Annotated in this window: 52 protein-coding genes and 1 other annotated feature (1 of these 53 running past the window's edge); of the genes, 42 read left to right on the top strand and 10 right to left on the bottom strand. The window is 38.2% G+C overall.

Annotated elements, in window-relative coordinates:
* From EF384_RS04560 to cls, 5 genes are all read left to right on the top strand, one after another.
* Positions 1-214, top strand: partial view of a WxL domain-containing protein gene (locus EF384_RS04560; protein ID WP_123779804.1) — the final stretch only. 350 nt of this gene lie to the left of the window's left edge; only the last 214 of its 564 coding nucleotides appear in the window; the start codon falls outside the window, past its left edge; the stop codon is at positions 212-214.
* A gap of 243 nt (positions 215-457) precedes the next feature.
* Positions 458-1,501, top strand: a complete 1,044-nt coding sequence (locus EF384_RS04555; protein WP_123779803.1) for an aspartate-semialdehyde dehydrogenase — start codon at positions 458-460, stop codon at positions 1,499-1,501.
* Positions 1,502-1,696: 195 nt separating this feature from the next.
* Positions 1,697-3,400, top strand: a complete 1,704-nt coding sequence (locus EF384_RS04550; RefSeq protein WP_123779802.1) for a ribonuclease J — start codon at positions 1,697-1,699, stop codon at positions 3,398-3,400.
* Between the two features lie 12 nt (positions 3,401-3,412).
* Entirely contained in the window at positions 3,413-4,018 is a 606-nt protein-coding gene (locus tag EF384_RS04545) for an energy-coupled thiamine transporter ThiT (RefSeq protein ID WP_123779801.1), read from the top strand.
* Between the two features lie 120 nt (positions 4,019-4,138).
* Entirely contained in the window at positions 4,139-5,587 is a 1,449-nt protein-coding gene (gene cls, locus EF384_RS04540; protein WP_123779800.1) for a cardiolipin synthase, read from the top strand.
* Positions 5,588-5,618: 31 nt separating this feature from the next.
* Here the strand turns inward: cls and EF384_RS04535 are convergent, their stop codons facing one another.
* Positions 5,619-6,005: a hypothetical protein gene (locus EF384_RS04535; RefSeq protein ID WP_123779799.1), complete on the bottom strand. Its 387-nt coding sequence runs from the start codon at positions 6,003-6,005 to the stop codon at positions 5,619-5,621.
* 291 nt (positions 6,006-6,296) lie between these two features.
* Here EF384_RS04535 and gmk point away from each other — a divergent pair, with 291 nt between their 5' ends.
* The 13 genes from gmk (at position 6,297) to EF384_RS04470 (ending at position 21,801) form a co-directional block, all read left to right on the top strand.
* A complete protein-coding gene (gmk, locus tag EF384_RS04530) occupies positions 6,297-6,929 on the top strand; it encodes a guanylate kinase (RefSeq protein ID WP_123779798.1) in 633 nt (210 codons plus the stop codon).
* Positions 6,929-7,141 (top strand): DNA-directed RNA polymerase subunit omega, encoded by a 213-nt coding sequence (rpoZ, locus tag EF384_RS04525; protein ID WP_094518989.1) that lies wholly within the window; start codon positions 6,929-6,931, stop codon positions 7,139-7,141. Before gmk ends, rpoZ begins: the two co-directional genes overlap by 1 nt.
* Positions 7,142-7,872: 731 nt before the next feature.
* Positions 7,873-10,287: a primosomal protein N' gene (gene priA, locus EF384_RS04520; RefSeq protein WP_123779797.1), complete on the top strand. Its 2,415-nt coding sequence runs from the start codon at positions 7,873-7,875 to the stop codon at positions 10,285-10,287.
* Between the two features lie 367 nt (positions 10,288-10,654).
* Positions 10,655-11,632, top strand: a complete 978-nt coding sequence (fmt, locus tag EF384_RS04515) for a methionyl-tRNA formyltransferase (protein WP_123779796.1) — start codon at positions 10,655-10,657, stop codon at positions 11,630-11,632.
* Positions 11,625-13,094 carry a 16S rRNA (cytosine(967)-C(5))-methyltransferase RsmB gene (rsmB, locus tag EF384_RS04510; protein WP_123779795.1) on the top strand — a complete coding sequence of 490 codons (1,470 nt, stop codon included), beginning with the start codon at positions 11,625-11,627 and terminating at the stop codon, positions 13,092-13,094. Before fmt ends, rsmB begins: the two co-directional genes overlap by 8 nt.
* Before the next feature lie 19 nt (positions 13,095-13,113).
* Positions 13,114-13,896: a Stp1/IreP family PP2C-type Ser/Thr phosphatase gene (locus EF384_RS04505; protein ID WP_123779794.1), complete on the top strand. Its 783-nt coding sequence runs from the start codon at positions 13,114-13,116 to the stop codon at positions 13,894-13,896.
* Positions 13,893-16,142, top strand: a complete 2,250-nt coding sequence (locus EF384_RS04500; protein WP_123779793.1) for a protein kinase domain-containing protein — start codon at positions 13,893-13,895, stop codon at positions 16,140-16,142. Before EF384_RS04505 ends, EF384_RS04500 begins: the two co-directional genes overlap by 4 nt.
* A 593-nt stretch (positions 16,143-16,735) precedes the next feature.
* Positions 16,736-17,659, top strand: coding sequence for a ribosome small subunit-dependent GTPase A (rsgA, locus tag EF384_RS04495; RefSeq protein ID WP_123779792.1), 924 nt, complete (start codon positions 16,736-16,738; stop codon positions 17,657-17,659).
* 27 nt (positions 17,660-17,686) lie between these two features.
* Entirely contained in the window at positions 17,687-18,358 is a 672-nt protein-coding gene (rpe, locus tag EF384_RS04490; RefSeq protein ID WP_123779791.1) for a ribulose-phosphate 3-epimerase, read from the top strand.
* A 16-nt stretch (positions 18,359-18,374) separates the two neighbouring features.
* Positions 18,375-19,055 (top strand): thiamine diphosphokinase, encoded by a 681-nt coding sequence (locus EF384_RS04485; protein ID WP_123779790.1) that lies wholly within the window; start codon positions 18,375-18,377, stop codon positions 19,053-19,055.
* An 88-nt stretch (positions 19,056-19,143) separates the two neighbouring features.
* The gene (gene rpmB / locus EF384_RS04480) at positions 19,144-19,335 is read left to right on the top strand and encodes a 50S ribosomal protein L28 (RefSeq protein WP_094518886.1); all 192 of its coding nucleotides are present in this window, start codon (positions 19,144-19,146) and stop codon (positions 19,333-19,335) included.
* Positions 19,336-19,712: 377 nt separating this feature from the next.
* Entirely contained in the window at positions 19,713-20,078 is a 366-nt protein-coding gene (locus EF384_RS04475; protein ID WP_123779789.1) for an Asp23/Gls24 family envelope stress response protein, read from the top strand.
* Between the two features lie 25 nt (positions 20,079-20,103).
* Entirely contained in the window at positions 20,104-21,801 is a 1,698-nt protein-coding gene (locus tag EF384_RS04470) for a DAK2 domain-containing protein (protein WP_123779788.1), read from the top strand.
* A gap of 619 nt (positions 21,802-22,420) precedes the next feature.
* Here EF384_RS04470 and EF384_RS04465 read toward each other — a convergent pair.
* The 8 genes from EF384_RS04465 to EF384_RS04430 form a co-directional block, all read right to left on the bottom strand.
* Positions 22,421-23,317, bottom strand: a complete 897-nt coding sequence (locus EF384_RS04465) for a nuclease-related domain-containing protein (protein ID WP_123779787.1) — start codon at positions 23,315-23,317, stop codon at positions 22,421-22,423.
* 109 nt (positions 23,318-23,426) lie between these two features.
* Positions 23,427-23,696, bottom strand: a complete 270-nt coding sequence (rpsN, locus tag EF384_RS04460; protein WP_123779786.1) for a 30S ribosomal protein S14 — start codon at positions 23,694-23,696, stop codon at positions 23,427-23,429.
* A gap of 445 nt (positions 23,697-24,141) precedes the next feature.
* Positions 24,142-24,936 carry a tryptophan synthase subunit alpha gene (gene trpA, locus EF384_RS04455; RefSeq protein ID WP_123779785.1) on the bottom strand — a complete coding sequence of 265 codons (795 nt, stop codon included), beginning with the start codon at positions 24,934-24,936 and terminating at the stop codon, positions 24,142-24,144.
* Positions 24,929-26,110 carry a tryptophan synthase subunit beta gene (gene trpB, locus EF384_RS04450; RefSeq protein WP_123779784.1) on the bottom strand — a complete coding sequence of 394 codons (1,182 nt, stop codon included), beginning with the start codon at positions 26,108-26,110 and terminating at the stop codon, positions 24,929-24,931. The genes trpA and trpB overlap by 8 nt, the downstream gene beginning before the upstream one ends.
* The gene (locus EF384_RS04445) at positions 26,110-26,721 is read right to left on the bottom strand and encodes a phosphoribosylanthranilate isomerase (RefSeq protein ID WP_123779783.1); all 612 of its coding nucleotides are present in this window, start codon (positions 26,719-26,721) and stop codon (positions 26,110-26,112) included. The genes trpB and EF384_RS04445 overlap by 1 nt, the downstream gene beginning before the upstream one ends.
* Positions 26,714-27,502, bottom strand: coding sequence for an indole-3-glycerol phosphate synthase TrpC (trpC, locus tag EF384_RS04440; RefSeq protein WP_123779782.1), 789 nt, complete (start codon positions 27,500-27,502; stop codon positions 26,714-26,716). Before trpC ends, EF384_RS04445 begins: the two co-directional genes overlap by 8 nt.
* Positions 27,503-28,579: an anthranilate phosphoribosyltransferase gene (gene trpD, locus EF384_RS04435; protein WP_123779781.1), complete on the bottom strand. Its 1,077-nt coding sequence runs from the start codon at positions 28,577-28,579 to the stop codon at positions 27,503-27,505.
* 51 nt (positions 28,580-28,630) lie between these two features.
* Positions 28,631-28,874, bottom strand: a binding site (T-box leader).
* A 627-nt stretch (positions 28,875-29,501) separates the two neighbouring features.
* A complete protein-coding gene (locus tag EF384_RS04430; protein WP_158607408.1) occupies positions 29,502-30,386 on the bottom strand; it encodes a nuclease-related domain-containing protein in 885 nt (294 codons plus the stop codon).
* 250 nt (positions 30,387-30,636) lie between these two features.
* On the opposite strand from EF384_RS04430, the gene EF384_RS04425 reads away from it, so the two are divergent.
* The 12 genes from EF384_RS04425 to EF384_RS04370 all read left to right on the top strand — a co-directional run bounded on the left by EF384_RS04425 (position 30,637) and on the right by EF384_RS04370 (position 43,823).
* Positions 30,637-31,374, top strand: coding sequence for a YcjF family protein (locus EF384_RS04425; RefSeq protein ID WP_439647008.1), 738 nt, complete (start codon positions 30,637-30,639; stop codon positions 31,372-31,374).
* 133 nt (positions 31,375-31,507) lie between these two features.
* Positions 31,508-32,455, top strand: coding sequence for a nucleoside hydrolase (locus EF384_RS04420; RefSeq protein WP_199729718.1), 948 nt, complete (start codon positions 31,508-31,510; stop codon positions 32,453-32,455).
* A gap of 135 nt (positions 32,456-32,590) precedes the next feature.
* Complete coding sequence (locus tag EF384_RS04415; protein ID WP_123779778.1) at positions 32,591-33,301, top strand: hypothetical protein; 711 nt, start codon at positions 32,591-32,593, stop codon at positions 33,299-33,301.
* 539 nt (positions 33,302-33,840) lie between these two features.
* Positions 33,841-34,884, top strand: coding sequence for a bifunctional glycosyltransferase family 2/GtrA family protein (locus EF384_RS04410; RefSeq protein WP_123779777.1), 1,044 nt, complete (start codon positions 33,841-33,843; stop codon positions 34,882-34,884).
* A gap of 2 nt (positions 34,885-34,886) precedes the next feature.
* Positions 34,887-37,172, top strand: coding sequence for a glycosyltransferase family 2 protein (locus EF384_RS04405; RefSeq protein ID WP_233570033.1), 2,286 nt, complete (start codon positions 34,887-34,889; stop codon positions 37,170-37,172).
* A complete protein-coding gene (locus EF384_RS04400) occupies positions 37,169-38,992 on the top strand; it encodes a lantibiotic ABC transporter permease (RefSeq protein WP_123779776.1) in 1,824 nt (607 codons plus the stop codon). The genes EF384_RS04405 and EF384_RS04400 overlap by 4 nt, the downstream gene beginning before the upstream one ends.
* Positions 38,993-39,088: 96 nt before the next feature.
* Positions 39,089-39,610 (top strand): methylated-DNA--[protein]-cysteine S-methyltransferase, encoded by a 522-nt coding sequence (locus tag EF384_RS04395; RefSeq protein ID WP_123779775.1) that lies wholly within the window; start codon positions 39,089-39,091, stop codon positions 39,608-39,610.
* Between the two features lie 141 nt (positions 39,611-39,751).
* On the top strand, positions 39,752-40,276 hold the full coding sequence (locus EF384_RS04390; protein ID WP_233570032.1) for a deoxyribonuclease I: 525 nt from the start codon (positions 39,752-39,754) through the stop codon (positions 40,274-40,276).
* Positions 40,277-40,538: 262 nt separating this feature from the next.
* Positions 40,539-41,366 (top strand): glycosyltransferase, encoded by an 828-nt coding sequence (locus tag EF384_RS04385; RefSeq protein ID WP_123779773.1) that lies wholly within the window; start codon positions 40,539-40,541, stop codon positions 41,364-41,366.
* A 45-nt stretch (positions 41,367-41,411) separates the two neighbouring features.
* On the top strand, positions 41,412-42,422 hold the full coding sequence (locus EF384_RS04380; protein WP_123779772.1) for a GDP-mannose 4,6-dehydratase: 1,011 nt from the start codon (positions 41,412-41,414) through the stop codon (positions 42,420-42,422).
* A 34-nt stretch (positions 42,423-42,456) separates the two neighbouring features.
* Positions 42,457-42,924, top strand: a complete 468-nt coding sequence (locus tag EF384_RS04375; protein ID WP_158607407.1) for an acyltransferase — start codon at positions 42,457-42,459, stop codon at positions 42,922-42,924.
* A gap of 20 nt (positions 42,925-42,944) precedes the next feature.
* The gene (locus EF384_RS04370) at positions 42,945-43,823 is read left to right on the top strand and encodes a glycosyltransferase family 2 protein (protein WP_158607406.1); all 879 of its coding nucleotides are present in this window, start codon (positions 42,945-42,947) and stop codon (positions 43,821-43,823) included.
* Positions 43,824-43,985: 162 nt separating this feature from the next.
* Here the strand turns inward: EF384_RS04370 and EF384_RS04365 are convergent, their stop codons facing one another.
* A complete protein-coding gene (locus tag EF384_RS04365; protein ID WP_123779769.1) occupies positions 43,986-45,158 on the bottom strand; it encodes an IS256 family transposase in 1,173 nt (390 codons plus the stop codon).
* 143 nt (positions 45,159-45,301) lie between these two features.
* Between EF384_RS04365 and EF384_RS04360 the strand changes: the two genes are divergently transcribed.
* From EF384_RS04360 to EF384_RS04310, 12 genes are all read left to right on the top strand, one after another.
* Positions 45,302-46,501, top strand: a complete 1,200-nt coding sequence (locus EF384_RS04360) for a galactokinase (protein ID WP_158607405.1) — start codon at positions 45,302-45,304, stop codon at positions 46,499-46,501.
* Entirely contained in the window at positions 46,501-47,244 is a 744-nt protein-coding gene (locus tag EF384_RS04355) for a nucleotidyltransferase family protein (RefSeq protein WP_123779767.1), read from the top strand. The genes EF384_RS04360 and EF384_RS04355 overlap by 1 nt, the downstream gene beginning before the upstream one ends.
* A 64-nt stretch (positions 47,245-47,308) precedes the next feature.
* Positions 47,309-47,938, top strand: a complete 630-nt coding sequence (locus EF384_RS04350; protein ID WP_123779766.1) for a sugar transferase — start codon at positions 47,309-47,311, stop codon at positions 47,936-47,938.
* The gene (locus EF384_RS04345) at positions 47,935-48,795 is read left to right on the top strand and encodes an NAD-dependent epimerase/dehydratase family protein (protein WP_123779765.1); all 861 of its coding nucleotides are present in this window, start codon (positions 47,935-47,937) and stop codon (positions 48,793-48,795) included. The genes EF384_RS04350 and EF384_RS04345 overlap by 4 nt, the downstream gene beginning before the upstream one ends.
* A gap of 131 nt (positions 48,796-48,926) precedes the next feature.
* Positions 48,927-50,075 (top strand): O-antigen ligase family protein, encoded by a 1,149-nt coding sequence (locus EF384_RS04340; RefSeq protein WP_158607404.1) that lies wholly within the window; start codon positions 48,927-48,929, stop codon positions 50,073-50,075.
* 3 nt (positions 50,076-50,078) lie between these two features.
* Positions 50,079-51,329, top strand: a complete 1,251-nt coding sequence (locus EF384_RS04335; RefSeq protein WP_123779763.1) for a glycosyltransferase family protein — start codon at positions 50,079-50,081, stop codon at positions 51,327-51,329.
* A 19-nt stretch (positions 51,330-51,348) separates the two neighbouring features.
* On the top strand, positions 51,349-52,398 hold the full coding sequence (locus EF384_RS04330) for a polysaccharide biosynthesis protein (RefSeq protein WP_123779762.1): 1,050 nt from the start codon (positions 51,349-51,351) through the stop codon (positions 52,396-52,398).
* Positions 52,399-53,508, top strand: coding sequence for a capsular polysaccharide biosynthesis protein CapF (locus EF384_RS04325; protein ID WP_123779761.1), 1,110 nt, complete (start codon positions 52,399-52,401; stop codon positions 53,506-53,508).
* A 2-nt stretch (positions 53,509-53,510) separates the two neighbouring features.
* Positions 53,511-54,641, top strand: coding sequence for a non-hydrolyzing UDP-N-acetylglucosamine 2-epimerase (gene wecB / locus EF384_RS04320; RefSeq protein WP_123779760.1), 1,131 nt, complete (start codon positions 53,511-53,513; stop codon positions 54,639-54,641).
* A 26-nt stretch (positions 54,642-54,667) separates the two neighbouring features.
* Positions 54,668-56,083, top strand: a complete 1,416-nt coding sequence (locus EF384_RS04315; RefSeq protein ID WP_123779759.1) for an oligosaccharide flippase family protein — start codon at positions 54,668-54,670, stop codon at positions 56,081-56,083.
* Between the two features lie 290 nt (positions 56,084-56,373).
* Positions 56,374-56,835: a 2-dehydropantoate 2-reductase N-terminal domain-containing protein gene (locus EF384_RS09935; RefSeq protein WP_233570031.1), complete on the top strand. Its 462-nt coding sequence runs from the start codon at positions 56,374-56,376 to the stop codon at positions 56,833-56,835.
* Entirely contained in the window at positions 56,756-57,616 is an 861-nt protein-coding gene (locus EF384_RS04310) for a nucleotide sugar dehydrogenase (protein ID WP_233570030.1), read from the top strand. The genes EF384_RS09935 and EF384_RS04310 overlap by 80 nt, the downstream gene beginning before the upstream one ends.
* Positions 57,617-57,671: the final 55 nt, after the last annotated feature.

The following is a 57,671-nucleotide window of genomic DNA, read 5'->3' as shown; positions in this document are numbered from 1 at the left end:
GGTGGGGAAAAATACAGACCATGCTCCAATCGCACCGTCAAATATTACCATTAATAAAACCCATACAAGAGTAGTGACTGCCGACCAGTCAACCGCTAGTGGCAAGTGGTCAGTCGACTGGGCCGCAGATAACATCGCCATCCAAATGTCCGATGCCAGCGCTCAAAGTTTAGACCAAGGCGCCAATATGCAACCGAAGTTACCTGGATCCTAACCGCAACACCTCGGGATACCATGGCAGAATAACCAATATTAAGAACCAAAACACTCAAAATCAATTGAGTGTTTTTTATATAGAAGAAAGATGTGTAACTTTGAAAAAAGCTATCAAAATGAATGTTTCTCATTTTTTTCACATAAAAATGTCATTTTCGTTGAGAAATCTTGCTAGCTTTGATAAAATGAAACAGCGATAACCTTAGGGTTCAACGAAATATAGATAAGAGGATGAATAATTATGTCAAAAGAGTATACTGTTGCCATCGTCGGTGCTACTGGAGCGGTGGGGGAACAATTTAGAACTTTGTTACCAAATGCCAAATTCCCAATCAAAGATATCAAGTTATTAGCGTCAAAACGCTCTGCAGGTAAGGAATTAGCTATCGGCGACAAGACTTACGTGGTTGAAGAATTAACTAAAGATGCCTTTGAAGGCGTGGATATTGCTTTCTTCTCAGCTGGTGGAGATCGTACAATCGAATTCGGTCAAGCAGCGATCGATGCGGGCGCAATCGTGGTAGATAATACATCTGCTTTCCGTATGGATCCAAACACACCATTAGTTGTACCAGAAGTAAACCCACAAGATTTAGCCAAACATAATGGTTTAATTGCTAACCCTAACTGTTCAACAATTCAAATGGTTGTAGCCTTGAACCCTATCCGTAACCAATTTGGTTTAGACCGTGTCATCGTGTCTACATACCAAGCTGTGTCAGGTGCTGGTGCTAAAGCAATTGATGAAATGCGCAAACAATACCGCGCTATCGAAACAGGTGAAGAAATCGCTGAACCAGCAATTTTACCAGTTGGTGGAGACGAAAAACATTACCAAATGGCTTACAATGTCTTGCCACAAATCGATAAATTCCAAGACAACCACTACACTTATGAAGAGATGAAAATGACGAACGAAACGAAAAAAATCATGGGTGATGACACAATTGGTGTGTCTGCAACTTGTGTACGTGTACCAGTCGTTTACGGTCACTCAGAATCTGTTTACTTTGAAGTAGACCAAGATGACGTAACAATTGAAGATATCCAAAACGTATTACGCGATGCACCAGGCGTGGTATTGGAAGACGATATCGCCAACCAAGTATATCCTCAAGCAATCAATGCGGAAAAACGTACAGAAACATTTGTTGGGCGTATCCGTAAAGATTTAGATTTCCCTCGTGGCTTCCATATGTGGGTTGTTTCTGACAACTTATGGAAGGGTGCAGCCTTGAACTCAATTCAAATTGCAGAACAAATGGTAGCTGATAAATTAATTTAAGTTATGGTATAATTAACCTAGCGATGTGCGGGCAATGGGCTAAGCAAGTCATTGCACCGCATTTTTTTGAGTCAAAAATATATTAGTGCCACTAACAGCAATGCGTAGGCCTAATACAGGATGCACTAACTTTTTAGCGTGCAGCCAGACCAATCAACTAAAACTATAAAACATATACATATTAGGAGGAATAACATGAGTGATATAAATATCATCGCTCTTGGTGGTGTCCGTGAAAACGGGAAAAACATGTACCTTGTCGAAGTAGACGAAGCTATCTACGTCTTAGACTGTGGTCTTGTATACCCACCAGATGAACTATTAGGAATCGATATGATGATTCCAGACTTTACTTACTTACTAGAAAACCAAGAACGCGTAGCCGGTGTCTTCTTAACACACGGACATGCGGATGCTATTGGTGCCTTGCCATACCTATTGAAGGACTTGCAAGTACCAGTATTTGGTACCGAATTAACTATCGAATTGGCTAAATTACAAGCCAAAAAACATGGTTTGAAAAACTACCAAGACTTCCACGTGATCACAGAAGATAACGAAATCGACTTCGGTACCGTAGTCGTAAAATTCTTCAAAACAACACACTCAGTACCTGATTCAGTTGGGATTGAAGTAGCAACATCTGAAGGTAGCATCGTCTACACAGGTGACTTCAAATTCGACATGACGGTAACTGGTGACTATGCAACTGATTTTTCACGCATCGTTGAAATCGGACATAACGGCGTATTCGCCTTATTAGCTGACTCAAATGCTGCTGAAAATCCTAAAGCAAACGCATCAGAAATCGAAATCGAACAAGGCTTACTAAAAGAAGTACGTAAAGCCAAAGGTCGCGTAATCATCGCTGCCGTTGCGTCTAACTTAATGCGTATCCAACAAGTATTGGATGTTGCTAAAAAATTAGGCCGTCGTGTCTTCTTAGATGATACTGAATTAGAAGAAATCATCGACGTTGCCATCCGTTTAGGCAAATTGACCATTCCGTCAAAAGACTTGATCACTGATCTAAAAGACTTAGACAAGTATGAAGCCAATGAAATCATCTTCCTAGAAACAGGGAAAACAGGTGAACCATTAGCGACCCTACAAAAAATGGCCTCTGACCGCAACACGGTTGTCAATATTACCGAAGGCGACAAGATTATCATTGCCACCTCTCCATCTTACGACATGGAAAAAGTAGTAGCCGAAACTAAGAACGATATCTACCGCGCCGGTGGCGAAGTTGTTGAACTTGCCCAAGCCTACGATTCTTCTGGTCACGCAAGTCCTAAAGACTTACAAATGATGATGAGTCTCCTAAAACCTAAATACGTGGTGCCAATTTCTGGTGAATTCCGTGCCTTAGCGGCTCAGAAAAAACTAGCTAAACAAGTAGCCATTCCAGATGAAAACATCTTCCTATTAGACAAGGGTGACATTTTAGCGTATAAAGATGGTAACATCCACATTGGTGGTGCTGTACCAGCTGCAAACATCTTAATTGATGGTTCTGGTGTCGGTGACATTGGGAATATCGTATTACGTGACCGTCGTATCTTATCTGAAGATGGTATTTTCTTAGTTGTCTTAACAATTTCTCGTCGTCTAGGTAAAATCTTATCTGGTCCAGAAATTATTTCGCGTGGTTTCATCTACATGAAAGCTTCTGAAACATTATTAGATGAATCAAAAGCTTTAGTCGTAGAAGTAACTGAAGAAAATCTAAAAGACAAAAACTTCGAATGGTCTAAACTAAAAGGTGACATCCGTGACGCCTTAAGCAAGAAATTGTATAGCGAGACCCAACGTCGTCCAATGATCTTACCAGTCATTATGGAGGCATCAAATTACCATCCCGACAAAAAAGATAAAAAACCAGCTAAGGATAATTAGGGGGGATCAAATATGAATGCTTCTCAAAAATTACTTGTTTGGGTTGAAGGATTACTATTTGTGATTTTAGCATTGCTAATTGAAACAACTTTCCCAGAAACGATTACAAGTCACAATTATTACTTAGAAATTTCACTAACCCTACTCATCTTCTATAGCTTTAGAAGAGGGGACATTGCCGGCTATATAGCTGGTGCTGTCTTGGGGTTAGGTATTGGTTACTTCCAAGTAGAGAATATCCAAACGGAATGGATGGTGCTAGTTGCATCAGCTGTCCAATATGCGATGGCTGGTTTGGCAGGGAAATTTGCACGTAACTTGCAACGTACCTTGTTCAACCGCCGTATGAAGAGTGTCTATTTAAACTTGATCACAGGTACAGTCTTATCATACCTTGCTTTCTTCATCTTGAAGTTCATCTTCAACCAATATGTTTTACATGTTGGTGAAATCGCAAATGGACCGTATGCTGTTACCATCGGTTTATCATTCCTAGGTAATGTAGTCTTAGGTTTAGCAATTCTATTCATCATATTGAATGTGTCTGCTAAATACTGGATTCCGAAGAACACGCCTTATATTTCACGAAAAGAACGTTCGCGTTTGTTAAATGATTAATTTAAAAGAGTTATACAAAAGGATTTACAAATAACAGATACATGCAGAGAGCTGACAAAGGACCTAGATATTTTTCTATCAGAACCTTTTGTCCGCTCTTTGTTTCATTAGGAGGAAAAGATGGCTGATTATCTAATTTGGGGTTTAATCATTTTACTCATTATCAATACACTAGCCGCTATTTTTACAGTGTTCAGAGAACCTCGTCCCGTATCTACTATTTGGGCATGGCTACTCGTATTAATCCTATTACCAGGATTCGGCTTTATTATTTATTATTTCGTCGGTCGTAAATTGTCATCACAAAATATTTTCCGAATAAAAAACCAAGAAGTGTATGGGATGACAGGGTTGAAAGCAAAATATTTGGATTCTGATCAAAAACACAAGGAAATGGCCAAGTTTCCAAAAGAAGTGCAAAAAATGATTCGGCTACTTTACAATAGCGATCATTCCATTCGTACCGATAATAATCAGGTGCAAATTTTCACTGATGGCCAAGAGAAAATTGATCAATTAGTAAAAGATATCTATGCAGCCAAAGACTCAGTCCACGTTCAGTACTATATCTTAACGGATGATGAAACAGGCATAAAATTAGTGGATGCTTTAGTTGATCGAGCGGAAGCGGGATTGGAAGTAAAACTATTAACAGATGCGATTGGCTCACGTTTGTTGAGTAAGAAATCCATTCGCCGGATGCAAGCAGCGGGTGTGCAATTTGAAAGTTTCTTCTCAAAAAGTCTATTACTGATTGTCAATTTCCGTTTGAACTGGCGAAATCACCGTAAAATAGTTGTTATTGATGGCTTTATTGGTTATGTAGGTGGCTTTAATATTGCGGATGAATATGTAGGAAAAGGACCATTAGGTTTGTGGCGAGATACCCATTTGCGTATCCAAGGCGATGCAGTGAAGACCCTCCAAAGTCGTTTCATGATTGACTGGTTTGCTTCCAAGAAAGCATCACCAAAAGATTTTGATCGCGAGTATTTCCCAGAACCACAAGTTGAAGGCACAACACCAATGCAAATCGTGTCGTCTGGTCCAGATGAAGAATCAGATCAAATTAAAATGGGTTACTTACAAATGATTCATATGGCTGAAAAGCACATTTATATTCAATCACCATATTTCATTCCAGACGAGGCCGTTTTTGAGGCGATTCAATTGGCTGCAACTTCGGGTGTGGAGGTTCATATTATGATACCGTTTAAACCAGATCATCCGTTTGTATATCGGGCATCAGAGTATTATGCCAAACAGTTATTACAAAATGGGGTTCGTATTCATAAATATCGTGAAGATAGCTTCCTACATGCAAAAACAATTTGTGTAGATGGTAAAGTGGCGAGTGTTGGTACAGCCAATTTTGATATTCGAAGTTTTGCTTTGAATTTTGAGGTAAATGCTTTTATCTATGATGAGGAAGTTGTCGGTAAATTAGAGGCAATTTTTGAAGAAGATATGAAAGTATCTATTAATGCAGATAAGGAACATTTCGCAAAACAAACTTTGTGGAAGAAATTCCGTCAAAGTTTCTCGCGTTTATTCTCACCAATTTTATAAGAAGATACAGCAATGGCTGCCGTCCGTATACCTATGCAGTATATACGGAACGAGCAGCCATTATTTCGTTTACTTTGATTACGCGCATGACATCGTTGTCTACATCTTCAAATACAACAACATCTTTATCAGTGAATTTAGAACGGAAGATACCGAACATCACATCTTTTGTATTCATGTTACCAATTTGACGGGTAACGGTGATGTACACTGGTTGACTCAATTCATTTGAGTAGTTAATATGTTTAATAATATCTTTGATGGGCATGATAGTCGTTAAGACATTGTTCGACTTGTGCTTACTTGGTCTAGAGAAAGGGAGCACATTTGATGGTGTGCCTTGCTCTTCAGCGAACATCATGGGATCAACAGGGGTAAATAGACTACGTATTGTTTGATAAGATAATGGATTTTGCATGATAAGCCTCCTTAATTCTAGTGCCAAATAATTTTCAAGTTTCTTTGTGTTAGACGTTTGGGGGCAAACGTCTGTTCGACTTCATGGCTTTATTATATAGAACGTTCGTTCGGGGTGCAAGTGTTTTTTCGAACATCTGTTCATATTTTTACTAAAAGCTAATAATATGGTATGATTCTAATTGAAAATTAATCCGAACATTAGAGAAAATCGTATGCTCATTGAGACAAAGTCATCAAATTTGTGGTACTATAGAAGCTATATTAATTTGTGAAGGGTGAAAGGTGTGCTATGAAATCGAAAGGACTATTAGTTGTGTTATCCGGTCCCTCAGGCGTAGGGAAAGGAACAGTGCGTCACGCATTGTTTGAAACTGATACGAACCATGATCAGTTTTATTATTCAGTTTCTGCAACAACTCGACAACCGCGACCAGGCGAAGAACATGGTAAAGATTACTTCTTCGTTGATCGTGACAAGTTTGAAGAGATGATTGATGAAGAACGTTTGTTGGAGTATGCTGAATATGTAGGCAACTACTACGGGACACCATTACAATATGTTGAAGAAATGACCAATGAGGGTAAAGATGTTTTCCTTGAAATAGAGGTTCAAGGTGCCCTACAAGTAAAACGACGTATGCCAGATGGTGTGTTCATTTTCTTGGCACCGCCCACTATGCACGAATTGGAATCAAGAATTGTAAACCGTGGTACTGATGCACCAGACGTAATCGAAAAACGTATGCATCAAGCCCGTGAAGAGTTACAATTAGTTACACAATATGACTATGTTGTAGAGAACGATAATGTGGATGCTGCGGTAAAACGTATTCAAACCATTATTAATGCAGAGCATCTGAAAACAGATCGCTTTATTGACGACATCGTAGAAAATTACCTTAAAGAAGGGGACGAAAAATAATGATTATCTATCCATCAATTGACAAATTATTAGACCGTATCAACTCTAAATACTCATTAGTTTCAATCGCTGCAAAACGTGCAGTTGAACTACAAACTGATAAAAACCCAATGCTTAACGAATACAAATCACCTAAATTTGTCGGTCAAGCATTAGAAGAAATCGCATCAAATGACTTGGTTATCGATCCAGACTCATTAACCCAAAAATAAAAATAGGATGTGAGAAAAAGCGTTTTGGCCCTAACCCCTGGAAGAATAGTGCCGTGGCACATGAAATGTGACGCAAACTATTCTGGAGCGCAGGGCTTTTTGGAGGTCCGAACTCAACTTCACAGGATGTGAGCAATAGCGTTCAGCCCTCAACTGGTGGAAGGTGANGAACTCAACTTCACAGGATGTGAGCAATAGCGTTCAGCCCTCAACTGGTGGAAGGTGAATGACGGTGATGACGGTAGTCATCGACTAATTCATCTGAAGCAGGCAGAGGGTTGCTATTGCAAACTCAACTTTAGGATGTGAGCGCGAGCTCAACTTCATAAGGATCTAAGGAAGTGGCTGGGACAAAAGGCCTCTAAAAAGGCGTACACAATTCTTAAAAAGAATTGTGTACGCCTTTTACTTTGAAAAAATTTTTATAAATTTTGATTGAAATATATCACGGAAACAGGTTAAAGGACTGAAAGTGTAGTTCCTTAGCCGTGAAATAGGATGAAATCGAGACCTTGGCTCGATTTCAAATTGAAAGACCTTGGCTTTCAATGGTCCCACGGTTCATAAGGAACGTACACTGTAAGGACGAAAAATCTATGATTTTAATCTTTTGTCCCAGCCTCTTTTCTATTTGCGGTCAAGTTCTTCTTTGCATATGCGTTCAAAAAGGAATTTATTTCGTATACAATAGATGAAGATGTAAAACATTTACCAAAGGAGGTATGCCTGTAATGCAAGCGAAAAATATCATAGAAGTAATAGTGGATGTGCCGACCATGCAAACGGACCGTCCCTATGATTACAGCATTCCTGAGGATTTAAAAGACTTGATTCAACCTGGTATGCGCGTGCAAGTACCATTTGGTTCGCGTAACTTGCTAGGCTATGTCATCTCTGACCCTAAAGCAACGACCGATTTTGAAGGTGAACTAAAAGATATTACCGCACTATTGGATGACGAACCCGTATTATCACCAGAAATGTTGGCTTTGGGTAAGCAGATTGCTGCAGAAAATTTCTGTTTTCTGGTTGAAGCCTACCATACCATGTTGCCCAATCTGCTGAAGGTGGATTATGACAAATATTTTCTACCAACAACGAGCATTTCCTACCGGGAACATGCCCAATACTTTAGCGATTTCAATGAAATTTCATGGGCTGAAGCAGAGGAAAAAGGCTATCTTGCCGACTTAATCAAACTCAAAAAGGACAACAAAGTCTCGATTGATTACCGCGTTGAAGACCGTAAACGTTATAAAACGGAAAAATGGGTGCAACCATTAATGGGTTTCGACCAATTAGAAGATGAACTGCAAAATGTGCGCAAAACTGCTAAGAAACAGCTGGCTCTAGTTGAAGTATTAATGGAATTAGACGGAAAAAAAGTATCGGCCAAATATTTTGAAGAATTTGATATCCACATGGCAACCCTTAAAGCTGGAGCAGAAAAAGGCTGGCTTTCTTTGTTTGATCAACCAGTCAACCGGGACCCGTATGCCAATATCGTGATTGAAAAATCTGAGAAATTGCAGCTTCAAGCACAACAAGAACGGGCATTCGCAGCAGTTAAAACAGCAATGGATGCACAAAAGGATGAGGTATTTCTTTTGCAAGGGGTAACAGGATCCGGGAAAACCGAGGTCTACCTACAATTGATCCAGGAGGCGCTTGATAAGGGACAAGAAGCTATCCTCTTGGTGCCAGAAATTTCGCTGACACCGCAGATGGTGAATCGCTTAAAAGGCCGTTTTGGGGACATGGTGGCTGTCTTACACAGTCAGCTATCAACCGGCGAACACTTTGACGAATGGCGGAAATTAAAGAATGGCCAGGCGAAGATTGCGGTAGGGGCACGTTCCTCTATATTTGCACCGCTACACAATATCGGTTTGATCATTTTAGATGAGGAACATGAAACGACTTATAAACAGTCGGATAATCCTCGCTATCACGCGCGGGAAGTGGCCAAATGGCGGGCCAATAAGCATGGCTGTCCGGTGATACTGGGGTCGGCAACACCGAGTCTGGAATCGCGGGCGCGGGCGCAAAATGGCGTCTATACGCTACTCGAAATGCCCGAACGTTCCAATCATCAAGCCTTGCCGCCAGTTGAATTGATCGATATGCGCGAAGAATTTCGTCATAAAAATTACTATCAATTCTCCCGTAAACTGCGAGACGAAATGCAGGCCACTATGGATCGGGGCGAACAGGTTGCACTCATGCTAAACCGCCGTGGTTACGCCAATTTCATGCAATGTCGCGACTGTGGTTACACCTTCCAGTGTCCCAACTGCGACGTGTCCCTGACCTACCACTATCACAACAAACAGCTGCAATGTCACTATTGCGGTTACAATGCCGCACGTCCGCAAACATGCCCTCAATGTGGCCAAACCCATTTGCGCGAGTTTGGGACGGGGACAGAAAAGGTGGAGCAGGAAATCAACGAGCTATTTCCCAACAAAACCGTTGTGCGTATGGACATGGACACCACCCGTCGTAAGGGTTCGCACGAACGTATGTTGAAGCAAATCGCTGACAAAAAGGCGGATATCCTCTTGGGTACACAAATGATTGCCAAAGGGTTAGACTTCCCCAACATCACACTCGTCGGCATCATCAACGCCGATACCAGTTTGTACCTGCCGGATTTTCGTGCCGCTGAGCGAACCTTCCAATTATTAACACAAATGTCAGGCCGGGCGGGACGTGGCGATTTATCAGGCCAAGTATTGATTCAAACCTATAATCCCGATCATTACGCACTAACGTTAGCCCAACATCATGACTATGACACCTTTTACCAAACAGAAATGCGCTACCGGAAACTCAACCAGTATTCACCGTATTTCTATACCGTGCGCTTTACGGTGTCTAATTTCGACGACCATACGGCCATGGCGACGGCAGCAAAAGTAGCGCATATGTTGCGGGAAGCCAATGTAGCAGGCACCAAAATCATTGGTCCCGCGCAGTCGACCATTTCGCGCGTCAATAACCAATACTACTATCAATTGTTATACCAACATCGTGGCAACCAAGCCATTCATCAAGTCTTGCAAGCCATCCAAGACCGCGCCCAAAACTGGTCCAAGGATAAAATTTACGTATCCATCGACGTGGATCCAATGACATTTATGTAAGTGGGGGACTATTTTTGGGAAAAGTACCGCTTTTATCCGAAACCGGGGACTATTTATTCAGATAGTATCGCCTTATTCTGTAAATGGCCACTATTCGGGCCAATAGTACCGCTTTTTAGAAAAGGAGAGATTATCTGATCAAATAGTACCGCCTTATGCTATAAGTGGCTACTATTATAGCGAATAGTAGCGAAAATCTGGATATATCAAACAGCAAAAATACAAGGTCGCATCATGACAGCGTGCACTAAATAATCATTCAGTATAAATCGAACCTAAAGGCCGATTTACTCATATATTTTTAGTCATAGCGTATGTAATGGTATAATACAAACAAATCACAGCGTTTTTTATAAAGGAGAAACATTTGAAAAGAATCGTATTTATGGGGACACCCGCATTTTCAGTAAACATTTTAGAAGCTTTAGTAGCCCAAAAGGACGAGTACCAAGTAGTCGCAGTCGTGACACAACCTGACCGTCCGGTTGGTCGCAAACGCAAATTAACACCAACACCAGTTAAAGAAGCGGCATTGAAACACGACATTCCTGTCTATCAGCCAGAAAAAATCGGTCGTGCTCAAGATGTGAAAGATCTCTTGGCCAACGAGGATATTGATTTAATCGTGACGGCTGCATTTGGCCAGTTCTTGCCGACAAGTATCCTAAATGCACCAAAATTTGGGGCAGTAAATGTGCATGCTTCATTATTACCAAAATACCGTGGTGGGGCACCCGTTCATTATGCAATTTGGAATGGCGATAAGGAAACCGGCGTGACAATCATGCGCATGGTGAAACAAATGGATGCGGGTGATATTTTAACGCAAGTAGTGGTACCAATTGAAAACGACGATACAGTAGCAACAATGTTCGATAAGCTTTCATTAGCGGGAACTGACTTGTTAATGGATACATTGCCTAAATTATTCGCAGATGAATTAACACCAATTCAACAGGTGGAAGCGGAAGCGACTTTTTCACCAAATATTACAAGCCAACAAGAGCAAATTAATTGGCAACAAGATGCGACTCAGATTTACAATCAAATTCGCGCCTTTAATGCATGGCCAGTTGCCCATACAAAGGTTGCAGGTCAAAACTGGAAGATTTGGGCAGGCCAAGTGGTGACTGATGAAACGACTGACCAAGCACCCGGTACAATTATTAAAATCAACAAAAAACCGGCTCAATTGTGGGTGGCAACAGGTAGCAATCAAGTCCTAGCGATTACTAGTTTGCAACCAGCAGGCAAGAAACAAATGGATGTGGCCTCATTTATTAATGGTGGCGCAGGGAATTTAACGGAAGGCGATTCATTCGAACAGGTGTCATTCAATGACTAAACAACATCATAACGAGGAAGAAACAAAACCAGCAGCAGGGACAACTGCCCATAACACGGGCCATAATGCGGCTTTTCAAACGCCCATGAAGATGTCAGCACGTTTCCAAGCGATGGAATCAGTGACGCAGATCATTCGTCACAATCAATATATCAACCAAGAAGTGAACCGTGTCTTGACTGAAGAGGCTGTAGCCGAAGCCGACCGTAACTTATACACCAATTTAGTGTACGGTTCAGTGCAAAACTACTATACGCTTGATGCCTTTGTGCGTGATTTTGTGGACAAACCAAATCGCGTGAAATCGTGGCTGTGGTCACTTTTAGTGATTTCAGCCTATCAAATGTACTATCTAGATAACATTCCGAGTTACGCAGTCGTTGACGAGGCGGTGCGCATCGTGCGTAAACGAGGCAATCAAACTTTGGCGAAATTTGCTAATGGTGTGTTGCGTAATTTTGACCGTAGATACCAAACCATGGACGAATTCATTGCGACTAAATCGGATCCTAAGGAAATTTTGGCCTTACAAGCGTCGCTACCAATGATTTGGGTGGATTATTTCGTTGACCGTTTTGGTTTCTCGAAGGCGGAAGAATTGGCCCAATCTTTGACCCAAACACCGGCCATTACCGTACGTGCGAATAATCGTTTTGGTGATGTGGATGCGGATAAAATGACGGCATATGCTGATATTTTACGAGCGGAAGGACATGACGTAGCGCCAAGTCCATTGTCGCCCTTCGCACTTCGTATAACGAAAGGGAATCCTGCCTATTCATCCTTATTCATGAACGGGGACATTACGATTCAGGACGAGTCAGCCTTACTAGCGGTTGAAGCCTTGAACCCTCAAGCTGGGGATACAGTGCTAGATGCCTGTGCCGCACCAGGTGGGAAAACTGTTCAAATTGCAGAAGCGGTCGGCCGTACAGGTCACGTGATTGCAACGGACATTGCTAAGGATAAATTGCCTTTGATTCGCCAAAATGTGGAGCGAATGAAAGTTGCAGAGCATGTGGAAATCCTACATCAAGATGCTACCCAATTGACGGAACGTTTTGGGGAAAATGGCGAAGAGCCAACGATGTTTGACAAGATTTTGGTGGATGCACCATGTTCGGGTATTGGTCTATTTAGACGTAAACCGGACACCAAATACAACAAATCCTTACAAGATTTGGATGCTTTAAGTGACATTCAGGTTACAATTATGAACCAAGCATTACCATTACTTAAAAAGGGTGGCACAATAACCTATTCTACATGTACAATTACTAAAGAAGAAAACGAAGATGTTGTAGCTGCAATCTTAGCGCAACATCCAGAGCTAACATTGAAATCATTCAAGGGCTGGAGAGAAAATCTAGACCAATCAGTTCACGCGGATGGGACCATTGAAATCTTACCGCAAACTTATTTATCAGATGGATTCTTCATTGCCAGCTTTGAAAAAAACTAGCGAAGGAAAGTGAACTTACATGGAAATCGCAAGCAAAACCGATGTTGGAATCGAACGTAAGCAAAATCAAGACCAAGTCGGTATCTTTTATAACCAAGACCAACTACCTATTCTATTACTATGTGACGGGATGGGTGGCCATAATGCAGGAGACGTAGCCTCTGAAATGGCTATCTTCCATGTAGGCCATGCTTGGGAAGAAACAACTGGCATGGACGATCCCGCAATGATTCAAGAATGGATTCAAGCGAATGTGCAATCAGCCAATGCCAAAATTTACGAAAAAGCTAACCAATACCAAGATTTAGCGGGTATGGGGACAACAATCGTAGCGGCGGTTGCCTTAGAAGACTTGAATCAAGTGATTTTAGCCCATATTGGGGATAGTCGGATTTACATGGTGAAAGCCGGTCAAATCCAACAAATGACACGTGACCATTCTTTTGTCCAAGAGTTAGTGGACATGGCCATGATTACCAAAGAAGAAGCGGCGACGCATCCACAAAAAAATATCGTCACACGTGCGGTGGGCATTGACCCTGAAGTCGCAACAGATGTGGATATTTTGGACTTTAATCCGGGTGACATTTTATTAATGTGCTCAGATGGTCTAACGGATATGGTGGCTGAAGACCAAGTCTTGGCTATTTTAGCAAGAGAATATCTAGGGGTAGCTGAAAAAGCTGATACCTTAATCGCCAAAGCCAATGAAAATGGCGGACGCGATAATGTTTCTGTCCTAATTGCCCAACGCGATTTTAATCAAGATGACTACATAAACGAAAGGGGTGATCAGGCATGAGAACAGGACAAATTATTGATGAACGATACAAAATAATCAATCATATTGGATCTGGTGGGATGGCTGATGTGTACCTAGCTTATGACCCGATTTTAGAGCGTGACGTAGCCATTAAATTCTTACGTATTGGTAAGTCGGATGCCATGGATGCGACCAAACGATTCGAACGTGAAGCCTTGTCTGTATCCGAATTGAACCATCCAAATGTCGTGAATTTATACGATGTAGGGGAAGACGAAGAAGGCAAATTCATCGTCATGGAATTCGTTGACGGTATGGACTTGAAAGCCTATATCCGTGAAAACCACCCGATTGCAGTTGATATTATTCAAAATTTAATGTTACAAATTTTATCCGGTGTGCAAGCAGCGCATGATATTGGTATTGTCCACCGTGACTTGAAACCACAAAATATCATGGTCAACAAAGATGGCGTGATTAAAATCATGGACTTCGGGATTGCCATGGTGACGAGTGAAACATCGATTACCCAAACCAATACGATTATTGGTTCTGTCCATTACCTATCACCTGAACAGGCGCGTGGGTCGATGGCAACACACTTATCTGATATCTATTCATTAGGTGTTGTTTTATTCGAAATGATTACGGGGCGTGTACCATTTGACGGTGAATCAGCCGTATCCATTGCCTTGAAACATTTCCAAGAACCACTACCACCAATCGAAGCGTACCGTGAAGATGTACCGCAATCCTTGATTAACGTGGTGGCGAAGGCAACGGCAAAAGAGCCAACTGCTCGCTACCAAACAATCGGCGAAATGATTGATGACCTGGAAACAGTATTTTCACCAAATCGTCTAAACGAAGCGGTTTACGTACCAGCCAACATGGCCTCTGAAACCATTGTCATGGCTAAGAAAGATATCGAAAACCAAATGCGTATGAATTCATTAGAAGAAGCGCAATTGTTGGCGGCCGGTGAAAAAGCTGTTGATGAAAAAACAGATCCAAATCTAGGCAAAACCAAAGCCAATCCTGAAGATACGCAACCAATTGAATCAGATGAGTACGGCATTGCCGATACTGCTGAAATCATGACAGGTTCAGGTGCAGCAGGCGCTGCGGCGCTTGGCGCGGGTGCTGGTCTTGCAGCTGCAGGTTTAGCTGGGGCTGGTTCAGCAAGTGCTGCCGGTCTTGGTGCCGCTGCTGGTGCAGCGAGTGGTCTTGGCGATACATCTGGGGCTACTAGTGGTGCTGAGGCTAAGACTTCAAACGTCAGTAACAGTTCGGCTTCTGAGGCTGGAAGTTCCCTTGGGTCGGCTGGCGCAGCTAGCGGGCTAGGGGCAACAAGCGCTCAGTCGACAAAACCGAAGGCTAAGAGCAAGAAACCACTGGCCATTATTGCAGGTGCGATTGTTGCCTTATTGTTAGTGATATTCCTTATTTTCAACTACATGAGCGGACGCACGATCACGATGCCTGATGTGACAGGGATGACTGAGCAAGAGGCGGCGCTGACGCTTGAAAAAGTGAATTTGACGTTGGGCGATGTGAACCAAGTGTATGATGATTCGGTTGAGGTCGGACGGATTGTGGATTCGAATCCGGATGCTAATACGGATGTGCGTGTGGATTCTGAGATTGATATTGATGTGAGTCAAGGTCCGGAACCTGTGCGTGTTGAGGATTATACTGGTAAGGCGTATGATGATATTGCGGAAACGTTGACGGGACTTGGTTTCACGGTTACGCGTGATGAGGAGTTCTCTGATACGGTTGAGAGTGGCGATATTATTAGTCAATCGATTGCCAAGGGTGAAGAGGTTGTGGCTGATGGCACGACGATCAACTTTGTGGTAAGTAAGGGGATTGAAACTTTTGAGATGGCTGATTTATCTGGCTGGAACCAAACGTCGATTCAACAATATGCGGATACCAATGGCTTAACTGTAAGCTTTGATTATTCGTATTCTGGTTGGATTCCTGACGGGGTGATGATTTCACAATCAATCACGCCTGGTACGGAGTTTGTGAAGGGTGATGAGTTATACATTGTGATGTCTGATGGACCACAACCTGTATCTAGCTCGTCAAGTTCATCAAGTTCTTCATCTAGCTCGTCGTCGTCTTCATCTTCAAGTTCGTCATCAAGCTCATCAAGTTCTTCATCTTCAAGCAGTTCTAATTCGTCTTCTTCAAGCTCAAATGCTTCAAGTTCAAACGCGAATTCGAATAGCTCGAATAACCAACGTTCATCATCAAATGTGGATGATGAAGATTAATGATTAAATAAGGTAGGCTGGGATTAAGGTCCCAGCCTGTTTTTTGTTGGATAAAATCTGCGATTTCAGTACTTTCAAGTATGTCCGTTAGTTGTTTGGGGGAATTATAAAATCTTCGATTTTCGTCCTTTCAGTGTACGTTCCTATTCGCCGTGGGAACGTCTGGAGCCAAGGTCTCCAGACTTGAAATCGAGCCAAGGTCTCGATTTCATCCTCTTTCACGGCTAAGGAACTACACTTTCAGTCCTAAAATGTAAAATTACTGGACCGATATTTTGATGAGGAATACATCAGCTATTGTTAAATAGCGTGGATTTTAATGCTTGTGACTTATCTAGTAGAATAGGTCACAAAAATCAGAATCACATGACTTATTTCCGACACCCACCAGTAGTTGGCGAGCGAAAGGGATGGCAGAGGAAACCGAAACCACCCACACAGAAGAAAAGCCACCAACTAAGTACAAGTATTGTCCTTTTCACAGAAGGATAAAGGGTATTTTGAGTTGGATGTTTGTATTCAGTGGTTTTTGCGTTAAAATAGAGCATATGAATATCAGGAAAATGAAAAACAAGGAGGAGTAGCAATCGCTTATGACCAACCCACAAGACAATCTTCAGGAGAAGGCAAGTTCCTATACTGGGCAAATTATTAAGGCATTATCTGGTTTCTATTATGTTGAGGAGACTGAGACGAAGGAAATTTTTACGACCCGCGCGAGAGGTCAGTTCCGTAATACGCAAACGACACCATTAGTGGGGGATTTTGTGGAATTTACGGCAACCAATACCAAAGAGGGTACGGTGATGAAGATTTTGCCACGCTATAGCGAAATGGTTCGTCCAGCGGTAGCGAATGTGGATGTGGCGCTGCTTGTTGCGTCTGTTACCGAACCGCAAATTCAACCGAAACTCTTGGACCGCTTCCTAGTCTACTTGGAGTCGGTGAATGTGGAGCCCGTAATTTATTTTTCGAAGCTGGATTTGGCTAAGGAAAAGGACCACGATCAAATCAAGTTTTTCATCGATACCTATACCAATGTAGGATACAAGGTAATTGTGTCTAGTTCGCTAGACGAGATGTTAGATAAATTGAAGGATATTGTCCGCGACCATACCATGGTAGTTGTGGGCCAATCAGGGGTTGGGAAATCGACCTTGCTGAATCGCTTGCTACCTGGTTTGGATATCGAGACCGGTGAGATTTCGACGTCGCTTGGCCGTGGTCGCCATACCACCCGTCATACCGAATTGCATGACATCTTCGGTGGGAAAATAGCCGATACCCCAGGATTCTCAAGTATCGACATCGATCAACTGGACAAAATCTTGTTATCCAACTATTTCCCAGAAATGCGCGCCATTCAAGACCAATGCCAATTCCGCGGTTGTACCCACATCCATGAACCAAAATGTGCGGTGAAAAATGCTTTAGCGGCTGGCGAAATTGCCCAAACCCGCTATGATTCATATTTGCAAATTTTTGAAGAAATCGAAAATGCCAAACCTAAATACTAATTGATTGCGGTAGAAAGAAGGATTTGTATGTTTATTGCACCATCTATTTTATCAGCCGATTTCGGCAACTTTACAGGCGACGTCAAACGTATCGAAGAAGCAGGCGCAGACTGGGTCCACATTGACGTTATGGACGGCCATTTCGTGCCCAATTTGACATTCGGTTCGGGTGTCGTTGAAGCCTTGCGTCCCCATACCAAAATGACTTTGGACGTACATATGATGGTTGATAATCCTGAAGCCCACGTGGAAACATTCGCCAATGCTGGTGCCGATTATTTCACCGTACACTACGAAGCAACGAAACACCTACATGGATTGATTCAAACCATCCATAAACACGGTATGAAAGCCGGTGTAGCAATCAACCCGGCTACCCCCGTTGCTGCCATTGAACCCATCTTAAACGACGTGGATATGGTCCTAGTCATGACCGTAAATCCAGGTTTCGGCGGTCAATCGTTCATTGAATCAACTGTGAAGAAAATGGCGCAACTACATGAATATCGTCGCGAAGGTGAAGGGGCAAATTTCCTGATTGAAGTGGACGGCGGTATTACCGATGAAACTGCTAGAATTTGTGCCAAAAACGGGGTCGACGCCTACGTTGCCGGTTCATATATTTTTAACAAAGAGGATGTCTCAGCGCCAATTGATGCCTTGAAACAAGCAATCAAATTTGGTCGCATGAAGATTTAGTAGAAGGAGCAGGCATATGCAAGTATATCTCATAGGATCAGGGCCATTCGACCCAGCGTTTTTCAAGGAATATGTGGCCCAACAAGCTGCAGAAACTGGGGACCGAGACCGGGCTTTCATAGGAGTAGACTTGGGTGCCAAACGCTTTTTAGATTTAGGTTTAACTATTGACTTAGCTGTGGGCGACTTTGATTCGGTGGACGCAGAAACCTATCAACGTATCGTGGCCGTCAGCAAGGAAGTGGAAAAGCTAGAACCCATGAAAGATGAGACGGATACCGAGCACGCGCTTGGATCAGTCGCGCAGCGGTATCCGGGCGGCACCTACCATTTATTTGGCATGTTAGGTGGGCGCGTGGACCACTTGCTTTCGAACATATGGCTCATTTTCCAAGAAAAATTCCAAGCCATTATGGGTCAAATCCATTTAATCGAAGAGGATAATCGGATTAGCTTTTTACTGGCCGGGAAACACAGTATTGACCGCATTCCGGGGATGAAGTATTTATCTTTTGTGGCGATGACGGCAGTTAAGGACCTTACTTTGGCAAATGTAGTGTATACTTTACAAGAGTATCAAATGCCGACACCTTTGGCTTTGATATCCAATGAATTCTTACCGGACGTGGATACCATGGAAATTTCCTTTACTGAAGGCTTCATTTTAGCGATTCAGGCACGGGATGGACAAAAGTAATCAGGTTTATGTTAAATAATATTTGATTTCTAAGTCGGTATATAGTATTATGTTATGGTATGAAAATTTGTAGAGGAGGAATATGACAATGGCTAAAGTATGTTATTACACAGGACGTAAAACGACTACAGGTAACAACCGCTCACACGCATTGAATGCTACAAAACGTACATTTAAAGCTAACTTACAAAAAGTTCGCATCATTGATGAAAATGGTACTAAAAAACGCGTTTGGGTTTCAACTCATGCAATCAAAGCTGGTTTAGTAAACCGCGCGTAATCCAAGGATGTGAGGGCCGACGCTAAGAAAGCCACCGGTGGAAGATTAGGGCAGGCGATGACGGTAGTCATCGACAATCTAATCTGAAGCGCAGGGCTTTCTGGAGGACCGAACTCAACTTCATAGATTTGAGTGTAGGCTTATTAGCGTGACTCACATTTTGAGCATATAATCAATTAAGGTCGTCGTTTTCCAATCGGGAAACAGCGGCTTTTTTTGTACCCAAATTTACAGAGTCGTTGCGGCATCTGAAATATTTAGGTATAATGAACTAGTATGTGGTAAAATAAGTGTTATAAATGAAGTTATATTTGTTCAATAAAATACATTATTGGGCAAATTTGTCATCACAACCCTTCAAAAGGAGGACTTTTTATATGGCATTAAAAATGCAAACCGAATTCGGTGAAATTGATATTACAAACGAATCTATCGCAACAGTAGTCGGCATGGCTACTACCCAAAACTACGGTGTTGTTGGTATGGCCAGCAAACATCAAATACGTGACGGTATCCAAGAAATCTTGAAACTAGAAAACTACACTAAAGGTGTACTTGTTTCAGTGGATAACGATGATCGCGTAGTAGTGGACGTATACATTATCGTAAACTATGGCACAAAAATTTCTGAAATTTGTCGCAATGTGCAAAGTTCGGTGAAATACGAATTAAGTCGTCAATTGGGCATCAATATTAACGTAGTGAACGTGTACGTTCAAGGCGTTCGTGTGATTGAAGACTAGTTGCGGTAACCAAGGAGGATTTTAGGTGAAAAGAACAGTATTAGACGTTGAAGCGTTCATATCAATGCTTGAAGTCGGTGGAAACCGTCTAAATGAGAATGCTGAATACGTGAATTCATTGAATGTTTTCCCAGTACCAGATGGTGATACAGGGACAAACATGAATTTGACATACACATCAGGTATTGAACGCGTAATTAAACAACAATCAGGAACTGTTGGCGAAGTCGGACAAGACTTAGCTAAAGGTTTGTTAATGGGTGCACGTGGTAACTCAGGTGTTATCTTATCTCAACTATTCCGTGGCTTTGCAAAAGCTATCGAAGACAAAGAAGTCATCAACGCTGAAGACTTCGCAAATGCCTTCCAACGCGGAATTGATACAGCTGTGAAAGCAGTGATGAAACCAGTTGAAGGGACTATCCTAACTGTCGCACGCGAATCAGCAGCAGCAGGTATCAAGAAAGCCCAAGAAACAGATGACATCATTGAAGTTATGACAGCTGTTCTGGATGAAGCACAAACTTCATTAGAAAATACACCAAACTTATTGCCAGTATTAAAAGAAGTTGGCGTAGTCGATTCAGGTGGACAAGGATTAGTTTATGTATATCACGGTTTCTTAGAATCGCTTACAGGTGAATCTATTCCAGTGAAATCATCAAACCCATCTCAAGCCAATGTAACTGAATTAGCACACCAAGAAAACTTCTTCAATACATCACATTCAGTATCTTCTGAAGACATTAAATTTGGTTACTGTACTGAAATCATGGTGAAAATTGGTGACGGTGAAACAGTTACGGATGAATTTGATTACGATACATTCCGTAACCATTTAGACGGTATTGGTGACTCACTATTAGTAGTTGCCGACGACGAAATTGTTAAGGTGCATGTTCATACTGAGCAACCAGGCGAAGTAATGAACTACGGCCAAAAATTTGGTTCACTAGTGAAAATCAAAGTCGACAACATGCGTCTACAACATGATGATATCCTAGAAGGCAAAGGTGCCACTCACGATCATAGTGATGCAGCTGATGCTAAAAAGGCCGTGGAACACTCTAACTTAGCGGTTATTGCTGTTGCAGCTGGCCCTGGTATCGAAAACTTGTTCAAAGACATGGGTGTTAAATCAATCATTTCTGGTGGTCAAACAATGAACCCATCAACAAATGATATTTTAGAAGCAATCAACAACGCGAATGCAGACCAAGTGATCATCTTGCCTAACAACAAGAACATCATCATGGCTGCCAACCAAGCAGTTGAAGTATCTGAAATCCCAGCAGCTGTCATAGAAACGAAATTCATTTCCCAAGGGTTAACAGCCATGTTAGGTTACAACCCAGAAGGCAAACTTGAAGACGTCAAAGCAGCAATGGTAGACGAAATGGCCAACGTAAGTTCAGGTCAAATTACCGTTGCAGTCCGCGACACAACCGTTGATGGCCTAGAAATCCACAAAGACCACTTTATGGGTATCGTAAATGGTAAGATCGTTTCTGAAGACCAAGATCTTCAAACAGAAACAATCAACATGATCAACGCTATGATCGACGAAGACAAAGAATTAGTAACCCTAATCTTTGGTGAAGATACTGATCAAGCAACCGCAGAAGCAATCGCTGAAGCAGTTGAAACTGCCAACGAAGACATCGAAGTCGAAATCGTTGACGGTGGCCAACCAGTTTACCATTTCTTGGTATCGGTTGAATAAGCAATTCATTATCGGAGAAGCTAGCTTTAGGGCTAGCTTCTTTTTTTTGTGGGAAGGGGTGGATCTGGTGCGATATTAGAAGATTGACAATTGAAAAAGTCAATCTTCACAAAATGGCTTAGTATTGTTTATTGAGACTCCCAATTGTCAAAAAAAGGAAAAATCGTGAAAATTGACAATTTTAATCTTCACAAGGTTCAGAATTTTTGAAGATTAGAAGTGCCAATCTTCATCGACTTAAAAAAGTATGATAATTGGCTAGTTTAATTTTCACGAAATTCGGAAAAATTGATAATTGAACCTGTCAATTTTCACAAAATACCAAAACATTGACAATTGGGAGTTCCAATCTTCACTAGGCTAATCTGCTGAGTAATAGATTGATGGACTATAAAATGAAAAGAGGGCGAATGCCCTCTTCATTATCATAATTTGATGATTGAATACGGAAATGATGTCTGTTTCTTAGCAAGTAAACCTAGAAATTATGGACTATTGCTGCCTAGGGTACTAACCTACAAAAGACCAATAAAATAATCAATCAATGTAAGGCAGCTCTAAAAAGAATGATTGTAAATAAGAGCTTCAAAATGAAAAGAGGGCGGACGCCCTCTTCATTTTATTTGTTCTTATACTTTCCTTTATTATAGAACTCCAAGATTCGGTATGCAGTTCTGCTCGTAATTTTCTTATCACAATACTCATAAAGTCTACCGCCAGTAATCATGTCTTCAGCACCATAGTACAGCAATCTTAGTTCATTTATCATACGTATAAGAGCTTGTTCCTTTGACTCTGTAGCATTGCAAATCGAGCAAACTAAAGAACGATATTTCGCATTAACTCCAAAGGACCCGCATTGACCACATGTAATGCCTCTCTTCAGTTCCTGCCAAACAGAATCAGAAATTGCTTTGGGTAGGAAGGGTGTACCAGCACTATATTTATTTAATACATTTTGAATTTGTTGCGCATAATTTTGGGTTATTGGTTTAATGTCCGAATTTTTCAAAGCCGTAAAATAGCGCTTCAATTCATTTTTTAATTTAATGTCAAAGTCAAACGGATGTTGAACGTGAACTTCCGAATTTTCATTAATAAGAACAAATAAGCCTTCAACTTTAATTCCCGTATTGATTTCGTGTGCCATATGTCGAATATGTCTAATTCGTAAATCCATAGTTGCTAAATAGTTATCATTCAGTAGATTACCACTAAGATAGCATTCATTATCAATGTATTCAAAGAGACCGTCGTAGTGTTTGACCTCCACAACAAGCCATCGATTATCGGTAATGACTATGAAGTCAGCTTGTAACCTTTTTCCATAGCTAAACCAGTAATCACTATAGATTTTCCAATTTGGATGACCGTATTTCTGAACCATTTCTAAAAATAAGTTTTCACCTTTGACACCGCTCTGAAGTCTATATAATTTACGTTTTTGTTCATTATCCAAAGATGGAAGTCTAACATCAAGAATTTCCAACTGTCTCATTTCCAGGTTATCAATCATTTAACCACCTCAATGAATATATACGTTTTTATTTCTCAATTCCTCCCACATAAAAACAAAAAAAACCAGTAATCCCGACTAGAGGATTACTGGTTCCACTATTTATAAATTAGAAACTAGCTTTTGTTACGCCAGGGATCTTGCCTTCGTGCGCTAATTCACGGAAGCGAATACGGCTGATACCGAATTTACCCATGTAGCCACGAGGGCGTCCATCGATTGCATCACGGTTACGTAAACGCGTAGGAGACGCGTCGCGTGGTAACTTGCTTAGACCAACGTAGTCCTTAGCTGCTTTCAAAGCCTCACGTTGTGCACTATATTTTGCTACTGTTGCTGCTTGTTTCTTTGCTTTTGCGATTTTAGATTTCTTTGCCATGTAATTTCCTTCCTGTTTTGAGATATGTATTGTATATATAAATTGCAAATAATTAATTCGAATTTGAATCGTAATGATTACGATTATAAACGCAGTTTGCGAAAGAGTCAAGAATTACGCTTACAAAAAATAAGTAAAATTTTCATGAGTGAGGGCCAGGAGGGTAGAATTGGCAAGAAATCCAATTATAAAAACAAAAAAGTAGGATTAAAGTTTTGATCTAACTTCAATCCTACAATTATCATTTTATTGGGAATATCTCGAATTTGAAATTTACAGAATAAATTTGGATTCTGTAAATATATTCAAAATCTTACAGAATATAATTCCATTGTGTAAAAAATTAGAACTCCTTACCGAATGGATCAGTATTCTGTAATCTGGCTTATCCAGTCATCAGTAGTTGCATACAAACTCACCAACCACTAGAGCATCAACCCCAATTCTACCCCTCAACACCAACCCCATGCACACTATCCGCCATCGACTTCACGAAGTCATACACAGGTTCAGGCGCGCCGGCACCTTCAGCAGCCACAATGTTCACGATAGCTGATCCAACAATCGCACCATCCGCAATCTCGGCCATAGCCGCTGCCTGCGCAGGATTCGAAATCCCAAACCCAATTGCGCATGGTACATCAGTCACGGTGCGGATGTGCGCCACAATGCTATCGATATTACTTTCAAAGTTGTCGTCACTACGCACACCAGTCACACCAAGCGAAGACACCACATAAATGAAGCCCTCACCCTCGCTCGCAATCATGGCAATCCGGTCCTCAGACGATGGGGCGATCATAGAAATCAAGTCGACACCATTCGCCGTACAAGCACCAGCCAGCAAGCCTTTTTCTTCAAAAGGCACATCAGGCACAATCACGCCATCAACGCCGACCGCACTACAGCGGGCCATAAACTTATCGACCCCATATACGAAAATCGGATTCACATAGGTCATGAAAATCAGCGGTATTTCAACAGTTTCTCGCAACTCAGCCACCATTTCAAACACTTGGTCCACGTTCACAAAATTCTTCAATGCTCGTTCGCTAGCCGCTTGAATCGTTGGTCCTTCAGCAACTGGATCCGAAAAGGGGATACCGATTTCAATCATATCCGCGCCGGCTTCCACCATCTTCAAAATCGTCGCCTTGGTCACGTCCAGAGTTGGATCTCCGGCCGTAATGTAGGGGATGAAGGCTTTGCTACCCTTAAATGCGTCACTAATTCTACTCATGTAAGTCAACTCCTTTGTGGCGGGCAATCGCAGCAACGTCCTTGTCCCCGCGCCCTGATAAACAAATCACAATAATCTCGTCCGGATCCATGTCGCCCGCAATCTTTTTCGCATGGGCTACAGCGTGAGCACTCTCAATCGCTGGGATAATGCCCTCAGTCCGTGATAAGTATTCAAACGCGTCAACCGCTTCATCGTCAGTCACCGAAACGTATTCCGCACGCTCAATGTCATGCAGATAGGCATGTTCAGGACCGATACCAGGGTAGTCCAAACCAGCCGAAATCGAATAAACAGGCGCAATTTGACCGTAATCATCTTGCACGAAGTAGGATTTCATACCGTGAAAAATACCCGGGGTGCCCACAGCGATGGTCGCCGCAGTATCCTTGGTATGTACCCCGCGACCCGCAGCCTCACAACCCACCAAGCGAACATCTTCATCCTTGATGAAATCATAGAACATACCAATGGCGTTAGAACCGCCACCAACACAAGCCATCACGACATCAGGCAACTTGCCTTCCTTAGCAAGAATTTGTGCTCGCGCTTCTTCACCGATCACTTTTTGGAAATCACGTACCATAGTAGGGAAGGGATTTGGTCCCATCACAGACCCAATCACGTAATGGGTATTTTCAAAAGACGAAGCCCAGTCCTTCATGGCTTCGTTAACTGCATCTTTCAGTGTACGCGTACCCGACGTCACAGCCACAACGCGTGTGCCCAAGAGTTCCATACGGTACACATTCAAGGCTTGACGAATGGTGTCCTCTTCACCCATGTAGACCACACAGTCCATATCGAGTAAAGCCGCAACCGTCGCTGTCGCCACACCGTGTTGACCGGCACCAGTTTCCGCAATTAGTCGCGTTTTACCCATTTTCTTCGCCAACAAAGCTTGCCCCAAGACGTTATTAATTTTGTGGGCACCAGTGTGGTTTAAATCTTCACGCTTAAAGTAAATCTTCGCACCACCAAGATCCTTGGTCATCTTTTCCGCATAATACAATAGCGAAGGGCGTCCTGCGTAATTCGCCAACAAGTCGTTCAACTCGCGATTAAAATCCGCATCCTCCTTATAAAATGCATAAGCTTCCTCAAGCTCTTGCACTGCATTCATCAACGTTTCCGGGATGAATTGCCCACCATGATTACCAAAATAATTTGCCATCAGCTAACCTCCTGAATTCTTGCCATCAACGCGCGAATTTTCGCCGCGTCCTTCACACCATCCGTCTCGACCCCACTGGAAATATCCACCGCATACGGCCGAACCGTCTCAATCGCCGTTCTAATATTGTCTGGATTCAATCCACCAGCTAGGAAATATTTGCGGTCAACGCCCGCCAAATAGTCCCAGTTAAATTGTTGTCCCGTTCCGCCTTGCACGCCCTTAGAATAGGCATCGAACAGCACCATATCCGCCGTCGTCTCAAGATGGACATCATCTGGGCTCGCCACCCGAACCGCTTGCACAATCGGCACATCGCCAATTAATCGACGAGTTTCTTCTATATAAATAGCATCCTCATGCCCGTGCAACTGTACAACTTGAATAATGTCCGCATCAACAACTTCTTTGATGAAAAGGGGATCTGCGTCCACGAACACACCCACTGCCGGAATCGATGGATCCAGTGCCTGACGTAAAGCCTCTGCCTCGTCAACTCCTACTTGGCGTTTCGACGGTGCGAAGATGAAACCTGCATAATCAGGCTTCACCTCATTTAAAATCGCCACGTCCTCTAAACGCCGGATGCCACACAGTTTTACTTTAGTCATAGCTGACACCTCTAAGTTCTGCCAATTTTCTTGGTTTGTCAGGTGCCAACATCATGGTTTCACCAATCAAAATGCCGTCAACATGACCTTCTTCTAAGACTGCGACATCTTCACGTGTTTTAATCCCACTCTCGGCAATGAACAAAATATCTTCTGGTACACGATTACGCATCTTCACCGAGTTAGATAATTTCACTTTGAAGGTTTTCAAATCACGGTTGTTGACACCAATCAGACGAGGGGAGATGGCTAAGGCACGTTCCAATTCTTCAACTGAATGGGCTTCAACTAAAGCCGATAACCCTAAATCTTGGGCCAATTGGAAATAGTCACGTAGTTGCTTGTCATCTAAAATCGCTACAATTAATAAAACAGCATCTGCACCAATGGCTTTAGCTTCATAAATTTGGTAGGCATCAATCACAAAATCTTTACGTAAAATAGGCAAGCCAATTTCATTTTTAATATCGGTCAAAAATTGATTCGACCCTTGAAAAAAGTCAGGTTCAGTCAATACCGAAATGGCATTGGCACCAGCATTTTCATATTGGCGGGCAATTTGTAAATAATTAAAGTCCTCAGAAATCAAACCTTTAGAAGGAGATGACTTTTTCACTTCACAGATAAAGCCAATGCCTTCTTCAACTAAAGCTTTTTCAAATGGAAAATCTTGATTAATCGGTTTGGCTAGGGCACGTGCCTTCATTTCTTCTAAAGGCACCGCCGCTTTGGCTTGGTCTACGCGAATTTCGGTTGAGACAACAATTTTATCTAATATCATTTATGCTTCCTCCTTGGTAAAGGCTAATGATGCGGCTTTGAATTCTTCTAATTTCGCTAAAGCAGCCCCTGAATCAATCAAGTCTTGCGCTTCTTCAATCGCTTCCGCAATCGTCACGTCATCTTTGGCTAGGTAAATGGCTAAACCTGCATTACATACGACAGTATCGCGTTTAGGACCTTTCATACCTGATAAAATATCTAAAGTGATTTGGGCATTGAATGCCGGTGTATCACCAGTCAAATCGCCTTTTTCACAGTAGTCAAAACCGTAATCTTTAGGGTCAAATGTAAAGTGTGTAATCTTGCCGTTACGAATTTCCGCAACTTCGCTGGTAGTAGTCAAGGTGATTTCATCCAAACCGTCATTACCACCGAAGACCATACCCTTATCAACACCCAAGTTGTTTAATACTTCTGCCAAAGGATCAACCAAAGCCACATCGTACACACCAAGCATTTGCATCGATGCATTGGCCGGATTAGCTAGGGGACCAAGTACATTAAAGATGGTGCGGGCTGCCAATTGCTTGCGGGCCGGTGCTGCATACTTCATAGCAGGGTGGTATTTTTGTGAAAACATAAAGCACATATTCATGGCTTCCAACATTTCTTTAGATTGGTCATTGGTTAAATCGATGTCCACGCCAAGTGCTTCTAAGACATCAGCCGAACCAGATTTACTAGAAGATGAACGGTTACCATGTTTGGCAACTGGAATCCCAGCAGCAGCAATGACAAATGAAGACGTAGTTGAAATATTGAAAGTGAAAGCTTTGTCACCACCAGTACCAACAATATCTAAGGCCTTGATTGGACTAGTAATGTTTTTCGCGTGATCACGCATAACCTGTGCTGACGCTGTAATCTCTTCAACTGTTTCACCTTTCATACGAAGGGCAGTCAAGTAAGCTGCAATTTGCGCATCCGTTGCTGCACCAGTCATGATTTCTTCCATAACTGCACGCGCCGTTGCCAAATCCAAATCATGTCCGTCCATTATTTGGCCAATCGCCGCTTGAATTGTTTCCCCGTTTGCTACACGTTCATTTGTTAAAGTTGCTGTTTGATTTGTCATTATGTCCATCCTCTCTAAATTTAAGCTACAAAAAAGGCCCTTGCCCCCATATAAAGGGACAAGAGCCTATACTCCTGCGATACCACCCAAATTGACATAAAATATGCCCACTCGTTTCACATACTATCATATGTGCCCTCGTGTTAACGGATAGGGTCCTCCGTCAGCGCCTACTATGATTTCAGGCTGCCCTCACAAGTCCATTCAGGAAAAATCTGTTGTCGCAATCCCATCACCTGCGGCTTTCTGTAAAACAGACTTCACTTTCCCTACTACTCTCGATTATCGGTTTCGTGTATTGCATGAAGTTTTCATTCATTTCTAATATATTTCTCATTATAAAGCGCATTTTTCTAATGTCAAGGATTTATTTTTAACTTATTTGTTGTGTACGGCGCTAAATATAGATTGGACGGGAGTTGAAGTAATTTATTTTGAAAAATAAATTACAAAAATAGGGCAGTCTTAATCTATATGTGTGAATAGTTTAAAAAAGCTCCAAATTCTTAATCTATCGGAACCAATAAATTAAAAGCGAGCTGAACGATTAATCTATTTAGCCAAATAGATTAATCGCCCAAAAACCCTTAATTTATTTGACTGTATAAATTATTAAATCTCAAAATTTTTAATCTATTTAAGTAAATAAATTAAAGAACCCCATATTTCTTAATTTATTTGCCAAACCGAACCTATCCCCTAAAGAAAGCAGCAGTAATCAGAAGGAAAGAGGGCCTCAGCCCTCTACCAATCGATCAATCGTTAACCAATAAAAGACAGCATCCCACAAACAAAAGTATTCTACCATTGTCCAGAATATTCATCTCCCAAACCAAAGTGTCCAGAAAATAGAGGAAAGTTAGCAGTAACAAAATGAAAAGAGGGCCTCAGCCCTCCTCATTATCTTTATCCAAATATGCCTTTATTTTCGAGAATCTCTCAGTACCTTATGAATTGCATTTATCGAAATTCTCTTATCACACAACTCATAAACTCTAGCACCCGTCACCGCATAATCCTCACCATAAAACAAGATTCGCACCTGTTCAGCCATCCTAAGAATAGCAGCATCCTTTCGCTCTATAGCACCGCAATCATTACAAATCACTGTTTTATGACGATAAGCCAAATCAAAACTATCACAGGTACAACAGTTAATACCCTTAGTCAATCCAGCCCAATCCTCCTGCTTTATCGGTTTTGGCAGAAAAGGATTCTTTACCCGATATTTATCTAAAACCGCATCCACTTTCCGCAAATGCCCATCAGAAAGCTGTCGATTATCAGTTCGTTTCAACTGACTCAGAAATCCCTTTAACTCATTACGTAGCTTAACATCAAAATCCAACGCATAATCCAAATGAACCTTAGCCTCAGAATTCTCATGAATAAATACAAACAAGCCCTCAACCACAATATCCTGGTTCAATTCCTGCGCCATATGCCGAATTTTCTTCACTCGCAAATCCATCGCCAGCAAATAATTATCATCCATCAACTTATCATTCAAATAACACTCATTACCCTTATACTCAAACCGACCATCGTAGTGCTTGACCTCGACCACTAGCCAGCGTTCAGAAGTCACCAAAAGAAAATCAGCCTGCATCCGTTTCCCATAATTAAACCAATAATCCGAATAAATAGCCCAACTTTTGTGACCATACCGACTAACAAAATCTGAAAACAACGCCTCTCCCAACAAACCTGAAAGGATATAATGTCGAGAATCTAACTGATACTTGTCCAAAAAGCCGTTTCGCAGAACAAGCAAATTTAACTGCAACAACTTATCATTTGATTGCAAACTGATCACCCCCTTACAGAATATATACGTAAAAATTCGCTAAATCTCTCCATATTTTTTTGAAAAGTAGAAAACTCATCTAAGAAATCACAAATTGAATTAATACGATGCCCATCAAACATAGGAATACCTATACTCACCAACCACCAATGCCCCACAAAAAGCTACAACAGCTTATATCTAAAATGATATAATAGGCCAATAAAAACAATTCGTAAAAAATACTTAGCCTATTATAGAAGGGGGAATTATGATGAATACAAACAAAGAAAATCAAGAGGAATATATTATAATAGCACAAGCTGATCAACAAGAAACATCAGAAAAAGAAGAGGCAACCAACGCTCCAACAATAGAAGTTACTGAAAGTGAAACAGGCGAATCAAAGGAATTCAATTCATTCTTCAACGAGGTATTGAAAAAAATCCCAACAAAATACGCTACAATAATTGTCAATTCATTTGACAAATCTAAAGCACAAGCCGAAAAAATTCTAGCGAATAGTAAAGAACAATACGAGGGGATTTTTGAAGACTTCCTAGTTGGTGTGGATCCAGAAGTGCGTAAAAAGTGTTTCTCAACCATTCACATCGCAACATTAACCGCAGCAATTATCGGATGTTCACCAATTCCATTTTCGGATGCAGTGCTATTAGTACCAGTCCAATTGACTATGATGGGTCGCTTACACAAATTATTCGGCCAAACATGGACCCAAAATATTAAATCTGCCGTAACCAAAGAAATCGTGCTTGTTGGTTTTGGACGAAGCGCCGTCGGAAATTTAATGAAAATGGTCCCAGTTGTTGGTAGTGTAACAGGTGCAGCAGTTAATGGCGTCGTAGCCAGTGGACTTACTGCCAGCCTAGGATGGGTAACGGTCAAGATGTTAAACGATGGCGAAGATTTATTCGACGACCTCACAACATTCAGAGGCCAATTCCAAATGCTATCTAACGCAGTAAAAAATTCAAGAAAAAAAGCATAACCAAGTATAGGTGTAAGTATCTTCCAAATCGAAGTCTACTTGCACCTATTTTATTAAAATTTCCACAATTTCCGCACAATAAATTAAATTAAATGGTAAAATGTTCCTAAATACATTAGGAGGCATCATTTACATGCGTAGAGTAATTATTGATACAGATACAGCTGGCGACGACACAACTGCCATTTTAACAGCTTTAAAATACTTTAAGGTCGAAGGGATTACCATTGCAGGTGGTAACGTCCAATTTGATAATCAAGTCCGCAACGCACTTTACACAGTTGAACTATTCAATCCTGACTACAAAGTCCCAGTTTACAAGGGTTACGAAGAACCAATCGATGCCTTATTAACCGAAAAACATGACACCATCGAAAACATTCATGGAAATGCTGGTATGGGTGATTTGGTTATCACCGAACCAAAACAAGAACCTGAAACGCAACATGCAGTTGACTATTTAGTGGATGCAATTAACGCCAATCCAGGTGAAATTGAAATTATCGCTATTGCGCCATTAACGAACATTGCTATGGCGATGAAAAAAGATCCATCAATCGCCACTAAGATAAAACACTTGTGGATCATGGGCGGTATCAATAACTCACTTGGTAACATTAACGTATCAGCCGAATACAACTTCTACATTGATCCATTAGCTGCGAAAATGGTATTCGGTTCTGGCGCACCAATCACCATGATTGGATGGGACATGACCATTGAATACGGCGTGATGGACGATGCTGAAATCAAAGAAATTGCAGCCTTAAACACAAAAGGTTCTCAATTCTACATGGACGTTAACGGATTTGTCCGTGAAGCCAATAACTCTGAACACTTATTTGACGGCATCACACATCCAGACTCATTAGCCGTAGCTATTGCAGCCAACGAAGAAATCATGACCCAATCTAACGACTACTTCGTTGATGTCGAAACCAAAGGCGAAATCACTCGCGGCCACAACATCGTCGATTTAACACATCAACTACACAAAACACCAAACGCACGTGTATGTGAAGTCGTAGACCACCAAGCATTTAAACAAGTCATGCTAGACGTTTTCGGCGACATTAGATAAAAAATTCATACTTCATGTCACAGAAAGATTTTGTGACATGAGGTATTTTTTTGAAAACTCATACACATATATTATACAATTACAAAAACTAGGAGATTCTTTAATTATTAATTTCAGTATTTTTGGAGGTGTAAAATGATCTATCTTGAAAACTACACTTATGAAAATGATGATGTTGTTATAGGTGCATTTAAAGAAACTTTGAAACCTAAATCTACAAAAGAAAAATCTGTTATTTGTAGCGATTATACGGAGAAAGATTTTGATGAATATTCACTAATAATTAAATGGTTAAAAGAAAATGATTATTACATTTTGGAATTTCCTAATGTCATCGAAAATCAGACAGATTTAAAATCTTTTGGATATGATATGATACGATCTAAAATTAAAGAAGAAACAGGAATTACGGATAGAATTCTTTGGTCTGATAGACGAGAATTAATTGATAATTTAACTATAGTTAGAAAAAATGATAACCCTGTGTTCCTTTTTTCAGAAGATATTTTAGACATGATAGCCCATATTTCAACGAATAAAGGCGATTTTCATACATTTTCCTTAGATGATCAATTAGTGAATTTGAATAATTCAATTGAATACTTATTAAAAACAAATAAAGAGTTCGTCACAATCGAACCAAATATATTTTATAAATATTTTAGTAACGAGGATATTAAACGTTTTCGAAATGAAACACAAGTATTTAGACATAGTTCCCCACAAGCAATTGACGAACGTAATCAGTGGGATGAACAGAAAAAGAAGTTTTATGTGCGATTAGGCATAATAATGGTGACTAATATATATCATAGTCGCTTAGAAGATTTGAGAGGAAAAATTTAAACCTTCCGGGCATGTTTTGAGTACCACATTTATCATCATTCATAGATGAGAATGATAACTAGGATTAATATCTATGGAAATATCATTCTCATATGAAAAGTTCTCTGTTAAGTTCTTAACAAGTCATGCTAGACGTTTTCGGCGACATTAAATAGAACCTAAAATCATAATGAAAAGGACTGGCCTCGCGCCAGTCCTTTTTCATCACAAATCAAAACATCCAAAAGCTAAGGACTGGCTCAGGCCAGTCCTTTTTCAATACTTCACCAAAAATAAAAAAGTGACATTTGTCACTAAATTCAAAAACCATTAAAAATATGCTTCTTAAAATTTGCCTAACCCCCCGAATGCAATTATAATTTTCTATTGGAAATAGAGTACCTTTCACGTCAAAAATACTAAATAATGGTATGACTAGCAGCGAGACATCCTCTTAAGTCATACCATTTTTTATTTTGACTAATTTGAAAGTGTAAATTAAATATATAAACGGACCAACCCCAACCAATAAAGCACCAGACCACCAAAGGAGAACTGCCATGTCAAGACCTATGATCGTCATCCCATCATTAGAACCAGACCAAAAATTAATTCACCTGTTAGACACCATCCGTCAACAGGACACGAAAATTCCTATTTTAATCATCGATGATGGATCAGGGCCTGACTTCAAGCACATTTTCCAAGAAGCCGAAACAAACTACAACACAACAAACATTTATCGGCCAATTAATCAAGGTAAGGGTGCAGCCTTAAAAATCGCCATGGACCACATCATCAAAAACGAGCCAGAAATCGACAAAATGGTTACCATCGATTCTGACGGTCAACATTCCTACGAAGATATGGTTAAAACTATTCAAATGTCTGATCAACACCCAGATGGACTAATCCTTGGCACCCGTCAGTTCGACGAAAAGATCCCGTTCCGTAGCAAATTTGGTAACGTCATCACGCGTAACATCCTAAAATGGACCACGGGCATCGAAATCGAGGATACCCAAACTGGACTCCGCGTTATCCCGCGTAGCTTCCTACCAGTCCTACAAACTGTCGACGGTGACCGCTTCGAATACGAAACCAACATGCTAATTGAAACCAAAAAGCAAGGATGGCCAATCTATAGCCAACCCATCACGACAACTTATATCGAAGGTAATGCTTCATCGCATTTTAGAATCATTGCCGATTCAATCGCAATCTACGGTGTCGTCTTCAAATATATCTTGTCATCCATATCATCATTCATCGTTGATATTGTGGCTTATTCTATCCTGATATACCTATTTAACCAGCTCGATTTTGCCAGCATCTTATTCGCATCAATCGGATCTCGTGCCATATCGTCGTTATTTAACTATTACGTCAACCAAAAATTCGTCTTCGCCCGCAACACACCATATAGTTTATTAAAATATTATGCATTAGTAGTCGTACAAATCTGCCTTTCAGCGGTTTTAGTCTACGCCGTACATGCAATCTTGCAGTCTGAAGAAGTCGTTGCAGTCAAAGTCATCGTGGACACCTTATTATTCGTACTCAGCTACTATGTACAAAAAAACTTCATTTTCAAGGAGGTTTAGCCGTGAAATATGAACGAATGAAACGCCGAATACTATACATTCTAACAATCATCACCACCGTCATCTACCTGGTATGGCGTGGCCTATATACATTGCCGGTCAACGAATCTCTATTCGCACTTATTTTTGGGATACTACTTTGGATCAGCGAAATCATTTCCAATTTCACCGCTGTCTTTTTAATCTGGAGCAAAAACTCCGCCAAACCCTTAATCGAGCCCAAAATATTCCCAAGCGAATATCCTGATGTCGATGTGCTCATCGCCACCCATAACGAGGGTGTTGACTTGCTGGCCAAAACCATCAACAGTGCTACCCGTATGCACTATCCTGACAAATCCAAAGTCCATATCTACATCGCCGACGACAACGAACGCGTCGAAATGGAAGAACTTGCTGCCAAATTTGGTATCGATTATTTAGGTGTGAAAAATAATAAACATGCCAAATCTGGCAATTTCAACTACGCCATAGCCAACAGCCATTCGCCATTAGTGGCTACTTTTGACGCCGACATGATTCCTTATTCCGACTTCTTAACCGAAACCGTGCCGTATTTTGTAGACAACGCCAAACGGAGACAAGCAGGGGAAGACATCAAGCCTCTTGGCCTGGTACAAACGCCTCAAAGCTTCTACAATGCGGATTCATTCCAATTCAATCTATTCTCAGAAGTGGATATTCCAAATGAACAAGACTTCTTCTCACGTGAAGTCAACGTCTACCATAATGCCCATGGTGCAGCTATTTATACCGGATCAAATACCATGATTGCCCGTCAAGCTATCGTCGATGCAGGTGGTTTCCCAACCAACACCATCACTGAAGACTTTCAACTTGGTGCACAAATCAACATGGCCGGTTACCAAAACTTATCAACCTTAGAACCCAAAGCTTCTGGCTTAACCCCAACCGATATCCCAAGTATCCTAAAACAACGGATTAGATGGGGGAGAGGGGTTGTCCAAAGTGTCTATAACATTCGCGCATTTACCAACCCGAAACTGACCATGGCACAACGATTTGTTTATATCAATTCATACTTATATTGGTGGTCATTCTTCCGCCGTATTCTGTATATTTTTGCGCCAATCCTGTTTACCGTTTTTGGTATTAGAGTGGTAGATACCAACTTCTGGGTTCTATTAGCAATTTGGTTACCAAGTTACGCCTTAATTCAATTAGTCATGAAAGATGTATCTAGTGATTTAAGAACGTCTAGGTGGGGTGAAATTCAGGAGACAATTTTTGCACCGTATCTGGTTATTCCAATCTTTATGCAATCTATCGGACTTAAAGAAACATCTTTTAAAGTTACCAATAAAGATGCCAACCAGTCGCGTAAAGATATGCTATATGCTTTGCCAAACGCCATTATGTTGGCCTTAGCATTATTTGGGGTAGTCACATTCAACTACGGTAAATTTGGTTCTGAGATTGCCTATGGATCAGTCATTACATTTTGGCTTTTATCGCATATTGTCAACTTAACGTTCGCTGTTCTGTACTATCTAGGGCGCCCAATCTACCGAGCTGCTGAACGCTTTGCTATGAGTATTGATATCGAAGTCTCAAGTTATGGTGCAACTGGTCATTTCGTTACCAACGATATTTCAGAAACAGGCCTGTCATTCGTGACCGATTATCCGATTTACTATCCAGCTAAAGAAGACCTACATTTCACCCTGCGTAAAGGAGAAAACACAACGAGTCTCGTTGGTTGTATTGTCCGTGTATGGCAAAAAGGTCCTGAATTTTACTATGGTGTAGAGTTGAATGAAAATAACGCGGAAAACGAAGAAGCTTATCTAACGTATCTACAAATCATATACGATGGCTTTAATAAGAGCTTGCGTCAAACGATGGATCCGATGACAACGATTATCGATGCCTTCCTTATTAATATTGAAAAACATCTGCAACCCAATCAAAAACAAGGAACACAAGAGGCACAGCCCTTGTATCCTGTGATTCAAACCAATCAAATCATTACGAATGACGGCAATATATACCAATTAGACCGATTTAATTTTGAAACATTGTCTTTTAGTCAACTAGACACGGCGATTACAATCATGCCACAAAAGCAGTTGCATTTAGTGATTGACGAGGTACCATTTGAATTAACTTACCTACATAAAAATGAATCTGGGAAAATGACCTATCAAATAGATAATATTCAAGATATTGCCTATACAGAAAACTTCAAAAAACTACTAGCAGAATGGGTGCACCATGACCGATTTATGACGCAACAATCAACAGGGGAAGGGGAGAATGATGCATGATTTTAGGAATAGCTTTATTTATCTTCGTTCTGTTTGGTTATGCCAATTTTTTCACCAGGGTATGTGGTCTCTACCATAAAACATCTTGGATAGCAGCAACTGCCTTTATCGTGCTTGTTCTGTATACGGCAGCCTATTTCCAATTCCTAACCCAAGCGTCGAATATATTAATTTTATTTGGCTTAGCTTATGGTTTGTGGACCATTTATCTCCAAATCAAAAACAAAAGTTATAAAAATTGGAAAATGACTTTTCTCGGTACATGGATTATTTTATTCTCGGCCATGTTTATCCGTATCTTGACCCAAATTCATTTAAACCATTACGACAATTATTCCCATTGGGCAGTCATTGTAAAATTCTTATTCACTGAGGATCGTCTGCCAACTGTCAACGACACCATTATTGCCTACACGTCGTATCCCATGGGTTCATCACTCTTCCTCTACTTTGCAACGCAAGTAGCCGGGTTTAATGAACACATCATGATGATAGGACAATTCATGATTATCGTAGCCTGTATCTACGCTATGTTTTCATTTGTCCGTGATGAAAGTAGAATCATGATTTTATCCATGATGTTTTCTGTTATTGCCATTTTCAATTATTTCAACACAGCGATTCGCTTGAACAACTTACTAGTAGACTTCTTATTACCGCTTATCACACTTGCAGGTATTGCAGGAATATTCCGGATGCGTCATCAAATCAAACAAGTTAGTCTCTATACATTTCTCGTCGTAGCGATGTTGACACTAGTTAAGGCGAGTGCAACCTTCTTTGCAGCCATTATCATTGCCTATTATTTATTTGTAATGGGAAAAAGACTGATAGAATCTAAGCATAAAATCATTGTTACTGTATATACCATTGTCACGACAGGGCTCTCTTTTCTGCCAATCACGATATGGAATGCTTACGTTAAAGCAAATTTCCCGATTACTAAACATGAGGTCTCGGTTTCAGCTTACCAATCTATATTTGGCGAAAAGGATACAACCGTTATAGAACAAATTTCGCAATTATTTATGAAAACCATCACTAGCTTGCAAACCTTATCAACGCAAGGGATAATATTGACGCAAATCATTATGATTGTCGCCTATATAATTATTCGATTTAAAGTGAAAAGGAAGAATCCGATACTCTGGCAATTATTATTTATAGACGTGATAGTCATTGTTTATTACCTAGGGATTTATGCTATGTTCCTGTTTTCCATGCCAACCGAAGAAGCCTTATATTTAGCTGGCTTTGATCGTTATGCCTCATCCATCGTGATTTTAGCATTAGGTTTGGCCATGATGTTCCTAGCATGGGAAATTGACTACTCACTTTATGAGCAAAACGTTGCCAAACGTAATTTCAAATCCTATAAAAATATCCAAACAAAAAAATTGTATCAAGGATCGAGTATTTTTTTACTATTTGTGTCTACGTTATTCTTTTTATCCGAATCTGGTGGGTTACTCTATAACAATGCGCAATTTAATGCCTCAACTGCAGCCGAATATGCAAAAGTTACCCCAAATAACATGGTACTAAACAACGAAAAATACTTAGTTGTCTCCACCAACCAAACTGACGTAGAGAACTACTTTGTTGGGTTCTATGGGAAATATTGGCTATACTCTCCAAACGTTGATGGTCAAGAGAACTTTGTGATGGACGAAGCAGATTTTCGCGCGCTACTCGAACGATATGACAAAATCGTGATTCTAGAAGACCACTTCACCTTCAACGAAATGACTGAACTCATATCTGGAAAAACATACACACCAGGTGTTTATGACAGCCAAACAATACTAGAAGGCAAATAAAAATAAGCCTCTCGCTATTTGAGTCAACTAGACACTACAAGCAAGGGGCTTTTTTGGTATAATCAATCTGATAAGAAAGCCTAAAGGAGCACATACATGTTATATAAAACAAACTATCAATCACCAATCGGTCCTATCATCATACTAGCAAACGACAGCGGGCTATTAGGTGCATGGTACGAAAATCAAGAACATTTTGCCGGTACTTTTGACTTAGACCGTGTCGAAGCAATTGAAAACCCGTCAGATCAACCAATCCTAAAACAAGCAACAGATTGGTTTGATGCCTATTTCGATGGGCAAAATCCGAGTGTTAAAAACCTACCACTTATGCCACAGGGTACAGCCTTCCAACAAGAAGTTTGGGCTGAATTAACGAAAGTAGCTTACGGCGAAACCATTTCCTACCAAGAACTAGCTGATCGCGTTGCAGCCCGTCAAACCAAAGGCCGTGGCTCAGCTCGTGCAGTTGGTGGGGCAGTCGGACGCAACCCAATCTCTATCATGATTCCCTGCCACCGTGTTATCGCTAGTAACGGTGACCTAACAGGCTATGCAGGCGGTATCGACAAGAAAATTACATTACTAAAACTCGAAGGTATCGAACCAAAAATCTAGAAAGTTGGCAAAAAAGCAATGCACATCAAAATCACAGCAGAACAAATACATAAAGTATACGCACATTTTAAACAGCACCAAGAACACCCAGGCAAGTGGCCCGCAGAAAATCCAGTGGAGCTCATCTTGGGGGCTATTTTAGTGCAAAACACTACCTGGACCAACGTCCAAAAAACCTTAGATAACTTGCGTCCAGTTACTAACTTTGACGCTGATAAAATCATAGACTTAACAACAGAAGAGTTACAAGAACTGATCCGACCATCAGGCTTCTTTAAAAATAAATCAAAAGCCATCCAATCAAGTTTACAATGGTTCAAAAACCATAACTGGGACTATGACGCCATCGCAGCTAAATACGGTAAAAACCTTAGAAAAGAATTATTAAAACTTCACGGTGTTGGTCAAGAAACAGCCGATGTATACCAAGTATTCATCTTCCATCAAAATCATTTTATTGCAGACGCTTATGCTAGAAGACTATTTGGCTACTTAACAGGAACCGAATTTAAAACATATCAAGACCTTAAAGCTGCTGTCACCATGCCGGATGATTTTACCGCAGCAGACGCAGAAGACCTACATGGCTACATCGATAACTTTGGTAAACTACATAAAAAATCAGCAGATTTTGAACAATCTATATTTGGCAATTTTGAAATATAGTACTAAAGCTCAGTCAAAATACTGAGTTTTTTTGGATTTATAGTGTTAATTATGTGTAAATATTACCAATATTGTACATTTGTAACCGGTATCACTACGTTTAGTTATATAAAATAAGTTGAATGTTGTGATTTAACGGACTTTTTTTTAAGATTATCATAATTATGTAATCTTTGTTTGATATAATTAATGGAGCATTTATTGCACAAATCTAAAAATTTAAACTCTTTAATTTTATGAAATTATTTAGGAGGAGTATAGTTTGGTAGAAAAGTATAGTGTACTTATGTCCCTTTATAAAAAAGAAAACCCTAATTGGTTTGTTGAAAGCATAGAAAGTATGATAAATCAATCCGTTAAGCCTAATCAAATTGTCTTGGTAATTGATGGTCCTATCTCAGGAGAATTGAAGGATAAGGTTACATTTTTTCAAGAAAATTATTCAGATTTAATAGATGTGCTACCGTTGGAAAAAAATATTGGATTAGGAAAAGCATTAGATAAAGGTTTGGAAATATGTAGTAATGAGTTGGTAGCTAGAATGGATACTGATGATATTTCTTTACCTGATAGGTGTGAAAAAGAGTTAAAATTATTCGATGCTGATTCCCAATTAGCTATGGTTGGAACTAATATTGATGAATTTTATGATACCCCAGATAATATTGTATCTTCACGAAATGTTCCATCAAAGAATGAGGATATAAAGAAGTATATTAGGAGACGTAGTCCCTTTAATCATCCTACAGTTATGTTTAAGAAAAGTGTTGTTATTGAAGTCGGAGGATATGGAACTTTGCGTAGAAAACAAGATTTAGATTTATTTTCACGCATGGTAAACTCTGGCTATAAAACAGCAAACTTAGATGAATCTTTATTATTATTTAGATCCAATGAAAATAATTTTAAACGACGAAAAAGTTGGTCATATGTTTCAAGCTATATAAAAGCGCAATATACGATTTTTAGAAGAGGACACTGTAATTTATTAGACTTACTTTATGTTATTGTGGGGCAAATAATATTATATATATTACCACTTCCATTATTAAAGCAAATTTCAAATAAATTTTTAAGAAGTGTAAAATAGTCAATATAAACCATATTGAAGTTGAAATAGGAGAGAAGTTTATTTATGAGTAAAATATTAGTCACGGGTGCTGCAGGATTCATTGGTTCTTTTCTGAGTGAATTGCTATTAAAGAATGGAAATCATGTATTTGGCATAGATAATTTGAATAACTATTATGACATTAAGCTTAAAGAAAGTAGATTAGAGAAATTATCTGGGTATAAAAATTTTGAATTTGTTAAACAAGATATTTCGGATAAGGTCAATTTATTAGAATTATTTGAAAGGGAACAATTTGAGATTGTAGTAAATTTGGCAGCGCAAGCAGGCGTGAGATATTCAATTGATAACCCTGACGTATATATACAAAGTAATATAATTGGTTTTTATAATATTTTAGAAGCTTGCCGAAAATTTCCGGTTAAACATCTTTTATACGCATCTTCAAGTTCTGTGTATGGATCAAATAAAGAGGTACCATTTAAAGAAACAGATTTTGTAGATCATCCTGTTTCTTTGTATGCTGCAACAAAAAAATCAAATGAGTTGATGGCTCACACTTATAGTCACCTATATGGCATTCCAACCACTGGTTTAAGATTCTTTACAGTATACGGACCATTAGGTCGTCCAGATATGGCATATTTTAAATTTGCAAATATGTATTTTAATGAAGAATCAATTCATATCTATAATAATGGTGATTTTGAAAATGATTTATATCGAGATTTTACATATATTGATGATATTGTTATCGGAATTGAAAAGTTAATTAATATTCCTCCAGTAACCCCCAATGGACTACCCGCGCATACGGTTTACAATATAGGAAATAATAACCCAGAGAAATTAATGACATTTATTTTTAGCCTAGAAAATGCGTTGAGTAATTCATTAAATAGAAAAGTAAATTTTAAAAAAATATATGAACCTATCAAGCCAGGCGATGTACCAGCTACATATGCCAATACTGATAAATTGCAAAACGCAATCAATTTCAAACCACAAACATCTATCCAAGAAGGGTTACAAAAATTTGCTGATTGGTACGTAGATTTTTATGATTTGACTTAATATATATTAGAAAAATTAGAGAGAGGGAATTCATTTGAGCGAGAATTTGACTAAAATAATTAGATTTTTAGTGATTTTATGTCATAAATGTTTTAATTATCCTTTATATAAAAATAAAGTAAAATTATTTGGAATTCCTTACTTAGTTCATAAAAAAAATATTCAAATAGGATATAAGACCCGTATAAATGCTAGAGTGGCATTATATGGACAGGGGTATATTATTATTGGAGAAAATGTAACTTTATCTTACGGAGTTTCAGTGTTTTCAACAGGATATGCTACTAATAATTGGACAACGAATAAGATAGAAAAAAAACATATTGATACAAAAGTTGTTATAAAAGATAATGTATGGATAGGTGCAAATACCGTTATTTTAAAGGGAGTAACAATTGAGGAAGGTATTATTGTCGGAGCAGGATCAGTAGTTACCTCAGATTTGACTTCTCCTAATGCTTTATACGCAGGTAATCCTGCAAAATTCATTAAAACACTTTAAAATGGGGGAATATGAATATAGTGAATATATTAACAATTTTTACACCGACTTATAATAGAGCTACGACTATTGGACGAGTTTATACTAGCTTACTAGCACAAACAAACAAATCATTTGAATGGTTCATTATTGATGATGGATCTAAGGATAATACAAAAGAGCTTGTGGAAAAATGGATTAATGAAGATAAAATTCCAATTAAATACGTGAAACAAGCAAATTCTGGAAAAATAAAATCTATTAATAAGAGCCTCAAAGAGACTAAAACTCCATTGTGGATATGTCTAGATTCTGATGATTGGTTTACTCCAGATGCGGTAGAAATTATTATTAACAATTATAATTCGATAAAAGATGATGAAAAAATTTGTGGAATGATTGCATTAAGATCAAACGAAGATTTAACTCCTATGCAGGATAAATTTATACCTAGTAAATTTAAATATCTGACACAGGGGCATTTAAGATACAATTTGAAGATTGGCCCTGAATATGCACAAGTTTATAAGACTGATATTATAAAGAATTATTTGTATCCGGAAATCAATGGAGAAAATTATTTCCCTCTAAGTTACATGGCCGATGAATTGGATAGAAAATATGAGCTTTTAGTAATTCATGACCCGATTATGATAATCGAGTATCAAGAAAATGGCATTACAAAAAACAATAAAAAACACGTTAAAAATAATCCTATTGGACATTTGATTTTCAGGCATAATCAATTTGAAACAGCTCCAAATCTTATGCAAAAAATAAAATCAGGAATTGCTTATAATTCTGCTACTATAATAGCAAAGAAAAGAATTCCATATAATAAGAAAAGCGATTCTTTTTTATCACTATTATTATCACCTATTGGGTTTATCGACTATATTTGGAGATTTAAAAGAAATTGATAAATAAAAATTAAATTTATTTTGGATAGTTAACGGTACAAGTTAAGTCTATTTAAATTATAAAAATATTGTTCAATAAAAAATTAGTGGAGATACGGGACCCATTAATTAAGTCAAGTCCATAATCCTGTGTAAAATACTATACAATGTTTTACCGGTCTCTCATTGATCAAACTTAATATATTTTCTTGTAGAACTGAGCCATTCGTCATGAAGGTCTATAAGGACAGCTCCAATTAATCGATTGGCAGACGTTCGGTTGGGAAAAATCCGAATAATCTTTTCTCTTCTGCGGACTTCCTGGTTCAGTCGTTCAAGAAGGTTGGTGCTTTTTAGCCGATTGTGACCATTTCCGATAACCGTGTATTGAAAGGCATCTTCGAAGCCATTATCCAATATTTCGCAAGCTTTTGTATATTTAGACTGGTCGATATATTCACCGACTAAGGCATTCTTAGCTGTTCGAGCGAGTTCAATATCCGTAAACTTAAAGATCGCTTTTACTGCTTCTCTAAACGGTTTTAAATTCTTTTTTGGAATGGAACTGAAGATGTTTCTTAAAAAATGGACCTGGCATCTCTGCCAACTTGCGTTGGTAAATGACTTACGAATTGCAGACACTAGGCCTTTATGGGCATCAGAAATGATGAGTTCTGTCCCCTGTAGACCGCGTTCTTTTAAGTATTCAAAGAAGATGGACCATGTGTCATCACTTTCTTCATTTTGGATCATGAAGCCAATGATTTCACGATCACCACCTTCTGTTATCCCGATCGCAATATGGCAGCTTTTAGAAAGCACTCGATGGCCCTCACGGACTTTTATGTAGAGAACATCAGTCATCAGATAAGGATAACTCGTACCTGAGAGTGAACGGTTCTGCCATTCGTTGACCATCGGGTCTAACTTCTCAGTCAGGCTAGAAACAAAAGATTTCGATACCGATTTTCCACATAGCTCTTCAACAATCTTTGAAACTTTACGTGTCGAAACGCCTGAAACATACATCTCAAGCATTGAAGCGAGCAGTGCCTTTTCATTTCGCTGATAACGCTCAAACACCGTCGGTGAAAATTCACCATCACGTGTTCTAGGCACTTTTAATTCGAGTGTGCCCACACGAGTCGTAAAGTCTCGCTCATAATATCCATTTCTTTGACTCTGACGACTTTCTGAACGTTCATAGTTATCGGCTTGAATATATTCTGTTCGTTGATTTTCCATCAATTGGTTGAAAACAGTGGTCAAAATATTTTTAGAAACTTCATCTTTTACCGAATGTTCAATAATACTTTGAACCTCTTCGTTGTTCAGTGTAAAATGTACTTGGGTCATGTAACGTCCTCCTGGGTATGTTTTTGTGGTTAAAAACATTGTACCGTAAAAGGGCTGTTACATGGCCTTTTATCTTTTACACAATTATATGGACTTTATCATTAATTAAAGAAGTTTTTTGTAGACAGATTGGAGTTATACATATGTCTAATTTAATGGATACATTTATAAAAAAATATGGTCTTGCAGGAGATATTCGTGTTGTCAAATCACCATTACGTATTTGTCCAATTGGTGCTCATTCAGACTACCAAGGTGGTCGCGTAACAGGAATGACCTTAGACGCTAGTGTAGATATGGTATACGCACCGCGTGAGGATAATTATGTGGAAATCCAAAGTGAAGATTTTCCAGATACAGAACTTTTCTCATTTGGTCATGACTTAGAATATATTCCTGGATTCTGGGGATCTTATATTCGTGGTGCAGTTAAAGCCTTACAAGAAGACCATGTGTTAAAACTTGGCTTGAACGCTGTTGTTTCAGGTAAATTGCCAATTGGTGGTTTATCATCATCAGCAGCAGTCACAACAGCATATCTAATGGCCTTATGTGACGTCAACAATATTGAAGTTTCAAAAATGGACATCATTATGTATAGCCACTGGGTTGAAACTAAATTCATCGGTTTGAAAAACGGTATTCTAGATCAATCAGCTAATGTGTTAAGTATGAACAATCAATTGATGTTGATGGACTGTTTAACCAATGAATACGAAATGATTGATAAGGGCGCAGATTTTAAAGACTTTGAAGTTATTGTTGTCTACTCTGGTATCTCTAAAAACCTAATGGGTACTGACTTTAATAACCGCGTTGAAGAAGTACGTGTAGCAGGATGGTTATTACTTGAATTAGCAGGTCAACCACTACCAGCATTAGAAGATGTGAAATTACGAAATATTCCAATCGAGATTTACAACAAATATAAAGACCAATTACCCGACCGCTTTAGAAAACGTGCAGCTCATTTCTACACAGAACAAGAACGTGTATTAAGAGGTGCAGAAGCATATGCTAAAGGAGACATCAAAACCTTTGGACAATTAATGTTTGAATCAGGTAACTCTTCTTTCTACCAACAAGAAACAGGTATTCCAGAAATGAAATTGATATTTGATATCTTGCAAGAAACAGAAGGTGTATACGGAGCACGACCTTCAGGTGCAGGGTTCCGAGGTGCAGTTATTGGTTTGATTGATCCAGGTAAAAAAGACGAAATTAAAGCAAAAATTGATGCCATTTATCCAGAAAAATTCCCAGCCATTAAAGATGTATACGAAGTCAACTTCTGTAAGACAGATGATGGTGCAAGATTTGTGAACGTGGAGGATTATCGCTAATGAAAGCAATTATTCTAGCAGCTGGTTATGCAACTAGACTATACCCACTAACGAAAAATCAACCCAAGCCATTATTAAAAGTTGGTAACCAAACTATATTAGATTCCATCGTGGAAAAAATGGTTGCCGTTGAGGAACTAGATGAAATCTTTATCGTTACCAATGATAAGTTTCATACTCACTTTGAAGAATGGGCAAAAGAAGCTACTTATGACATCAAGTTAACAGTAATCAATGATGGTACTTTATCGAATGAAGATCGTTTAGGTGCTTTAGGTGATATTCACTTTGTAATTGAACAAGCAAAAGTTGAAGATGATTTGATGATTGCAGCCGGAGATAACCTTTTTGGTTTTTCACTTGTAGACTTAGTAAGCTTCTACAAAGCGCACGAAGGTAATGCAATATCCATTTACAAAGAAGATGACCTTAAACAACTAGTACGTGGTGGCACAGCCGATATTGATAAAAGTGGCAAGATTATCGGATTTGAAGAAAAACCAGCACAAGTGAATTATCCATATGCTGTACCAACTTTTTATATCATCCAAAAAGAGGATTTAATACTTTTCGATGCTTATAAAAATGAAGGCCACAATATGGATGCCAATGGGAACTTTATACCGTATCTATTAGATCATAGTTCAGTGTATGGTTTTGTATTTGATGAATACCGCTACGATATAGGAACACTAGAAAGTTATGAGCAAGTTCAGAAACTATTTACGAATGACGAAGCTTAAATAGTTACAAAAGAGGCATCACTAAATGAGGTGCCTCCTTCATTATCATTTGGGAGGAAAAAACATGTATAAATATTTCAAGAGGATACTAGACTTCTTGATTTCCCTAGTTGCTTTAATTGTTTTAAGTCCATTGTTTTTAATTATTGCCATTTGGATTAAGACGAATTCTCCTGGTCCTGTTTTCTTCAAACAAAAACGTGTAGGGAAAAATAAAGAATTATTTGAAATATATAAATTTAGATCGATGAGAAGTGATACACCTGCTGATATGCCAACACATCTATTAAATGTTCCAGAAGCATTTATCACAAAATCAGGTAAATTTTTACGGAAAACTAGTCTAGATGAATTACCCCAACTGATTAATATTGTAAAAGGGGAGATGGCTATAATTGGCCCTAGACCTGCCTTATGGAATCAATATGACTTGATTGAAGAGCGTGATAATTATGGTGCGAATGATGTTAGACCAGGTTTAACAGGATGGGCACAAATCAATGGTCGTGATGAACTTGAAATCCCGATTAAAGCTAAACTCGATGGTGATTATGTTCAAAATATCTCTTTCTTCTTTGACATAAAATGTTTCTTTGGCACAATTTTCAGTGTTTTAAAAAGTGACGGTGTTGTTGAAGGTGGTACCGGTGTCATTGAGAAAGCCAAGCAAGATGTGAAGGATGATCAAGAATGAAGAAAATTTTAATTACAGGTCAAAATTCATACATCGGCAATAAATTTGAAGAATGGGTTAGCCAATGGCAGGATGATTATAAAATAACTAAAATCTCTGTTCGAAATGATGATTGGAAAAACCAAAATTGGAATGTATATGATGTTGTACTAAATGTAGCAGGAATCGCACATAATTCGTCAGATGCTTCTCTTGAAGAACTTTATTATCAAGTAAATCGTGATTTAACAATTGAACTAGCTGGCAAGGCAAAGATTGATGAAGTAAACCAGTTTATCCACTTATCCTCTATGATTGTGTACGGGGCTAGTAAAACCGAAAACGGTATGATAGAAAAAGATACTAAACCAGAACCAGCCAACTTTTACGGTGATAGTAAATTACAAGGCGAATTGGGTATTATGCCATTAGCAAATGATAATTTTAAAATTGCTATCATACGCCCTCCTATGATATATGGAAAAGGATCTAAAGGTAATTATCCTTTATTATCTAAGTTGGCACAAAAAACACCAATATTTCCAGATTTCAAAAATAAAAGAAGCATGCTTCATATTGACAATTTAAATGAATTTATTAGATTATTAATTGATAACGAGAATTCTGGAATTTATCATCCTCAGAATGAAAAATATGTAGAAACTAGTAATCTAGTTCGGGAAGTTGCTCAAGTTCATAATCACAAAATCTTTTTTACTAAGATTGGTAATGGTGTTATTTTAGTTTTAAAAAATAAAATTAAAATAGTTGATAAAGTTTTTGGTAATCAGCTATATGATAAATCATTAAGTACCTATGCGAATATGAACTATCAAATCAGAGATTTTCATGAATCTATAAAATATACAGAACTATAGTATTTTTTAGATATCATTCTACCTTTTATCAAATTACAAAAGTTAGGAAAATCACATTATTTGGTACAGATATGTATTTGATATGCAATTTTCAAGTTAATGAACGGAAGGGAATTATAGGGAGAAAAAAATTGGTCATAAAAAAATATTTAGATTATATTATATCGTTCGCCTTATTTGTAGGTATGAACATACCAAGTATAAAAATAATATATTCAAGTGAAGCGGTAAACATTCTAACGCTGGTATCAATTTGGGTATTTGGGTTAACACGCGTCATGATTTTTAAAAAGGGCAAACTATTGTTTTCGAATACGCAAAATAAATTTTTATTTTTGTTTATCACACTTTGGCTAATAATGATTGCGAATTCTTTAGCAAATTCTAGTATTGTTAACTTATCTGATTTTGCACAGTATAGTTCCGTAATACTTATTGTTATTGGTGCGACAATCTTATTTGAATATTCTGATTTGCATAGAATCTTTTTCTATCAAATAGTATGGGGGGGGTTGCTATCTATAGGTTCGTTAATGGGAGTAATTGAATTGGATTTATCTTTAGGACAACATTATTTAACTTTGGGGCTACCCTTAGCGGCAGCGATTGTTGTTAACGTGATTGATTTGATTTCTAATTTTAAGCATTATAAGAAAGTAAGTGTTATGACAAGAATACTCGTGTTAATTGTTTCGATAATTGCAGTTAGTTCATTACAGGGTAGGTCTCCAGTTATTTTATCTGTACTTATTCCCACATTCTTTATTTTAGCCATCATTTTAAGGGAAAAGAATATAGCTTCAAAATTACGATCGTTATTTATAACAATAATTATTATTATATCTATAATTTATATAATAGTAAGTAATGTTTCTCAATATTGGATAGCTAGATTTGATGGGTTAGCTAATTTTACTAATGAGCCCAGATATTATATCTATACTAAAGCTATTGAAATCATTAAAAATAATCCACTAGGAAGGGGATTAGATGATTTTTCTGGTTTACCAGGGTATCCACATAATATACTTTTAGAAGTTTCAATTGCTGGAGGATTAATCGCTACAGTAATATTTATATTGATTGTTTCAATGTTAATTAAATCAATTTGGAAATCAGCAGTTACCAAAGGGGATTTATTAGTAATTTCTTCCTTAGCATTATATTTTCTGGTTGTGTGGAACATATCCTTTGACCTGACTGCATCATACGTACCATTCATTGCAGTTGGTTTGGCGGTAAATGCAGAAGGTAAAAAAAATGAGAGGGAGATAATGTAATTCATGGAAAAAATATTGTTTTTCACCTCTAACTATTATCCTGTCGCTGGTGCGAATGGAATATGTTCAGATGAAATAATGCAGGAACTTATAGCGAGAGGATTTGAGGTTCACCTAATATGTTATGGAGATTATAATTTACAAAAAGAAGAAATAATTAATGGCGTTTTTGTTTATAGAATAGGAATGACTCTATTCCATGATTTAAATGTGTTTAGTTCAAATATTCAAAACTTTAGACTTTCAGAAATTCTAAGATCGATAGCTTTTTTTATGAAGAGGACAAAATTATTAATATATTTACCCATTTATCCTGTGACGTCTCTATATACCATCTATAAATTTTATAGACAGGCACTTAAATTACATAAAAGAAATGATTTTAAAATAGTAATTTCTTCTTTTAATCCGATTGAAGGCTTAATAAGCGGCCATCTTTTAAAGAAAAAGTTTAATAATATAAAATATGTTATGTATGTTCTCGATAGCCTATCAAACACAGGATCGGGAAAATATTTAAATTCAAACTTACTTCAGAAAATAGGTTGGAATTGGGAAAAACGTTTTTATTCTATTGCTGATAAAATTCTATTGATGAAGTCACATGAAAATTTTCATAAAATGAATAGGTATGATAAATTTCGGAATAAAATGGAGTTCGTAGATATACCTCTGTTAACTAATAGATTTAATACTAAATTGAACAACCAAGAAGCATCTAAATCGATTAAAATTATATATACTGGTGGATTAGATTCTAATAGACGAAATCCACAGTCAGCCTTAGAAATATTTGGAAAATTAATAAAACAAAATATACAGCTTGATTTTTATTCAAGAGGTGACTGCGAAAGTCTTATAAAAGAATTTGAGAAAAAAACGTCTGGTAAAATTGCACGTAGAGGTTTGATTAGTCATGAAGATAGTTTAGTGAAAATTCGTGAATCTAATTTTTTATTAAGCATTGGAAATTCTAATTCGGACATGATTCCTTCAAAAATTTTTGAATATATGGCATCTGGAAAACCAATTATCCATTTCTATAAATTTGAAGGTGATTCATCAAATCCTTACCTAAAAAAATATCCTTTAGCATTATTGATTAACGAAAATGATGATGAAAAAACGAATTTGATGAAAATAGATAAATTTATGAAAGCAAATTGGAACAATAGAGTGGAATATGACGCTATAAAAGAAATTTTTAAGAGGAATACCCCAGAGTATACTGTTGATAAAATTTTAAGCAATTAAATTTGAGGAGATAATTAAAATGAAAAATTTTAAAGGTAAAACATTATTAATTACAGGTGGTACAGGATCTTTTGGTAATGCCGTATTAGATAAATATTTGGATTCAGATTTAAAAGAAATTCGTATTTTTTCTCGTGATGAATTAAAACAAGATAATATGCGTCATAAATATCAACAAAAAGATCCAGTTAATAGTGAAAAAATTAAATTTTATATTGGAGATGTTCGTGATATTAATAGTGTTCGTAATGCAATGCACGGTGTGGACTATGTATTCCATGCAGCAGCGTTAAAACAAGTTCCTTCATGTGAATTTTTCCCAATGGAAGCTGTAAAGACTAATGTCTTCGGTACAGAAAATGTTTTACAAGCTGCAATCGAAGCAAAAGTGAAGAAAGTAATTTGTTTATCAACTGACAAAGCCGCTTACCCAATTAACGCAATGGGTACTTCAAAAGCAATGATGGAGAAAGTTGCAGTTGCTAAAGCTCGAACAGTCGACCCTGAACAAACTACTATCGCTGTAACAAGATATGGTAATGTTCTGGCTTCGAGGGGATCTGTTGTGCCTTTATTCATTGAACAAATTAAATCTGGTAATGATTTAACAGTTACTGATCCAGATATGACACGCTTTATTATGACTTTGGAAGAAGCAGTAGAGTTAGTAGTGTATGCTTTTGAAAATGCAGAATCAGGGGATATTATGGTCCAAAAAGCACCAGCTTCAACGATTGGTGTTTTAAGAGATGCAGTAAGAAATATTTTCGAACCTGAAGCTAAAGACAAAGTAATTGGTATCCGTCATGGTGAGAAAATGTATGAAACTTTATTAACTAATGAAGAATGTGATCGAGCATTTGATATGGGTGATTTTTATCGCGTACCATCTGATAAACGCGACTTAAACTATGACAAATTCTTTGTTGAAGGAAATGAAGATAGAAATACGTTAACTGAATTTAATTCTAGTAATACAGAATTACTATCTGTTGATGAAGTAGCAGCTAAACTATTAACTGTGCCATTAGTACAAGAAGAATTAGCTAAATGGGAGGCTACTAAGTAGATGAAGATTTTAATTACAGGTTCTAAAGGATTTGTTGGGAGTAATCTCGTAGCAGATTTAAAAGCTAATCAAATTGGTGAAATTTTTGAGTATGATCGCGAAACTCCTTTCGAAAATCTAGAAAATTGGGCTAAAGAAGCGGACTTTGTTTTTCATCTAGCTGGAGTTAATCGTCCTGAAAATGAAGAAGAATTCATGACTGGTAACTTTGGACTTACATCGGATTTACTAGGCCTATTAAAAAAACATAATAACAAAGCACCGATTGTTATTAGTTCATCTATTCAAGCAGCTTTAGACAATCCATACGGTAAAAGTAAAAAAGCTGGGGAAGATTTAATGTTCCAATATAGTAAAGAAACGGGTACAAAAGTTTATGTATATCGTTTTGCTAATCTTTTTGGAAAATGGAGCCGTCCTAACTACAATACAGTAGTCGCTACTTTTTGTCATCGTGTTTCTAGAAATGAAGAAATTCAGGTTAATGACCCAGAAGCACCGATTGAATTAACTTATATTGATGATGTAATCGCAGAATTAAAATTAGCCTTAAAAGATGAAGCTCATTTTGATGGAGTGTTTAATGTTGTACCAGTAACCTATAAAACTACAGTTGGGCAAATTGCGTATTTAATTAAGAGTTTTAAATCTAGCCGTGAGAATTTATATGTACCTAATCAAGAGGATGGTTTAAGTAAAAAATTATATGCTACATATTTGAGTTTTTTACCAGAAAATGAATTTTCGTATAAATTAGATATGAAATCTGATGATAGAGGGTCATTCACAGAGTTCCTAAAATCACCAGAAAGAGGACAAGTGTCTATAAATGTTGCTCATCCAGGAATAACTAAAGGACAACATTGGCACCACTCTAAAAATGAAAAATTCCTAGTTGTTCAAGGAACTGGAATGATTCGTTTTAGAAAATATGGTGAAGATAAAGTTATTGAATATCCGGTAACTGGCGAAGTATTAGAAGTTGTTGATATTCCAACCGGATATACACATTCTATTGTTAACACCGGGGATGTAGATATGGTAACCGTTATGTGGGCAAATGAAGTATTTGAATCAGAAAACCCAGATACGTATTACGAGGAGGTTTAATTTTGAAAAAATTAAAAGTAATGACAGTTGTTGGTACACGTCCAGAAATTATTCGCTTAGCGGCAGTAATTCAAAAATTAGAAGAATCTGAAGCGATTGAACATATCTTAGTTCATACAGGTCAAAACTATGATTATGAGTTGAACGAAGTTTTCTTCGAAGATTTTGGACTTCGCAAACCAGATTACTTCTTGAATGCGGCGGGTAACACACCAATGGAAACTGTAGGTCAAATTTTAGCTAATATCGATCCAATCTTAGTTGAGGAAGCTCCAGAATCCTTCTTAGTATTAGGTGACACAAATAGTTGCTTGTGTGCTATAGCGGCAAAACGTCGTCAAATTCCAATTTTCCATATGGAAGCAGGAAATCGTTGTTTTGATCAACGAGTTCCCGAAGAAACAAACCGTAAAATTGTTGACCATACAGCGGATATCAATTTGACATACTCAGATATAGCACGTGAATACTTACTAGCTGAAGGACTACCAGCAGATCAAATCGTAAAAACTGGTAGCCCGATGTTTGAAGTATTAAATAGTAAAATTGAGGATATTAAAGCAGCAGATGGATACAAAAAACTAGGTCTTGAAAAAAGCAAATATTTTGTAGTTTCAGCTCACCGTGATGAAAATATCAACTCAGAACGTAATTTCATGCATCTAGTTGAAACATTAAATGAGATTGCAGATATTTACCAATTACCAATCATTGTTAGTACACATCCTCGTACAAGAAAAATGATTGAAGAAAAAGGCATTAAATTTAATAAATTGGTTCAATTAATGAAACCAATGGGATTCACAGATTATAATAACTTACAATTAAACTCAAAAGCTGTATTAAGTGATAGTGGTACAATTAGTGAAGAATCTTCAATTCTTAAATTTAAAGCATTAAACTTACGTGAAGCACATGAACGTCCTGAAGCGATGGAAGAAGGCGCTGTAATGATGGTAGGTCTAGAAAAAGAAAGAATTCTTCAAGCGTTAACAGTTCTTGATTCTCAAAATGGAGAAACGTTACGTCTAGTTTCTGACTATAGCATGCCAAACGTTTCAGATAAAGTTTTGAGAATTATTTTAAGTTATACAGATTATGTGAACCAAAAAGTCTGGAAAAAAAATGTTTAAAAATTTTGAGTTAACGGGGGATATTAATGAATACTAAAATATTTAAGAATATATTAACAGTGATTTCATCCAATTTTTTACTTTTGGTGTTGGGTTTAGTAATGTCATTCATTATCCCTCTAATAACCTCTGTTGAAAACTATGCATATTGGCAGTTATATTTGTATTATAGCGGTTTTGTTGGCTTTTTTATGTTAGGTTTCAACGATGGTATTAATATCCGGTATGCAGGTAATAATATAGATAATTTACCTAAAAACTTGTTCAATTTATTTTTCAGAGTAGTTATAACTATGGGAGTAGTTTCTGCAATTATATGTATTGCAATATTACTAATTCTACCTTTAGAGTTTAATCAAAAAGTAACACTACTATTTGTAACAATTAATATTATCATATTCAATATACATGGATTCTGCATACATATTAATCAGATGACCATGAGATTCAAATATTATTCTATAGCAAATATAGTGGAAAAATTGTTATTCGTTATATCAATACCCATTTTTTTTGTTTTAGATAGTTCATATTATTGGATTATACTTTTAAATTTGTTTTGCAGAATATTAGCAATGAGTTATAATTTGTGGACCGTCAGAAACCTAATATTTAATACTGGTGAATCTTTAAAGGTTAAGGACAATATTGACGAAATTAAAGAGAATTATAAGGCAGGATTGCCTCTAATGTTAGCATCTATTTTTGCAATGTTTATGACGACTGTTCCGAAAATAGTAGTGCAAAATCATTTTGAGATTGTTGAATATGGTTATTTTTCATTTGGTTACTCTACGTTAAATATTGCTATTCAACTGATTTCTGCTATGTCTGTAGTATTTTATCCTTCTTTAAAAAACTTAGATACAAATTCATATGGTAAGGTATACAAAGAAGTGAAGTTCGGTTTCCTAATAATTTCGTTATTTTTACTACTAATATATTATCCAATTAATTTGATTGTAAGCTTAGTTTTTACTAAGTACATAAACGTTTTACAATATTTATTTTTGTTATTTCCAATAGTGATTTTTCAATCATTTAATAGTTTGATTACAGCTAATTTTTCCAGACTTAAAAGATTAGAGAAGAAGTATTTATATAATAATGCATTTTTCTTAATTTTAAATTTGAGTGTTACTAATACTGTAGCCTTTTTTGTTCACGATATTAGGGTAATACTTGTGGTCTCTTTAATTTGCATGACGATGTGGGCATTTTCTGGAGAGAATTATGTTGAAAAATCTTTGGGTTTAGGACAAAAAGAAAGTAAATTTATAGTTCCACTATTAATTTTCTCAATTATTATTTTTATACTAATTAATTACTCATTTTCACTGTTTTCAAGTTTAGCAATGTATTTATTATATATATTTGTTATAATACTGATATTCAGAAAACATATTAAAGTTATGATTTCACGATTTATCAATAAAAAATAATTTTCTTGATTGATGTTGGATTCTTGAAATATTAATTGGATTGTGTAAATATTAGTTTTGTTGTGTTTTCTTTAGTTTCGATAATGTAAAGTCGTGATCCTAGGATAGGACATGACTTTTTTATTAGTATATTTCTGTGTTTCCAGGAGAACAAATGTTTAATATTTTTTATAAATCGCAAAAAAACATTTAATGTCTTTTAAACTATTAAGTGCAAGTGTTACAATGAAAGTATGTAAAAAATCAAAAACATTATATATATATTATTTATGCGGGAGGCAATTAATTAAATGAAAATTACAGTAGTAGGTGCAGGATACGTCGGTTTATCTAATGCAATCTTATTAGCGCAACATAATGAAGTTGTGGCATTAGAAGTAAATCCAAACATTGTGGAATTACTAAACAATAAACAATCACATATTTCTGATAAAGAAATTGAATATTACTTAGCAAACGAAGAGTTAAACTTGCGTGCTACTTCTGATAAAGATGATGCATATGCGGATACAGATCTTGTGATCATTGCTACACCAACAAACTATGATGAAGCATCAAATTCATTTGACACTTCTTCAGTTGAAGGCGTTGTGGATGATGTATTAGCACAAGATACACAAGCACCAATCATTATCAAATCTACAATTCCAGTAGGCTATACTGCTGGATTACGTGAAGCAAAAGGTACTGACCGGATTATCTTCTCACCANNNATCTACAATTCCAGTAGGCTATACTGCTGGATTACGTGAAGCAAAAGGTACTGACCGGATTATCTTCTCACCAGAATTCTTACGTGAAGGTCAAGCTTTGTACGATAACTTGTACCCATCTCGTATCATCGTTGGTGATACTTCTGAAGCAGCACACAAATTTGCCAACTTATTAGCTGAAGGGGCAAAAAAAGAAGATATCGATATCTTGTTTATGGATGCAACCGAAGCAGAAGCAGTAAAATTATTTGCCAATACATACTTAGCGATGCGTGTAGCCTTCTTCAATGAATTAGATACATACGCGCAAATGAAAGGTTTAAAAAGCCAATCAATTATCGATGGTATCTCATTAGATCCACGTATTGGTACGCACTACAATAACCCATCATTTGGTTACGGTGGCTACTGCTTACCAAAAGATACCAAACAATTACGTGCCAACTTTGAAGGTGTACCAAATAACATCATTTCAGCAATCGTTGAAGCAAATAAAACACGTAAAAGCTTTATTGCGGATTCAGTTGCAGCGAAAAATCCAGAAACAGTTGGTATTTTCCGTTTAACAATGAAATCTTCATCTGATAACTTCCGTGAATCAGCGGTATTAGGTATCATGAAACAATTGACAGAAAAAGGTATTGAAGTCATTGTGTATGAACCAACTTGGAAAGAAGACACTTATGGTGACTACAAAGTCGTGAATGACTTAGCAGCCTTCAAAGATGCTTCTGACGTGATTATTACGAACCGTATGACTGAAGATTTAACAGATGTACCAGAAAAAGTCTTCACACGTGATGTATACCACAACAACTAATCCATTATTCTATCGTCAAGTATGAGGATGGGACAGCGATGTCCTATCCTTTTTT

This window comes from Aerococcus agrisoli, assembly GCF_003797145.1.
Lineage (GTDB): Bacteria > Bacillota > Bacilli > Lactobacillales > Aerococcaceae > Aerococcus > Aerococcus agrisoli.
Note: the sequence above shows the minus strand (reverse complement) of the source record. Positions and strands in the feature narration are given on the sequence as shown.

Excerpts from the sequence above, each read along its gene's own strand:
- EF384_RS04555 (WP_123779803.1), top strand. The coding sequence starts at position 458 with ATGTCAAAAGAGTATACTGTTGCCATCGTCGGTGCTACTGGAGCGGTG.
- EF384_RS04550 (WP_123779802.1), top strand. The coding sequence starts at position 1,697 with ATGAGTGATATAAATATCATCGCTCTTGGTGGTGTCCGTGAAAACGGG.
- EF384_RS04545 (WP_123779801.1), top strand. The coding sequence starts at position 3,413 with ATGAATGCTTCTCAAAAATTACTTGTTTGGGTTGAAGGATTACTATTT.
- cls (WP_123779800.1), top strand. The coding sequence starts at position 4,139 with ATGGCTGATTATCTAATTTGGGGTTTAATCATTTTACTCATTATCAAT.
- EF384_RS04535 (WP_123779799.1), bottom strand. The coding sequence starts at position 6,005 with ATGCAAAATCCATTATCTTATCAAACAATACGTAGTCTATTTACCCCT.
- gmk (WP_123779798.1), top strand. The coding sequence starts at position 6,297 with ATGAAATCGAAAGGACTATTAGTTGTGTTATCCGGTCCCTCAGGCGTA.
- rpoZ (WP_094518989.1), top strand. The coding sequence starts at position 6,929 with ATGATTATCTATCCATCAATTGACAAATTATTAGACCGTATCAACTCT.
- priA (WP_123779797.1), top strand. The coding sequence starts at position 7,873 with ATGCAAGCGAAAAATATCATAGAAGTAATAGTGGATGTGCCGACCATG.
- rsmB (WP_123779795.1), top strand. The coding sequence starts at position 11,625 with ATGACTAAACAACATCATAACGAGGAAGAAACAAAACCAGCAGCAGGG.
- EF384_RS04505 (WP_123779794.1), top strand. The coding sequence starts at position 13,114 with ATGGAAATCGCAAGCAAAACCGATGTTGGAATCGAACGTAAGCAAAAT.
- EF384_RS04500 (WP_123779793.1), top strand. The coding sequence starts at position 13,893 with ATGAGAACAGGACAAATTATTGATGAACGATACAAAATAATCAATCAT.
- rsgA (WP_123779792.1), top strand. The coding sequence starts at position 16,736 with ATGACCAACCCACAAGACAATCTTCAGGAGAAGGCAAGTTCCTATACT.
- rpe (WP_123779791.1), top strand. The coding sequence starts at position 17,687 with ATGTTTATTGCACCATCTATTTTATCAGCCGATTTCGGCAACTTTACA.
- EF384_RS04485 (WP_123779790.1), top strand. The coding sequence starts at position 18,375 with ATGCAAGTATATCTCATAGGATCAGGGCCATTCGACCCAGCGTTTTTC.
- rpmB (WP_094518886.1), top strand. The coding sequence starts at position 19,144 with ATGGCTAAAGTATGTTATTACACAGGACGTAAAACGACTACAGGTAAC.
- EF384_RS04475 (WP_123779789.1), top strand. The coding sequence starts at position 19,713 with ATGGCATTAAAAATGCAAACCGAATTCGGTGAAATTGATATTACAAAC.
- EF384_RS04465 (WP_123779787.1), bottom strand. The coding sequence starts at position 23,317 with ATGATTGATAACCTGGAAATGAGACAGTTGGAAATTCTTGATGTTAGA.
- rpsN (WP_123779786.1), bottom strand. The coding sequence starts at position 23,696 with ATGGCAAAGAAATCTAAAATCGCAAAAGCAAAGAAACAAGCAGCAACA.
- trpA (WP_123779785.1), bottom strand. The coding sequence starts at position 24,936 with ATGAGTAGAATTAGTGACGCATTTAAGGGTAGCAAAGCCTTCATCCCC.
- trpB (WP_123779784.1), bottom strand. The coding sequence starts at position 26,110 with ATGGCAAATTATTTTGGTAATCATGGTGGGCAATTCATCCCGGAAACG.
- EF384_RS04445 (WP_123779783.1), bottom strand. The coding sequence starts at position 26,721 with ATGACTAAAGTAAAACTGTGTGGCATCCGGCGTTTAGAGGACGTGGCG.
- trpC (WP_123779782.1), bottom strand. The coding sequence starts at position 27,502 with ATGATATTAGATAAAATTGTTGTCTCAACCGAAATTCGCGTAGACCAA.
- trpD (WP_123779781.1), bottom strand. The coding sequence starts at position 28,579 with ATGACAAATCAAACAGCAACTTTAACAAATGAACGTGTAGCAAACGGG.
- EF384_RS04425 (WP_439647008.1), top strand. The coding sequence starts at position 30,637 with ATGATGAATACAAACAAAGAAAATCAAGAGGAATATATTATAATAGCA.
- EF384_RS04420 (WP_199729718.1), top strand. The coding sequence starts at position 31,508 with ATGCGTAGAGTAATTATTGATACAGATACAGCTGGCGACGACACAACT.
- EF384_RS04415 (WP_123779778.1), top strand. The coding sequence starts at position 32,591 with ATGATCTATCTTGAAAACTACACTTATGAAAATGATGATGTTGTTATA.
- EF384_RS04410 (WP_123779777.1), top strand. The coding sequence starts at position 33,841 with ATGTCAAGACCTATGATCGTCATCCCATCATTAGAACCAGACCAAAAA.
- EF384_RS04400 (WP_123779776.1), top strand. The coding sequence starts at position 37,169 with ATGATTTTAGGAATAGCTTTATTTATCTTCGTTCTGTTTGGTTATGCC.
- EF384_RS04395 (WP_123779775.1), top strand. The coding sequence starts at position 39,089 with ATGTTATATAAAACAAACTATCAATCACCAATCGGTCCTATCATCATA.
- EF384_RS04380 (WP_123779772.1), top strand. The coding sequence starts at position 41,412 with ATGAGTAAAATATTAGTCACGGGTGCTGCAGGATTCATTGGTTCTTTT.
- EF384_RS04365 (WP_123779769.1), bottom strand. The coding sequence starts at position 45,158 with ATGACCCAAGTACATTTTACACTGAACAACGAAGAGGTTCAAAGTATT.
- EF384_RS04360 (WP_158607405.1), top strand. The coding sequence starts at position 45,302 with ATGTCTAATTTAATGGATACATTTATAAAAAAATATGGTCTTGCAGGA.
- EF384_RS04355 (WP_123779767.1), top strand. The coding sequence starts at position 46,501 with ATGAAAGCAATTATTCTAGCAGCTGGTTATGCAACTAGACTATACCCA.
- EF384_RS04350 (WP_123779766.1), top strand. The coding sequence starts at position 47,309 with ATGTATAAATATTTCAAGAGGATACTAGACTTCTTGATTTCCCTAGTT.
- EF384_RS04345 (WP_123779765.1), top strand. The coding sequence starts at position 47,935 with ATGAAGAAAATTTTAATTACAGGTCAAAATTCATACATCGGCAATAAA.
- EF384_RS04335 (WP_123779763.1), top strand. The coding sequence starts at position 50,079 with ATGGAAAAAATATTGTTTTTCACCTCTAACTATTATCCTGTCGCTGGT.
- EF384_RS04330 (WP_123779762.1), top strand. The coding sequence starts at position 51,349 with ATGAAAAATTTTAAAGGTAAAACATTATTAATTACAGGTGGTACAGGA.
- EF384_RS04325 (WP_123779761.1), top strand. The coding sequence starts at position 52,399 with ATGAAGATTTTAATTACAGGTTCTAAAGGATTTGTTGGGAGTAATCTC.
- EF384_RS04315 (WP_123779759.1), top strand. The coding sequence starts at position 54,668 with ATGAATACTAAAATATTTAAGAATATATTAACAGTGATTTCATCCAAT.